Raw genomic sequence first — 57,671 nt, 5'->3', positions numbered from 1 at the left:
GTGCATCGCCGGGGAGGTGCCGGGCGGGTCACCCGCCGCGCCCGCGCCCGCGCCGACCGCCGTCTTCGGGCCCGTGCAGCCGGGCCAGCCCTCGCCGAACTGATCTCCCATCTGCCGGAACCGTCCCCCTCGCCGCCCAGTCGCCCCAACCGTCGCCGTACGCTTTCTGTCATGCGCCATGAGTGGCATCAGCTGAGCCATCCCGCGGTGAGTAGCCCGGGCCTGCAGACCAGCCGACCGACAGTCGACTCCGCGGAGGACGCCGCGCTCGGCCTGGACCGCTGGCGGGAACTGCCCCGTGAGCAGGTCCCACCGTGGTCCGACCCGGCCGCCGTCGCGGCGGTCTGCAAGGTCCTCGACACCGTGCCGTCGGTCGTCGCACCCTACGAGGTGGACCAGCTCCGGCAGAAGCTCGCCCTGGTCTGCGAGGGCAAGGCGTTCCTGCTCCAGGGCGGGGACTGCGCCGAGACGTTCGTCGACAACACCGAGAGCCACCTGCTGGCCAACGCCCGCACCCTGCTCCAGATGGCGATCGTGCTCACCTACGGCGCGTCCCTGCCGGTGGTCAAGGTCGCCCGGGTGGCCGGGCAGTACACCAAGCCCCGCTCACTGCCCACCGACGCCCGCGGCCTGCCCGCCTACCGCGGCGACATGATCAACTCGCTGGAGGCCGACCCGGCCGCCCGGGTCGCCGACCCGCAACGCATGATCCGGGCGTACGCCAACTCGGCGGCGGCGATGAACATGCTCCGGGCGTACCTCGCCGGTGGGCTCGCCGACCTGCACGCAGTGCACGACTGGAACAAGGGCTTCGTGAAGAACTCCCCGGCGGGGGAGCGCTACGAGGCGATCGCCCGGGAGATCGACCGGGCGCTGGCCTTCATCCGGGCCTGCGGGATGACCGACGACGAGGCGCTGCGAACTGTCACGCTCTACTGCTCCCACGAGGCCCTCGCCCTGGAGTACGACCGGGCGCTCACCCGGGTCTCCGACCGCCGGGCGTACGGGCTCTCCGGGCACTTCCTCTGGATCGGCGAGCGCACCCGGCAGATCAGCGGCGCGCACATCGACTTCATCTCCCGCATCGCCAACCCGATCGGCGTCAAGCTCGGCCCGACCACGTCCCCGGACGAGGCGATCGAGCTGTGCGAGAAGCTCAACCCGGACAACATCCCCGGTCGGCTCACCCTGATCAGCCGGATGGGCAACCACCGGGTGCGCGACGCCCTGCCGCCGATCGTCGCCAAGGTCACCGCCGCCGGGGCCAAGGTGGTCTGGCAGTGCGACCCGATGCACGGCAACACGCACGAGTCGTCGAACGGCTACAAGACCCGCCACTTCGACCGCATCGTCGACGAGGTGCTCGGCTACTTCGAGGTGCACCGAGGTCTGGACACCCACCCCGGTGGCCTGCACGTCGAGTTGACCGGCGAGGACGTCACCGAGTGCCTCGGCGGCGCCCAGGGCATCGAGGACCTCGACCTGCCCGACCGGTACGAGACCGCCTGCGACCCGCGACTGAACACCCAGCAGTCGCTGGAGCTGGCCTTCCTGGTGGCGGAAATGCTCCGTGGCTGACGCCAGGGGTGAGCTGGCGAGCCTCGCGGTCGGCGGCCGGGGGAAGAGCAGTGGCTGATTTTGTGGACCTGCGGTCGGACACGGTCACCCGACCCACCGCCGGGATGCGGGAGGCGATGGCCACCGCCGAGGTCGGTGACGACGTCTACGGCGAGGACCCGAGCGTCAACGCGCTGGAGGCCGAGGTCGCCGCGCTGTTCGGGCACGAGGCGGCGCTGTTCGCCCCGAGCGGGTCGATGGCCAATCAGATCGCCCTGCAGCTGTTGGTGTCGCCCGGCGACGAGTTGCTGGCCGACGCCGACGCGCACGTGGTCACGTACGAGATCGGCGCCGCGGCCGCGTACGGCGGGATTTCCTCGCGGACCTGGCCGGCGGTCGGCGCGGACATCGACCCGGAGCAGGTGGCCCGGATGATCCGGCCGGACGGTTACTTCGCCGTCCCCACCCGTGCGATCGCCGTCGAGCAGACCTACAGCCGTGGTGGCGGGGTGATTCCGCTGGCCACCCTGCGGGAGTTGCGGGGAGTCGCCGACGACGCGGGTGTCGCGATGCACTGCGACGGCGCGCGGATCTGGCACGCGCACGTCGCCGACGGGGTGCCCCTGATCGAGTACGGCCGGCTCTTCGACACGCTGTCGGTGTGTCTCTCCAAGGGCCTCGGCGCACCGGTTGGCTCGCTGGTGGTGGGCAGCGCGGAGAAGATCGAACGGGCCCGGCTGATCCGTAAGCGGATGGGCGGTGGCATGCGTCAGGTCGGCATCCTCGCCGCCGCCGGCCGGTACGCGCTCGCGCACCACATCGACCGGCTGGCCGACGACCACGCCAGGGCGGCCCGGCTCGCCGAGGCCGTCGCGCCGTTCGGGGTGCTCGCCGCTCCGGTGCGTACCAACCTTGTCGCGTTGGACCTGACGAAGCACGCACTGGACGCGCGTGCCCTGGCCGCCGCCGCGCGGGCCGAGGGTGTGCTGGTCTCGGTGCTCGGCCCCCGTACCGCCCGCCTGGTCACCCACCTGGGCCTAGACGACGCCGGCATCGACCACGCCCGCGCAGCCCTACCCCACATCCTCGCCGCAGCCTAACCCCCCCCGCCCCCCGCCCCCGCCCCCCGCCCACCCTTGTTGATCATGGGTTATTGCCGCTCGGATCGGCGTGTCGTGGCTATAACTCCATGATCACCGGGGCGAGTGGGGTGGGGTGGGGTGGGGTGGGGTGGGGTGGGGTGGGGTTAGGGGGTTAGGCGGGTTAGGGTTGTTATGTCGGCGGCGTGGCCGAGGGTTTTCTCGCTCGGGGTTTCCACCACTATCGGGACGCCGGCGGTGGCGGGGTGCGCCATCAGCTCGGCGAAGGCGGGCTCGCCGATGGTGCCCTTGCCGATGTTCTCGTGCCGATCCCGGGTGGAGCCGCACAGATCCTTCGAGTCGTTGGCGTGGACCAGCCGCAGCCGGTCCGCACCGACCGTGGCCACCAGGGTGTCCAGGGTCGCCGTCATGCCACCCTCGGCCGCCAGGTCATGCCCCGCCGCCCAGGCGTGGCAGGTGTCGAAGCAGACCCCGAGCATGGGGTGTCGGTCCACCGCGTCCAGGTAGGGACCGAGCTGCTCCACGCGGGAGGCCAGTGACCGGCCACCGCCGGCGCTCGGCTCGACAAGCAACATCGGCCCGCCGGCGTCGGCGGCCCAGTCGAGCATCGGCAGCAACTCCCGGCGGACCTGTCGCATCGCCTCCTCGGCGTACGCCTCGTCGACCGAGCTACCCGCGTGGAACACCACCGCCTGAGCGCCGATCGCCACGCCCCGACGAAGGGCGTGGGCCAGTGTCTGCGCCGACTTCTCGACCGTGGCCGGGGTGGGCGAGCCGAGGTTGACCAGCAGCGAGGCGTGGATGAACGCCGGAATGCCCCGCTCGGCGCAGCCGTCGCGGAACAGGGCGTCCTGGGTCGGGTCGCCGCTGGGCAGCGCCCAACCCCGGGAGTTGGCGACGTAGACCTGCACCACCTGGGCGCCTGTCGCGTCGGCGTACGGCAGGGCCGCCTTCGCCAGCCCTCCGGAGGTCGGGGTGTGCGCGCCCACCGGGCGGGAGGTGACAGTCGACATCAGAAGCACGTGATGACGACCGGGGTGCCCGGCGGCACCTGCGAATTCTCACCGGGGGCCTGGATCCGGACCGTGGCGTTCGGGTTGAGTGCCACCGTCACCGGGAAGCCCTGGCCCTCCAGGGCCTGCTTGGCCTGCTGGCAGGGCAGGTCGATCACCCGGGGCATGACGATCGCCGCCGGGCCCTTGCTGACGTCCAACTTGACCTGGGTGCCCTTCTCCACGCCGGCACCGTCGGCCGGGCTCTGCCCGAGGATCTCGTCCTTGGGCTTGTCGGAGTCCTTGTAGGTCTCCACCAGCACCAGGTTGAGCTGGGCCAGGGCGGCCCGAGCGTCGTTGAGGTTCTTACCGACCAGGTTCGGCACCGTCACCGGCGCCCTGCCCCGGCTCAGAATGAGGGTGATCTTCGCGCCGGGTTTGACCTCGCTGCCCACCTTGGGGGAGGTGTCCAGTACGACCCCGGCCGGCAGGCTGTCGTCGTAGCGGGCGGCACCCTTGGCCACCACCAGCTTCACGTTGAGCAGGTCCGCCTCGGCGAGCTCGAACTCCTTGCCGATTACGTCCGGCACGGGGAAGCGCTCCGGGCCGAGGGAGAGGGTCAGGGTGATCGTGCCACCCTTGACGATCCTGCTGGCGGATGCCGGGCTCTGCCCCAGCACGCTGTCCTTCGGGGCCTTCTCGTCGAAGCGCGGCTCGCCGTACTTCAGGGTGAGCCCGGCGCGGGTGGCCTGCGCCTGCGCCTCGGCCTTGCTCAAACTCACCAGTTGCGGGGCATCCGTGTAACGGCCGACGCCGAACCACCAGCCCCCGATCGCGGCCACCAGGCCCAGCGTCACCACCACGGCCGCGACGGCCAACCGGCCGCGTGGGCTCGCCAGCAGTGTGCCGCGCAGCGCCGCGAGCCGGGACCCGAGACCCTCCGCGGGCGCCGGGGCGGCCCGTCGTCGCCCCGGCCCCTGGCTGGCGCCCTCGGGCAGCCGCGCCCAGGCCGGGCGGTCGGTCGGTCGGACCGTCGCGACCACCATGGTCGGCTGAGAGAGTGGCGCATCGTCGGTCACCGCGCGGAGCACGGCGGTGCGGGTGTTGGCGTCACCGAGGCGATCCCGGGCGACCTGCACCTCGGTCAGCAGGGCGCCGGCGTCGGCGGGCCGGGCCGCCGGATCGCGCCGAGTGGCCCGCTGCACCAGGTCGTCGAGGACCGGTGGCAGGCCGGGCACCAGCATCGAGGGTGCCGGTACGTCCCGGTCGACGTGCTGCCAGGCGACGTCCACCGGGCGGTCCCCGTCGTACGGCACGCGGCCGGTGAGCATCTCGAACAGCACGATGCCGGCCGAGTAGACGTCGGTACGGGGATCGGCTCGGCCCTCGGTGACCAGCTCCGGGGCGACGTACGCCACGGTGGCCATCAGTTGGTTGCCCTGCTCCTCGTCGGCGCTCGCCTCGACCGCCCGGGCCAGACCGAAGTCGGCCACCTTGACGACGCTGTCGACCAGATTGGCGACACCACCGGTGGGCGCCTCGGCGACCAGCACGTTTTCCGGCTTGACGTCGCGGTGCACCAGCCCGGACCGGTGCGCGGCGGCGATCGCGGCGAGCATCTGCTCGATGATGGCCAGCGCCTCGTCCGGGTTGAGCCGGCGCCGCTCGGCCAGCACGTCACGCAGCGTGCGACCGCGCACGTACTCCATTACCAGGTACGGCAGGCCGGCGTGCGTGCCCTGGTCGTAGACCGCCACCACGTTCGGGTGGGTCAGCCGCGCGATGGTCTTCGCCTCGTCGGTGAACCGGGCCACGAAGTTGGCGATCCGGGCCTGCGCCTCGGGCGCCTGGGTCGGATGAATGATCTTGACAGCGACGGTGCGCTCAAGGCGTTCGTCGGTGGCGGTGTACACGGTCGCCATGCCACCACGGGCCACGCGACCGCGGATGCGGTAGCGCCCGTCGATCAGCGAGCCCAGCAACGTGTCGGCGACCTGAGTGTCCATCGGCAGGCAGTCTATGTGTCCAGGGGGTGAAGGTTGAACAGGATGCTACAGCCGGGCGCCGAACGGGTCAGTCCCGCCGCGCTCCTCGTCCCCGCACCCGCAGGTCAGCGGCGCCACGAGAGCGGTCGCTCGGGGTGCCGGTGGCCCGTCGCGACGGTGGCGTGGCAGGGTGGTCGGGTGACCGAACCCGTACCCGACCAGGCCGTGCCCAGCCTGGAGCTCGCCGGCCCCGCCGACCCGGCCGGCTGGCTGACCCTGCCCGACGTCGCCGAGCGCCTCGACGTGTCGATCAGCAAGGTGCACCAGATGATCCGTGACCGGGAGTTGCTGGCGGTCCGCCGCGACGGCGTCCGCCGGATCCCGGCGGACCTGGTTGCCAACCAGGTCGTGCTCAAGCACCTGCCCGGCGTGCTCAACCTGCTCACCGACAACGGCTACGACGACGAGGCCGCCCTGCGCTGGCTGTACGAGCCGGACGAGACCCTCCCCGGCAACACCCCGGCAGCCGCCCTCTCCGGCGACCAGGCCCGCGAAGTAAAACGCCGAGCCCAAGCCCTAGGCTTCTAACCCCCACCCCACCCGGGTTGATCATGGAGTTATTGCCACGACACGCCGAGCGGGCTGGCAATAACTCCATGATCAACGCGCGGAAGGATCAACGCGCGGAAGGATCAACGCGCGGAAGGATCAACGCGCGGAAGGGGCGCGGGGCGCGGGGCGGGGTTAGTCGGCTCGGCGGGTTGCGGCTATGGCCAGGTCGACGAGGGCTTGGCGGGCCTCGGTGTCCAGGTCGACGTTTGTCAGCGCGGCCAGCGCGGTGTCGGTGAGCGTGACGATCCGCTGCTCGGTGCGGGCCAACGCCCCGCTCGCGGAGATCAGCTCACGCAGCCGAGCCACCCCCCGCTCGTCCAACTCCGGGTTGCCGAGCTGGCTGAGCAGCAGCTCGCGGCCCGCGTCGTCGGTGGTCTCCACGGCCGCCGCCACCAGGTAGGTGCGCTTGCCCTCACGTAGGTCGTCCCCGGCCGGCTTGCCGGTCAGCGCCGGGTCACCGAAGACACCCAGCACGTCGTCGCGGAGTTGGAACGCCTCGCCCAGCGGCAGCCCGTACGCCGAGTAGGTCGCCCGTACGTCGGCCGTCGCGTCGGCCAGCGCGGCGCCGAACAGCATCGGACGCTCGACCGTGTACTTCGCCGACTTGTACCGGGCGACCTTGCTGGCCCGTTCCACCGAGGTGTCGCCGGTGACCTGGGTCAGCACGTCGAGGTATTGCCCGACGGTGACCTCGGTGCGCATCTCGTCGAAGACCGGCCGGGCCCGGGCCAACGACCACAGGTCCAGCCCCGCGGAGTGCAGCAGCTCGTCGGACCAGACCAGGCAGAGGTCGCCGAGCAGGATGGCCGCGGCGTCGCCGAAGCCGTCCGGGTCACCGCCCCAGCCGGCCGCCCGGTGCCGCGCGGCGAACCGCCGGTGCACCGCGGGCTCGCCGCGTCGGGTGTCGGAGCGGTCCATCAGGTCGTCATGGATCAGGGCGCTGGCCTGGACGAACTCCAGCGCGGCCAGGGCGGTGAGCACCTGGTCGCCGTCGAGCCCGCCCGCGCCCCGAAACCCCCAGTACGCGAAGGCCGGGCGTAGTCGCTTGCCGCCGCCGAGCACGAAAGCCTCGATCGCCTCGGCCACCGGGGCCAGGGCGTCATCCACGGCGGCGAGCCGCACCCGTTGGCCGATCAGGAACTCGGTGAGGGCTTTGTCGACCCGCTGCCGTAGGCCGGCACGGTCGACGGGTGAGACGGGGGCAGCGTGGGTCACGCACCGACGCTAGCGGGTCGCCGCGCTCCGCGCCCTACCGCCACGCGTAGTCCCGTCGGTGCGACCGGGGCCGCTGCGCCCCGCCGGTCGCACACCGGCCACCGCCGTGCGGCCCGGTCCGGGGGCCCGCGTCGAGCCGGTGCGGCGGGTGGCCGCGGCGGCCTCGGCGAGGGTCACCAGCGGCACGTCCAGGACGACGGCGAGCCAGCCGAGCCAGAACGCGCCGGGAACACGACGCTGCCGCTCCCACCGGGACACCTCGTGCCGGCTCAGGGTCGGCACCCCGGCGGCGGCGCACAACTCGGCGGCGGTGCGTTGTTGGCTCCAGCCACGGGCCAGCCGGCACCGGGCCAGCAGCGGGCCGAGCTGCGCCGGGCGCGGCGATCGAGGCGGGGTCATGCGTCCTCCTGGCGGGCGTCGGCGCGGTGACGGCCCACCCGCCCGACCGGACGGGACCGGCGTCACCGCGTGGTTGCTGACCCCCGCGCGGGACCCCGGGCGCCGCCCCCGTCGCCCCTCCCACGCCACCCATTCCTACCTCGGGGGTACGACGCCTTCCGCCCGCCGGGACCGGACCGGCAGGCGGTATCGGACCCCGAGGCGGAAAGCGCCTGGGCCGTGGTGGCGTCGCCCGCTAGAGTCGGGTCGTGGCGCTCGGTCTTCCCTCGGTACTCCCCAATCCGCAGCCGGCGATCGGGGAGCTCATTCGTGAGCGCCAGCCGACCTTCTCGTTCGAGTTCTTCCCGCCGAAGACGGAGGCGGGGGAGCGGCTGCTCTGGCAGGCCATCCGCGAATTGGAGTCGCTGCGCCCGTCGTTCGTGTCGATCACCTACGGCGCGGGCGGCTCGACCCGGGACACCACCGTGGCGGTGACCGAGCGCATCGCCACCGAGACCACCCTGCTGCCGATGGCCCACCTGACCGCGGTCAACCACTCGGTCGCCGAGCTGCGGCACGTGGTCGGCCGGCTCGCCGGTGTGGGGGTGCGCAACGTGCTGGCGGTGCGCGGTGACCCGCCCGGCAACCCGGGCGGCGAGTGGGTCCCGCACCCCGAGGGCGTCGACTACGCCGAGGATCTGGTCCGGCTGGTGCGTGACGCCGGTGACTTCAGTGTCGGCGTGGCCGCCTTCCCGTACAAGCACCCCCGCTCGCCGGACGTGGCCAGCGACACCGCGCAGTTCGTCCGCAAGTGTCGGGCCGGCGCCGAGTTCGCGATCACGCAGATGTTCTTCGAGGCCGACGACTACCTGCGGCTGCGTGACCGGGTGGCCGCCGCCGGGTGCGACACCCCGATCCTGGCCGGGGTGATGCCGGTGACCCAGATCGGCACCATCGAGCGGTCCGTGCAGCTGTCCGGTGCGCCGTTCCCGCCGGCGCTGGCGGCCCGCTTCGAACGCGTCGCCGACGACCCGGAGGCCGTCCGCCGCCTCGGCGTCGAGCAGGCCAGCGAGATGTGCCGCCGACTGCTGGACGAGGGTGTGCCGGGAATCCACTTCATCACCCTCAACCGGTCCACCGCGACCCGCGAGGTCTGGCAGAACCTGAAGGCCGGCGCGCGGGTGTGAATGCGGAGCCTGCGCTACCTGATGCCCGGCACGACGGTTGATCAGTGGTGGGCACACAGCTGAACTGGGACCAGTACGCCACGGCCTGGGCGCGGTTGCACGGCGGGTTCGACCCCCGGGTCGCGGCCCCGGTGGTACGCGCCTGGCTGCGGTTCGCCTACCACCTCGGGTACGTGCTGGGGCGGCTACGGGTCAGCCCCACCGCCGTCACCGTGGCCGGGGTGCTGCTCTGTTTCTGCGTACCGTTGCTGGTGACCCGGCCGGGCAACGGGCCCTTCCTGGGCGCGTTGTTCGTGCTGCTCGCCGCCGTGGCCGATAGCGTGGACGGCGCGGTGGCGGTCGCCACCGGCCGCACCACCCGGCTCGGCTACGTCTACGACTCGGTCGCCGACCGGCTCGGTGAGGTGGCCTGGCTGCTGGCGTTCTGGCTGGTCGGCGCGCCGGGCGCGTTGATCGTCGCGGGCGGCGCGTTGTCCTGGCTGCACGAGTACGTGCGGGCCCGGGCGGTCGCCGCCGGGATGCGCGACATCGGTGCGGTCACCGTGGGGGAACGCCCCACCCGGGTCTCGGTCGCGCTGGCGGGCCTGGTGGTCGCCGGGCTGGCCGGGCTGATCGAGCCGGACCTGGCCGCCGGCACCATCACCATGGCGGCCGCGGTGTGGGTGCTGCTTGCCGGTTTCGGCCTCGGGCAACTGCTCTCCACCATCCGCCGCGCCCTGCTCGACGCCGGCTGAGGCACACCCCGGGCCAGCTCGACGCCGGCTGAGGCACCCCGGGTCTACCAGGCGGGGCCGATCTCGTCGGCGACGATCTGCGCGGAGAGGGTGACCATCGGCAGCCCGCCGCCCGGGTGGGTGGAGCCGCCGACCAGCCACAGCCCGTTCGCCGGGCCCCGGTTGGCGGGGCGCAGCAGCCCACCGGCGGTGCCGTAGATCGAGCCACCCGGCGCGCCGGTCGCCGCACCCAGGTCGGCCGGGGTGCGGATCTCGCGGAACAGCAGCCGGTCGCGTACGTCCACGCCGCGCTCCGCCAGCACCTCCAGGATCCGATCGGCGTACGCGTCGGCCAGCCCCGGCCGTCGCCAGTCGACAGCACCCGCCGCGGTGCCGTGGCGGGGTGCGTTGACAAGCACGAACCACGCCTCGTGCCCGGCCGGGCGGACCATCGGGTCGTCGGCCACGGTGACGAACACCGTCGGGTCGACCGCCGGCCGGGCCCGGACGCCGCGCCCGGGGTTTCCGAAGACCGCGTCGAACTCCGCGTCGTAGTCGTCCGGGAAGAAGACGGTGTGGTGGGCCAGCCCGGTGCTGCCGGCGACACCGAGCAGCAGCACGAAACCGGCGAGGCTGCGGTCGGTCAACCCGGCCAGCCGACGCGGGTGCGGCAGCAGGTCACGGTAGACGGTGAGCGCGTCGGTGTTGGCCACCACGACGTCGGCGGGCACCGGGGCGGTGACACCGGCGAGGCGTACCCCGTGCACCCGGCCGCCGGTGGCGTCGATCCCGGTGACAGTGGTGTCGGTCTGCACGACCACGCCGAGGTCCAGGCAGCGGGTCAGCAGCGCGTCGGCGAGCGTGCCCAGCCCACCGCGCAGGTACCAGCCGCCGAAGGCCAACTCGGCGTAGGGGACCGCGACCAACGCCGCCGGCGCCCGGCGCGGGTCGGCGCCGGTGTAGGTGGCGTACCGGTCCAGCAGCATCCGCAGCCGCGGGTCGGACAGGTGCCCCCGGCCCAGCCCGCGCAGGGTGCGGCCCGGGGCGATGGCGGCCAGGTCGCCGAGCCGCCAGGCCAGCGACGCGAGATCGCGGGGGGAGTCGACGGTACGGCGCAGGATGTCCCGCTCGGAGGCCCGCCACACCCGTTCGGCGCGGCGCCACAGCCGTTGCCAGTCGGCCGCCGCCCGGTCACCGAGGGCGGCCCCGATCCGGGTGGTGAACTCCACCGGGTCGGCGCACGAGTCCAGGGTCGGGCCGCCGCCGGGAAAGACGTGCCGGACGATCGGGTCCAGTGCGACCAGGTCCAGGTATTCGTCGAGCTTCGCGCCGGTCGCCTCGAACAGGTCGTGGAAGACCTGGGGCAGGGTGAGCAGGCTCGGCCCGGTGTCGAAGTGGAACGACCCGGCCGGGGTGTCGTGCGCGTACCGGCCGAGCTTGCCACCGACCGCGTCGGCGGCCTCGAAGACGGTCACCTGGTGCCCGGTGGCGGCCAGCCGGGCGGCGGTGGCGAGGCCACCCACCCCGGCGCCGACGACCACGATCCGCGCCATGCCGCGTCCTCCTAGCTGACCGGGCGGCCCCGCCAGGTCAGGCGGCGTCGCTTTCGCAGATGGTACGACCGTAGGGTCAACCAACCGAGGACCACGACCGACACGGGGTGTGCGAGCGCGTCGGGCCACCACCGGCCTCCGGTCGCCCGCGCGGTGAGCACCCGTCCGGCCACCCCCAGCAGGTAGCCGGCCAGCGCCACGGCGGCCACCCGCGGCGCGCCGGCGAGCAGCGCGCTGACCGCGACCAGTGGCGGGGCGGTGTAGAGCAGGAGCAGCAGCGCCACCACGACCGCCGCCGCGCCCGGGTGCCCGAACGACGCCCAGAGCGACTTCGCGTACCCGTCGCGCAGTTGCGGCCAGTCGTCGTACATCCGGCAGGTGGCCAGCCGGGAACCGTCGGCCAGGGCGATCCGGCCGCCGGCCCGCTTGACCGCCCGGGCCAGCTCGACGTCCTCCAGGATCTTGTCGGCGACCGCGGCGTGCCCGCCGGCGGCGGTGTAGCCGGCCCGGTCCACCACCAGGAACTGCCCGCCCGCCGCGGCCAGCGACGGCCGCGGCGAGCGTTCCATCGCGCGCAGCGGCAGGAACGTCAACCAGAGCCACTGCAACAGCGGCTGCACCAGCCGGTCGGCCGCCGTCGCCACCACGATCCGGGGGTACGGCGACAGCAGCGTCACGCGGGCGGCGCGCAACTCGGTGACGGCCGCCGCGACCGCGTGCGGGGCGAGCACCACGTCGGCGTCGACGAAGACCAGCGCGGTGGCGTCCGGGTCGGCTCGGGTGGCCAACTGCCAGCAGGCGTGCGGTTTGCCCAGCCAGCCCGGCGGCGGGGCGACCCCGGTGCGCAGCGTGACCCGGGGGTCGTCGCCGGCCACCGCGCGGACCACCTCGGCGGTGCCGTCGGTGGAGCCGTCGTCGAGGACCACGACGCGCAGCCCGGGCACGCCGCGCTGGGCGAGCAGGGCGCGCAGGCAGGGCGTGACCCGGTTGGCCTCGTCGCGCAGCGGCAGCAGCACGGTGACCCGCTCGTCGACCTCGTCGGGTCGGTCCGTGGGCCGGCGCAGCCACCCGGCGGCGTTGAGCCAGGTGTGCCCGGTCAACGCGGCGACGGCGACCAGCAGGGCGAGCAGGACGATCATCGGGTCGCGTCGACGCCGGAGCGGTGCGGCTGGTGGGCCTCCCGGCGGGTGTCGCGGCCCCGGCGGGCACGCAGCAGGGTCACCGCCAGCGGGACGGCGGTCACCGACATGCCAGCCGCCCCCCAGAGCGCCGACGCGGGCAGGTCGAGGAGGACCGCGTGGGCCAGGATGCTGGAGAAGTACGTCCACAGGTAGAGCGTGACCATCGGGTCGTCGCGCCGGTCGGTGTGCTCGGCGGCCGACCCGGCCAGCGGGCGCAACGCGCTCATCAGCAGCACCGCGAAGAGCAGCCAGCCCAGGTAGTTGCTGACCGGGATGCCGGCCAGGCCCGGCAACGCGGGGGTGGCGTCCCGCCAGACCCAGTAGCCCTCGGCCACCATCTGCGGGTCGAGGAAGAGGTCCCAGGCGGCCAACCCCACAGTGGCCAGCGCGATCCGCCGTACCCACAGCTTGGCCGACCCACCGCGACCGGCCCACGATCCGCCGCCGTTGCCGGTCGGTGCGCCGCCGTTGCCGGTAGCCACGCCGCCGTTGCCGGTAGCCACGCCGCGGTCGCCGGTCGGCACGCCGTTGCGGCTGGCGCGCGGCACGGTGCCGCCGGTCAGCCGGACCGCCGCCAGCCAGGCCGGCCAGGCCATCCAGGTCCAGGCCAGTGGAATGATCAGCGGCACTCCGGCCAGCTTGGGGCCCAGCTCGCCGGAGTAGTCGTAGCTGCCGAACGGCACACCGGTGGCCACCCCGATCGCCTCGATCGCGAACCCGCCGCCGGTGGCCACCGCGACCAGCGCCGCCGCGACCCGCGGGCCCCGGCTGAGCAGCGCGTGGCCCACCGAGAGCAACCACCCGAGCACGACGGTGGCCACGGTGAGCCCGGCCCGGGTGGCGCCGGTGGTGAGCGGGTAGCAGATCTGGGCGAGCACCAGGACGGCGAGCAGCGTCCAGGAGATCCGCCGGGTCATGACTTCGGTGGCTCGAGCGGCAGATCCCGACCGAGGACACCGAACGGCCGCTCGTCACCGGGGAAGTGGAAGTTACGCAGCACGTCGACGAAGCCGAACCGCCGGTACAACCGCCAGGCCCGCGAGGTCTGCTCGTCGGCCTCCGGGGTGGACAGCAGCGTGGTGTCGCCCTCGGCCATGCCGAGCAGCGCGCGCAGTTGGCCGGTGCCCAGGCCGTGCCCCTGCGCCGGTGGCCGGACGTGCAACTCGACCACCTCGAAGCAGTGGGTGAGCCAGCGGGCCCGGGTCGGGGCGTCCAGCGCTCGGTGCACCTGGTCGTGCCACCACTGGCCGGAGGCGCCCAGGTAGCCGTAGCCGAAGCCGGCGAGGTGACCTTCGCTGGTCAGGCTGGCGACCGCCCGGAAACCCGGCCGGCGGACGTGGGTGGCGATGTAGCCGCGCCGGGCCTCCAGCAGGTCGGTGCGGTATCCCATCGCCTCGCCGTAGACGGCCACCACGTCGTCCAGCCGCCGGACCAGATCGTCCGGCGTCCAGCGCACCAACCTCATGCCCGTCCACCCTTCACCGTTTCGGGGCCGCCGTCGGCGGCCCATCCGAGCACCGTCCGGTCGCCGACCACGTCGCGCACCTCGAACCGGGCGAACAGCTCCTCGGCGTACCAGCCCGCGGTGGAGGTTCGCATGATCGCCGCCCGGTGCTCCGGGTGACGGTACGCGAACGCCACCAGGTCTGTCGGGTCGCGCCACACGCTCACCGTGCCCTGCCAACCCAGCGGTGCCTCCCCGACCCCGAACCGGGCCAGCAACCCGGGCGCGTCCCGCAGGGCGGCGGCCACCGGCGGGATCGCCCGCCAGAAGGTGGCCGCCCGGCGGACCCGCAACCGGGCCCGGGTCAGCGCCAGCACTGGGCCGGTGACCCGGCCTCCCGGTGGATCACCGAACGGCCGCTGGCCGGACCACTCGCCCCGGCTGGTCAGCGGACGCAGGTCGACCCGGGCGGAGGCGCGGGCGATGCGGGCCCAGGCACGCCCGACCGGCGAGTCGTCGAAGCCGGCCGCCGCGGCGGGGGAGTCCCAGACGGTCAGCGCCGCCCACCGGGTCAGGTCGGCGTCACCCGGCCCGAAGCCGGTGCCGGTCCCGGTGCCCAGCAGCTTGCCGAACCGGACGCCGGGCAGGGCCCGCAGCCGGCGCGGGTCCACGGCCATCCGGGTCAGCGCCCGGGGCAACGCGCCGCGGGAGATCCGCCAGACGTGCAGGGTGACCAGCTCCGGCGCCGTGCGCACGCCACCGCTCCGCTCGCTCACGCCACCTCGGCCGGGCTGCCGGCGGTGACCCGCAGCAGCTCGGCGTAGGTGGTCGGGAAGACCGCCTGCGGCACGCCACCCGCGGCCCAGATCTCGGGGTACGTCGCCAGCGCCGTGTCCACCAGGGTGCGCAGCGGGTGCGGGTGCCCGAGTGGGGCGACCCCGCCGATCGGCTGCCCGGTGTGCGCCCGGACGAACTCCGGGGTGGCCCGGCGCAGCCGGGTGACCCCGATCGACGCGGCCAGGCCGGCGGTGTCCACCCGGTGCGCGCCGGAGGTGAGCACGAGCAGCGGCGTGTCGTCCGCGTCGAAGACCAACGAGTTGGCGATCTGGCCGACCTCGACGTCGAGCGCCTCGGCGGCGGCCGCCGCGGTGGGCACCGCGTCGGGCAGCAGGCGGATCGTGCTGGGCTCACCGGCGCCGTCGAGCGTGCCGGCGGCGGTGAGCGCGTCCTGCACCGCCCGTACGTTCGGGTGTGACTGCATGTCGCCATTCTTCCCGGTTCGTCGATGACGGGTTCAGCCCGGTTCGCTCGGCTGGCACGGCCGGCGCGTCACACGTTGCATTTTCGTCGGTGGGGAGGTGTACTGTCAGCAGCAGTTAGAACGAGTGTTCGATTGCCTCGAACGCCCGTTCCAACCAGCCGGAGCGCGGCGTTTCGCGGCGCCAGCTCCGGGCGGTGTGGCTCCGCGGGCCGCACCTGGGTTTCCGGGCAGTCGCGAGCCTGGTCCCGACAGGCAGGAGCGTCGCCCGCTGCCCACGACCCCCGGGCAGCGGGCGACGCACCCGCCGGTACGCCGGCCGGGTGTGGTGTGGGGAAGCGTCCACACCCGGCCGGCCACACCCGGTGCGTCTTCCTCCGCACCACCCGACCTCGGCGTCTCGTCGGCGGCACCAATGCGCCGAGGCGACGCCCGGCCACGTGGAGGAGACACCCATGCCGACCAACCCGGCCCAGGCACCGACGGTGCCGGCGCACGTGCTGCCGCACCGCACCCCCGCCCAGCTCCTCACGTTGGCCCGACGCGGGCTGGTCGAGGCCGGCCAGACCCGACCCGACGGCCTGCGCTACGCGGCTGCCCACCTGGCGGCGCTGCGTGCGGCGGCTGCCCTGCTCGCCGCCCGGGCCCGGCCCGCGCCGAGTCGGCGCAACCGGATCACCAGCGTCTGGGTCCTCCTCTGCGCCGTCGCTCCGGAGCTCGACGAGTGGTCCCGGTTCTTCGCCGCCGGGGCCAGCAAACGCGCCGCCGCCGAGGCCGGCATCCCCCGGGTGGTCAGCGCCCGGGAGGCCGACGACCTGCTCCGCGCCGCCGAACAGTTCGTCACGGTGGTGGAGACCGCGCTCGGCGTGTCCCACCAACCGGCCCTGGACGGCCTCGCCGCATGATCCCGCCGTGCCACCGACCGCCCCGCGGGGGGAGCCGGGCGGCCGGTGGCACGGCGTGCCGGTCCTGAATGTGATCCACAGCAGCAGCAATGACGGGGGGTTGGTCCAATGGCGGGCCGCATGGTGGTCGGTTCCGCCGCACTTGCCGATCTGGTGCGCCCGGCGAGCGCACCCGACCAGGTCGGTGGCCACCGGGTGCTGCCGGTGGCACCCGAGCTGACCGGTCTGCTGCCCAACCGGGGCCTGCGCCGGGGGAGCACCATCGCGGTCGCCGCCGGCCAGCCCCAGCGCAGCGGCGGCACCTCGCTGATGCTGGCACTGCTCGCCGAGGCGTCCCGGGCCGGCTCGTGGTGCGCAGTGGTCGGCGTGCCGACGTTCGGTGCGGGGGCGGCCGCCGAGTTGGGCATCGCCCTGGACCGGTTGGCCCTGATTCCGAATCCCGGCCCCGAGTGGGCCACCGTGGTCGCCGCGCTGATCGACGGGGTGGACGTGGTGGTCACCACCGTGCCGGCCACGGTCTCCGCCTCGGTCGCCACCCGGTTGGCCGCCCGGGCTCGGCAGCGCGGCAGCGTGCTCGTCCCGTACGGCCGGTGGGACGGCGCGGACGTGACACTGCAGGTGGTCCGTGGAGTGTGGGAAGGGCTCGGCCAGGGCCGGGGGCGGCTGCGCCGCCGGGAGGTCACCGTCTCGGCGCGCGGGCGCGGGGCAGCCGCCCGACCCAAGGAGATCAAGGTCTGGCTCCCGGGGGACGAGCTGACCCGGGTCATTCCCCGCACGGTGCCGTCGACCGTGGGCCGACCGGCCACGCCGCTCGCCCTGGTCGGTCGGGGGTGACCGGTTCTCCGCCACGCACCCTGCTGCTGTGGTGCCCGGACTGGCCGGTGCTCGCCGCCGAGATCGTCGACGGGGTGCCGGCGACCGGCCCGGTCGCCGTGCTGCACGCCAACCGGGTGGTCGCCTGCTCCGAGCGGGCCCGCGCCGAGGGGGTGCGCCGAGGCCTGCGCAAACGGGAGGCGCAGGGTCGGTGCCCGCAACTCACCGTCGTGGAGTACGACCCGGGCCGCGACGCCCGGGCGTTCGAGCCGGTGGTCGCCGCGGTGGAGGAGTTGGTCGCCGGTGTGGAGGTGGTCCGTCCGGGTGCCTGCGCGGTGGCCGCCCGGGGGCCGGGCCGTTACCTCGGCGGCGAGGAGGCGGCCGCCGAGCGGATCATCGAGCACGTCGCCCAGTCGTGCCTGGTGGAGAGCCAGGTCGGCATCGCCGACGGGGTGTTCGCGGCCGGGTTGGCCGCCCGCGCCGGTCGGGTGGTGGCACCGGGCGGGACACCGGAGTTCCTGGCCGGGTTGCCGGTCGAGGCGCTCGGCCGGTCGGCGTTGGCCGACCTGCTGCGCCGCCTGGGGGTGCGTAGTCTCGGCGACTTCGCCGCGTTGCCCGCCGGCGACGTGTTGGCCCGGTTCGGGTTCGACGGTGCGCTGGCCCACCGGCTCGCGGCCGGTCGCGACCACCGCCCGCTCGCCGTCCGCCAGCCACCGGCCGACCTCACGGTGACCGCCGACTACGACGAGCCGATCGACCGGGTCGACGCGGCGGCGTTCGCGGGCCGCGCGTTGGCCGAGCAGTTGCACGAGGGGCTGGCCGGGCACGGGCTGGCCTGCACCCGGCTCGGCATCGAGGCGGTCACCGAGCACGGTCAGGAGCTGCACCGGGTGTGGCGTCACGATGGCCTGCTCACCGCCGCCGCCATCGCCGACCGGGTGCGCTGGCAGCTCGACGGTTGGCTCTCCGGCAGCAGCGGGCGTACCGGCGCCCGACCGGCCCGGCCGACGGCCGGCATCATCCGGTTGCGGCTGGTCCCGGACGGGGTGATCGCCCAGGCCGGTCTGCAGGCCGGCCTGTGGGGGGAGACCGGCGAGGAGCGGGAACGGGCACACCGGGCGTTGAGCCGCGTGCAGGGCATCCTCGGCCCGGAGGCGGTGGTCACCGCCGTGCTCGGCGGTGGGCGCTCCCCGGCCGACCAGGTGCGACTGGTGCCGTGGGGCGACGAACGCCTACCCGCCCGTCCCGGCCCGGCACCGCTGCCCGGCGAGGCGGTCGCGCGTTTCGGCCCGGCGTCGTTGTCGGGTGATGCGGTTGCGCGTTCTGGTTCGGCGTCGTTGTCGGGTGAGGCGGTTGCGCGTTCCGGTTCGGCGTCGTTGTCGGGTGAGGCGGTTGCGCGTTCCGGCCCGGCGCCGTTGGCCGGTGAGGCGAGCGCCAGCGGCGCTGCCCGGGCCGTCGGTGCCGGTCGGCCTGCTGCTCCCGGCACGGGCGGGGTGCCGCCGTGGCCCGGACGACTCCCGGCGCCGGCGCCGGCGGTGGTGCTGCCCAGCCCACTCGCCGCGACCGTGCACGACGCCGCCGGCGAGCCGGTGGTGATCAGCGCGCGGCTGGCGGTGAGCGCTCCGCCGGCCCGGCTGGTGGTCGGCACCGGCCGGCCGGCGGAGATCGTCGGCTGGGTCGGCCCGTGGCCGGTGGACGAGCGGTGGTGGGCCCCGGCCGAGGCCCGCCGTCGGGCCCGGTTCCAGGTCGGCCTCGCCGACGGCACCGCTCTGCTGCTCGCCGTCGAGGCCGGGCAGTGGCTGGTGGAGGCGATCTATGACTGAGCACACGTCCCCTGGCCGTGATCGACTCGACATCCTGAAAACCGCGGTGTCCCGCCTGTGCGGACCGCCCGATTTTCAGGAGGTCGAGTCGATCACGCTCTGGCCGGGCGAGGTGGCGGCCAGGTGAGCTTCCACAACCCCAAGATGCCCTGGTCGGAGCTGGAGCGGGTGCTCTCCGGGCGGGCCGACGGTGGCTCCGGCGGGCGGTCGCGCGAGGAGCGGCACCTGCACGTGGTGGACCCGCTCGCCGTGGACGCCGACGGGGGCGACTCCCCGGCCTGGAGTCGCCACCGCGAGCGGTACCAGCCACCCGAGCTGACCCGCCCCGACGGTGTGGTGCCCTACGCGGAGCTGCACGCGCACACCAACTTCAGCTTCCTCGACGGCGCCAGCCATCCGGAGGAGCTGGCCGAGGAGGCGGCCCGGCTGGGGCTCACCGCGCTCGCCGTCACCGATCACGACGGTTTCTACGGGGTGGTCCGCTTCGCCGAGGCGGCCCGCACGCTGGGCCTGCCGACCATCTTCGGCGCGGAGCTGTCCCTCGGGCTGCCCGGCCCGCAGAACGGCGAACCCGACCCGCACGGCGCGCACCTGCTGGTGCTCGCGCACGGCCACGAGGGGTACGCCCGGCTGGCCACCACCATCGCCCGCGCCCAGCTCCGCGGCGGGGAGAAGGGCCGCCCGGTCTACGGGGAGCTGGAGGAGGTCGCCGCCGAGCTGCGTGACCACGTGCTGGTGCTGACCGGCTGCCGCAAGGGGCACGTGCCGGGGGCGCTGCTCACCGAAGGGGTGGACGCGGCGGCCCGCGAGTTGGACCGGCTGACCGCGCTCTTCGGCGCGGAGACGGTCGCGGTGGAGCTGACCGACCACGGCCATCCGATCGACGCCGACCGCAACGACGCGCTCGCCGAGCTGGCCGCCGAGGCCGGGCTGCCGACGGTGGCCAGCAACAACGTGCACTACGCCAGCCCCGGCCGGCGTCGGCTGGCCACCACCGTCGCCGCCGTCCGGGCCCGCCGCAGCCTGGACGAGATCGACGGTTGGCTGCCCGCGGCGGCCACCGCCCACCTGCGCAGCGGCGCGGAGATGGCGGCCCGGTTCGCCGCGTACCCGGGTGCGGTGGCGCGGGCCGCCGAGTTCGGTGCCGAGTTGGCGTTCGACCTCCACCTGGTCGCGCCGCAGCTGCCGGCGTACCCGGTGCCGCCGGGGCACACCGAGATGAGCTGGCTGCGCAAGCTGACCGCCGACGGGGCACACGAGCGCTACGGGCCGCCGCAGGCGCACCCGACGGCGTACGCGCAGCTCGACCACGAGCTCAACATGATCGAGGAGCTGGGTTTCCCCGGCTACTTCCTGGTGGTCTACGACATCGTCGCGTTCTGCCGCGAGCAGGACATCTACTGCCAGGGTCGGGGGTCGGCGGCCAACTCGGCGGTCTGCTACGCGTTGCGGATCACCAATGTGGACGCGGTCCGGCACCGGCTGCTCTTCGAGCGGTTCCTCGCCCCGGAACGGGACGGTCCACCGGACATCGACGTGGACATCGAGTCCGACCGTCGGGAGGAGGTGATCCAGCACGTCTACACCCGCTACGGCCGGGAACACGCCGCCCAGGTCGCCAACGTCATCTCCTACCGGCCCCGGTCGGCGGTGCGGGACGTGGCCAAGGCGTTCGGCTTCTCACCCGGGCAGCAGGACGCCTGGAGCAAGCAGATCGACAGGTGGGGCTCGGTCGCCACGGTCGACGTCGAGAACATCCCCGAGCAGGTGGTGGAGTACGCCAACGAGTTGCAGACGTTCCCCCGGCACCTGGGCATCCACTCCGGCGGCATGGTGATCTGCGACCGGCCGGTGATCGAGGTCTGCCCGGTGGAGTGGGGGCGGATGCCCGGGCGCAGCGTGCTCCAGTGGGACAAGGACGACTGCGCCGCGGTCGGCCTGGTCAAGTTCGACCTGCTCGGGCTGGGCATGCTCTCCGCCCTGCACTACGGCTACGACATGATCGGCGAGAGCCTCGACCTGGGCGACATGACGCTGGACGACCCGGAGGTCTACGACATGCTCTGCCGGGCCGACTCGGTGGGGGTGTTCCAGGTGGAGAGCCGCGCCCAGATGGCCACCCTGCCCCGGCTCAAGCCCCGCGAGTTCTACGACCTGGTGGTGGAGGTGGCGCTGATCCGGCCCGGCCCGATCCAGGGTGGTTCGGTGCACCCGTTCATCCGGCGCAAGAACGGCCAGGAGCCGGTGACGTTCGCGCACCCGCTGATGCGCAACGCCCTGGAGAAGACCCTGGGTGTGCCGCTGTTCCAGGAGCAGTTGATGCAGCTCGCCATCGACCTGGCCGGCTTCGACGCGGCCGAGGCCGACCAACTGCGCCGGGCGATGGGCGCCAAACGCTCGGTCGAGCGGATGACCCGCATCGCCGACCGACTCTACGCCGGGATGGCCGAGCGGGGCATCACCGGCGAGCTGGCCGACGACGTCTACCGCAAGCTCACCGCGTTCGCCAGCTACGGCTTCCCGGAGAGCCACGCGATGAGCTTCGCCTACCTGGTGTACGCCAGCTCCTGGCTCAAGCGCTACCACCCGGCGCCGTTCCTGGCGGCGCTGCTCAACGCCCAGCCGATGGGCTTCTACTCCCCGCAGACACTTGTCGACGACGCCCGCCGGCACGGGGTGGAGGTTCGCCGCCCGGACATCAACGCCAGCGGGGCGGTGGCGGTGTTGGAGTCCACCCCGGACACCCGGTGGGGCAGCGGGCCGGGGGAGCCACCGCACGCCTGGGGGCTGGGCGGCCCGGCCGTCCGGCTGGGGCTGTCCGGTGTGCGTACCCTCGGCGCCGACGTGGCCGAGCGGATCGCGGCCGAGCGGGCGGCCGGCGGGGCGTACCGCGACATGTCTGATCTGGCCCGGCGGGTCGGTCTCACCGCGGCGCAGCTGGAGGCGCTGGCCACCGCGGACGCCTTCGCCTGTTTCGGGCTGACCCGGCGGGAGGCGCTCTGGGCCGCCGGCGCGGCGGCCCAGGACCGGCCGGGCCGGCTGCCCGGCACGGTGACCGGCGCGGCGGCGCCCACGCTGCCCGGGATGGAGGCGGTGGACCGGCTGGTCGCCGACGTGTGGGCCACCGGGCTGTCCCCGGAGAGCCATCCGGCCCGGTTCATCCGGGGGCAGCTCGACGTGCTCGGCGCGGTGCCGATCGCCCGGCTGGGTCGGGTGGAGCCCGGCCAACGGATCCGGGTCGGTGGCATCGTCACCCACCGGCAACGCCCGGCGACGGCGGGTGGGGTCACCTTCCTCAACCTGGAGGACGAGACCGGGATGCTCAACATCACCTGCTCGCCGGGGCTGTGGCAGCGCTACCGGCGGGTGGCTCGCACCAGCGCGGCGCTCGTGGTCCGGGGGCGGTTGCAGCGGCACGAGGGGGTGACCAACCTGGTCGCCGACCGGCTGGACGCCATCGAACCGCCGGTCAGCCCCGCCTCCCGTGACTTCCGTTAGGAGAGTGATCCACATTACGGTTTCTCGCGCCGTCGAGCGGGAGACTCGTCCTGAGCGGGCAGAGCGGCCCGTGATCCGTGAGGGGGAATGACAGTGAAGGGCAATCACGCGTACACCGGTGGAATCGCCAACGCCCGGCGGACCCGGCTGGGCACCGGCTGGGTGCCGGCGCACCTCGCCGACCCTCGCGAGTACGAGGTGACAAACGGGCCGGTGGCCAACGAACGCCGGTCCCGGGCCGAGGACGAGGCCGAGGGCACCGACTCCTGACCCACTAGGCTCGACCGGGTGGAGCAGACCCGAGGCCGGTTCGCCGAGCCGCCGCTGACACCCCGTACCGCCGTGATCTGGTCGGTGCTCCGCGCCGAACTGGACCGGCGCGGCGACGCCGAGCTGACCGTGCTGGACGTGGGCGGCGGCACCGGCGGTTTCGCCGTCCCGCTGGCCCGCGCCGGGCACCGCGTCACAGTGGTCGACGCCAGCCCCGACGCCCTCGCGGCGCTCACCCGCCGCGCCGCCGAGGCCGGGGTGGCCGACCGAATCGACGCCGTGCAGGGCGACGGCGACGCCCTCACCGGGCTGGTCGAGCCGGCCGGCGTCGACCTGGTGCTCTGCCACGCCGTGCTGGAGGTGGTCGACGACCCGACGCCGGTGGTGACCGCGTTGGCCACCGCGTTGCGTCCCGGCGGGGCCGCCAGCGTCCTGGTGGCCGGCCGGGCCGCCGCCGTGCTCGGCCGGGCCATAAACGGGCACCTGGACGTCGCGACCGCCCTGGCCGCCGATCCGGCCGGCACCGCCGGGCCGCGTGACACACTGCGCCGGCGCTACGACGCCCCCGGCGCCGCCGCGCTGCTCGGCGCCGCCGGGCTGGTGGTCGAGGAGATCCACGGGGTACGCGTGCTGGCCGACCTGCTGCCGGCCGCGGTCGCCGACGGGCAGCAGGCCGCGGTGGTCGAGTTGGAACGCGTACTGGCCGCCCAACCGCCGTACCGGGACCTGGCCGCCCAGCTGCACCTGTTCGCCCGCCGGCCGGCATGAGCGACTCGCCGACCCCGGCGCCACTGGCGATCCTCGGGCCGGAGCACGGCGGCGGCCGTCTCGCCGAGGTGCTGCCCAGCGCGCTCGCCGTGCTGGGCGTGCCCGGCTCGGCCGACCCACTCGGGCTGGCGCCCGCGCTGCCCGGGGTGCGCCGGATCGCCGTGCTGCTCGTCGACGGGCTCGGCTGGTACCAGTTGCCCACCGCCGCCCCGTACGCGCCGACGCTCGCCGGGCTCGCCGCGACGGTGGGCCGTCCGCTCATCGCCGGTTTCCCGTCCACCACCCCGACCAGCCTGGTGTCGCTGGGCACCGGCGTACCGCCCGGCGCGCACGGGGTGCTCGGCTTCACCGTGCGGGTGCCCGGCAGGGACCGGGTGCTCACCCACACCGACTGGTCCGGGGACCCGTCGCCGCTGAGCTGGCAGCCGGTGACCACCCAACTCGAGCGCGCCCGCGCCGCCGGGGTAACGACGACAGTGGTGAGTCGGCCGGAGTTCGGCGGCAGCGGATTGACAGTGGCCGCCAACCGGGGCGGCGACTTCCGGGGCGCCGCCGGCGGGGACGCGGTGGCCGCCGCCATGCTGGCCGCGCTGGCCGCCGGCTCCGGGCCGACCCTGGTCTCCGGCTACCACGCCGACCTGGACCGGCACGGCCACGTCAGCGGCGTCGACTCGGTGCCCTGGCGGGACGCCGCCACCGAGGTAGACGCGCTTGTCGCCCGACTGGTCGACGGTCTGCCGCCGGACGCGGCCCTGCTGGTGACCGCCGACCACGGTCAGCTCGACATTCCCGCCACGCACCGATTCGACCTGGACACCGATCCCCGACTGCGCGACGGGATCCGGGTGGTCGCCGGCGAGGCCCGGGTGCGCTACCTGCACGTCGCACCGGGCGCACTCGACGACGTGGTGGCCGTCTGGTCGACGGTGCTCGGCGACGCCGCACGGGTACGCACCCGCGACGAGGTGGTGGCCACCGGCTGGTTCGGGCCGGTGCCCGAGGAACACCTCGCCCGGATCGGCGACGTGGTGGTGACCTGCAACGACACCTACGCGGTCATGGCCAGCCGCACCGAGCGGCCGATGGCGTCGAAGCTGGTGGCCTACCACGGCTCGGACACCGCGGCCGAGCTGACCGTGCCACTGCTGGTCGTACGCGGCTGACCGGCGTACGGTCCGGCTCGCCGGCCGCTGGGGATGTCGTACCTCCGGGTTAACCTGCCGGGATGGGCCGCAGTCAATCGTTGCCCCGGGGCGGCGATCCGCGCTTCGGGCCGGATGCCGACGACACCGGCAGCCCGATCCTGCACGTCGACATGGACGCCTTCTTCGCCGCCGTCGAGGTGCGCCGCCGGCCCGAGTTACGCGGCCGGCCGGTCATCGTCGGCGGTGTCGGGCCGCGCGGTGTGGTCAGCTCGGCCAGCTACGAGGCCCGCCGTTACGGCGTCCGCAGCGCGATGCCGACCAGCCAGGCCCGGGCGCGCTGCCCCCACGCGGTCTACCTGCCACCGGAGTTCAGCGCCTACACCGCAGCCTCCCGGGCGGTGATGCAGATCTTCCGGGACGTCACCCCGCTGGTCGAGCCGCTCTCCCTCGACGAGGCGTTCCTCGACGTGAGCGGCGCCCGTCGACTCTTCGGTTCTCCGGCCGCCATCGCCCGGCTGATCCGCCGACGGGTCGCCGACGAGCAGGCGCTGACCTGTTCGGTCGGGGTGGCGCCGAGCAAGTTCGTGGCCAAGCTCGGCTCCACCCGGGCCAAGCCCGACGGTTTGCTGGTGGTGCCCTCGGGGCAGGTGCTCGACTTCCTGCACCCGCTGCCGGTGGACGCGCTCTGGGGGGTGGGGGAGCGCGCCGCCGAGGCGCTGCGCAGGCTCGGCCTGGCCACCGTGGGCGACCTCGCCGAAGCCCCGCTGGGCATGCTCCGCAAGGCGGTCGGCGCGGCGTCGGCGGCCCACCTGCACGAGCTGGCCTGGGGCCGGGACCCGCGCCGGGTCAGCCCCGAGCACGTCGACAAGTCGATCGGCGCCGAGGTGACGTTCGACGTCGACGTGGCCGACCCGTTGGAGATCCGCCGGGCGTTGCTCGCGCTCAGCGCGAAGGTCGGCGTCCGGCTGCGAGGCTCCGGGCAGGTCGGGCGCACCGTCGCGCTCAAGGTGCGGCTGGCCGACTTCCGCACCGTCAGCCGCTCCCGCACCCTCGACGTGCCCACCGACACCGCCCGCGAGATGTTCGACACGGTCTGGGCGCTCTACACCGCACTGGACCCGGGCGAGCGAATCCGGCTCGTCGGCGTCCGGGTGGAGGGGCTCAGCACGGCGCAGGGCGCTCCCCGGCAGCTCACCCTCGGCGCGCCCGAGCGTGGTTGGCGGGAGGCGGAAGCTGCCGCCGACGCCGCCGCTGCCCGATTCGGGCGGTCCGTCATAGGTCCGGCCAGTCTGATGGGCGACCGTGACGCCCAACGAAAGGAAAATCCACCCCACCCGTAGGTCGTCCCGCTTTCCGACGCGCGACCCCCCTCGTAGACTTGCGGGTAAGCAGTCGGATGGCTGCCACGGTCTGTCGGCCCGAGTGGGCCCGACCAACGTGACCGGGGAGGAGTGCCGTGCCGCTCTCGGAGCACGAGCAGCGGCTGTTCGAGCAGATCGAGCGGTCGCTTGCCGAGGACCCCAAATTCGCCTCGGCCGTGCGCGCCAGCGATCCGCGCTTTCACGCGCGGCGTCGCCTGCTCGTCGCCGCCGGCGTCGTCATCGCTGGCTTGGCTCTACTGGTCTATGGCGCGGTGATCAAGACTCCACCGCTGGCGGTGGCGGGCTTTGTCGTCATGCTGGCGTCGGCCGCGTACGCGGTGCAGTCGCACCGGCGGGCGCAGTCACCCGACCTGCACGTGGTGGGCGGGACGACGAGTCGTCGCCGTCCGCGTGGTGGCCGATCCGGTCGCCGGTCGTCGATCCTGGACCGCATGGAGGACAGGTGGCGGCAGCGCCCGGAGGGGCACCGCTGAGCCAGTCCCGCCGCTGAGGCGGGCCGTACGCCGCGACGAGCGGGTCGCCGGGCACAGCCCCGGCGACCTCCGTGGTACCCGCGCGCCCTATCAAGTGATCAACCCGCGTGGCGTTGCTCCTGCGCCGAGCCCGCGTGGCCTTGATCAGGTGATGAAAAGTAGGTCTGACGAGCCTCCCAGAACTACTTTTCATCACCTGATCAAGGAGTCGGCGGGGATCCGGAGGCGGCGGCGCCGCTGCCGGGGGTGGGGCGAGCTGTCGGGCGAGACGGGCTGGCCGGGCTGCCGGCTGGGCGGGCGTTCGGGTGGGGTGGCGGCCGGTGGACCGCCACCCCCGCCGTCAACGGGCGTTGGTCAGCTGAACAGGTCAGCGGGCCGCTCGGTCGGCCAACAGCCGTCGAGGGTTCCAGCGCAGCAACCGGTACCGGGCTCGCCCAGTCAAGGCCGCCATGCGGCCGGACGTGTCCGCCAGGGTGGTACGCCAGCGCAGCAGCACCGACGGTGGCAGTACGGCGGCGACCAGGCGGGTGCGTCGGTCTGCCTGTGCGGCGAGCGCCCCACGGACCGCGCGGAGTGCCGGCAACAGCCGCTCACCGGTCAGCGGGTCCCGTGCGTAGCGGGCCCGCTCCTCCGCCTGGCCGAGCAGCCGCGCCGACCCAGTCGCGGCGCTGTCATCGCCGAGGGTGTCGCGGACCAGCCGGTCCGCGGTCGCCCTGGGCGTCTCGGTCAGGTCGACCGGAACCCGGAAGTCCACCATCGTGTCGAGCAGCTCGGCCCAGGCGGCGTGTGCGTCCGCGCGGGCCCGGTCGGCGTCCACGCCGACCACCACCACACGCGTCCCCGGCTCGACGCCGTCGTCGACGGCCGCTGGGGAGGCCACGGCGGCGCTCGCCGGCTGGCCACCCCGTTTGCGGCGCAGCGCCAGCCGGCGCAGCGCGGGGATGGCGAGCAGTGCCAGCAGGGCCAGCAGACCTGCCGCCCACCAGGGCCAGACCGGCGGCTGCTCGGCCGGCGTGGTGCCGCCCAGGGCCAGCCCGTCGTCGACGTCCCGGTCGGCGTTGTCGGGCCCGGCCGGACCGGCCGACGCCTCGGGGCCCGCCGGGGTGTCCGTGACGCCGGTGCCCGGGGTGGCTGGTTCCGGCGCGTCAGTGTCCGGTGCCCAGGCCGAGCGGGTGGACCCCGGCACCCCGTACGTCGGGGTGGCGTCGAACGGCACCCAGCCGACCCCGTCGAAGAAGACCTCGGTCCAGGCGTGCAGGTTGAGGTTGGTCAACGTGTAGGTTTGACCGTCGCGCTTGCTGCCGTTGGTGAACCCGAACGCCACCCGGGCCGGGATGCCCGCCGAGCGGACCAGCCACGCCATCGCGGCCGCGTACTGCTGGCAGTAGCCGACCTTGTTGGTGAGGAAGTTGACGATGTCCTGCCCGCTGCTGCCGCTCTCGGTGCTGAGCCGGTAGGTGAACCCGTTGTCGGCCGAGAAGTGCTGGTAGATCGCCAACACCCGGTCGTAGTCGGTGCGCTTGCCCTGGGTCAGGCCCTTGACCAGCTCCTCCACCTCGGGCACCGGCCCGGGGGTGGCGGTCATCTGCCGGTTCAGGGGGTGGTCGGCCGGCAGCGGTGGGGTGGCCCGCAGCGTCGCCGGCGTGTACGTCGAGCGGACGTAGTCGAAGGAGTACTTCCGGCCTCGGGAGTTTTCCCGGTTGGAGAAGACGACCTGCTGGTTGGGGTCGTAGAGCCAGTTGCCGCTGAGGTCGTCGGTGCGTACCGGCTCCGCGTACACCGGCATCAGCGACATGCTCAGGCTCTTGGTGACCTCGACGGTCGCCCGGTAGGTGGTCTGCTGCACGCCGGGGCGAGCCCGCTCGGCCGGGTCGGGCAGGTCTCGATTCACCGCTCGGCCGGTGGGGTTACGCGCCTGGAAACCAGTCTGGCGCAGCTCGTCGGCGACCGCGTAGCGCAGGTAGAACGGGTTGGGCTCGGAGGTGGTGACCTTGACCAGGTCGGCCACCTGGGACTGGTTGAGCTGACCGGCGAGCGAGGCGAACAGGTCGATCCGACCCGACGTGCCGCCCGAGCCGTTGCCGTTGCCGGTGCCGTTGCCCGGACCCCGGCTGAGGGAGTCGAGGAGCCCGCCGCTCATGCCGGGCACCGCCAACGGCAGGGCGACCGCCACCGCCACCCCGAGCACCGCGAGCCGACGGCCGGCCGACGCCAACGGTGAGGCCTCCCACACGTCGACGTCGCGGCCGTCGCCGGTGAACCGGCGCCCGAACCTGCGGACCCGGTCGACGTTGTCGGTGACCAGCAGCCAGAGGTAACCGGCGGCGCCCACCACGAACGGCGTCGCGGGGACGCTGTTGACGTAGACGGCGACCGGCACCGAGTAGATGGCGAGCATCGGCAACCCCGCCAGCGCGGGCCGGCGCAGCCCCACTGCCAGGACATCCACGAGTACGGCGACCGCGCCGACACCGAGCACGGCGATGAACAGCAGCGGGTCGGTGTCCGGGACCTCGACCCCGTACGAGCGCATGTCCCGCATGGAGCCGGTGAGCAGGTCGGCGAAGTGCGCGAACGTGCTCGGCGTGGGCAGGATGGCAAACAGCTCCTGGTTGCTGGGGAACAACCAGGTCAGGGCGAGGAGCAGGCCGGCCAGCATGCCCAGCACCTGACCCCACAGTGGTGCCCGGACGAGCCTGGTCAGCGCGGCCGCTCCGGCCACCACGGCGACCGCGATGACGGACTCGACGAGCCATGTCCAGCTCTGGAAGATGGCCGACAGCGGCGCGGCGGCCAGCAGGGTGGCCGTGGCCGCCACCAGGCCGATGTGCCGACTGGCGATCATGAGGGGACCCTTCCGTTCATCGCACGCCGCCGGCGACCGTCTCGGCCAGCGCGGCGCGCAGGGCGAAGCCCTGGGAGCCCCGGCCAGCCTGCGGCCACAGCGCCGGCAGCCGGGCACCGTGGTCGACACCGACGACGCGCCAGCCACTCTGCACCATGGCGAGGACGGCGGCGCCGTGCGCGTGCTCCGCCTCGGCCCGAGCCTTCTCCGGCAGGCTGAGCCAGGTGGAGCTGTTGAGCAGGAACCCGATGCAGGTGGCGCCGTTGCCCCGCAGCCCGGCCAGCAGCTCGGCCTCGGCCGTGCCCACCGTGCCGAACAGCCCGATGATCAACCCGCCGTCGGCGCGCTGGCGGACCCGCTGCACGAGACCTGTCACCTCGGCGCGCTGATCCAGGCGAACCTCCGCGAGGTGGTCGAGCAGCGCCCCGTCACCGCCGGCCTCCGACGCGTCCACATCGACGCCCGAACCGGTGACCAGACGCAACTTGTAGCCGGCCTGCCGGAGGTGGACGGCGACGCTCGCGGCGGCGGAGACGGCCCACTCGAAACTGGCCGTCGGCCCCTCGCCGCGGTGGCCGTACGCCCGGGTGTCCAGAACGACAGTGGCCCGGCTCTCCCACGGCTGCTCCTCGCGGCGCACCATCAGCTCGCCGGTGCGGGCGGTGGACTTCCAGTGCACCCGGCGCAGATCGTCGCCGCGCCGGTACTCCCGGGTCGCCGCGTCATCCTCGCCGTGCACCGCCACCGACCGGGCCCGGCTGTCGCCGCTGCCCGCGTACTCCCCGGGGAGCCGGACCGACGGCAGCGGGGTGACCTGCGGGATGACCGTCAGGTGGTCGGTGCTGGGGAAGGAACGGGTGAGCTCGCAGAGGCCGAACGGGTCGGTTATCCGGACCACCAGCGGGCCCACGTCGTAACGGCCCCGCACGTCGGCCCGCACGGTGTACGCCACGGAACTGGCCTGGTGCGCGCCGAGCCGCTCCAACACCACCCGGGGCCGGCTGCCCAGCGCGTAGGGCAGCCGGTCCTCCAACAGCAGGGTGCCGGTCGGTAGCCGGGAGAGGTTCTGCAGGCGCAGCACCACGCGGGAGTTGGCACCGACCGGAACCCGGTGCGGGTCCAGTGACCGGTTGCAGGCCAGCTTGTAGCGGCTGCGCCCAACGTAGGCGGCGGCCAGCAACGGCAGGATGGCCAGCAGCACAGCCACCCGGAGCAGGTCCTTCTCGCCGAGGATGCCGGCCGAGATCGCCGCGGCGACCGCGGCGGCGAGGAAGGATCGCCCGCGGGTGGTCAGCCCGCGCAGCCCGGCACGCACGTCATGGCCTCCGCGGCTCGTAGGGCGCGCGGCCGTTGCCGGAAGCGGGCCGGGTGTCGTACGGGTTGCGCTGCCGGTCGTGTGGCAGCGGCAGGCGGTGCACCAGCTCGGAGACGATCGCGTCGGTGGTGCGCCGGGCCAGCTGCGCGTCGGCGGTGGGGATGATCCGGTGTGCGAGCACCGGCACCGCCAGGGCCTGCAGGTCGTCGGGGAGCACGTAGTCGCGGCCCTCCAGGGCGGCGACCGCCCGGGCGGTGCGCAGCAGTTGCAGGGTGGCCCGGGGGGAGGCGCCGAGCCGCAGGTCGGGAGCCTCGCGGGTGGCGGTGACCAGGTCGATCGCGTACTGCTTGATCGCGTCCGCCACGTGCACCTGCCGGACGGTGGCGATGAGCTGCCGGACGATGGCCGCGTCGGAGACCGCGCGCAGCTCGTTCAGCGGGTCGGCGGCGCCGTGCCCGTCGAGCATGGCCAGCTCGGCGTTGGAGTCCGGGTAACCCATCGCGATGCGGGCGGTGAACCTGTCGCGCTGCGCCTCGGGCAGCGGGTAGGTCCCCTCCATCTCGATCGGGTTCTGGGTGGCGATCACCATGAACGGGGTCTGCAGTTGGTAGGTCACGCCGTCGACGGTGACCTGCCGCTCCTCCATGCACTCCAGCAGCGCCGACTGGGTCTTCGGCGAGGCCCGGTTGATCTCGTCGCCGACCACCAGGTTGGCGAAGACGGCACCCGGACGGAACTCGAAGTCGTGCGTCTCCTGGTTGTAGACGCTGACACCGGTGACGTCGCTGGGCAGCAGGTCGGGGGTGAACTGGATCCGTCGTACCGTGCAGTCGATGGACCGCGCGAGGGCCTTGGCCAGCTTGGTCTTGCCGACACCCGGGACGTCTTCGATCAGGAGGTGACCCTCGGCGAGCAACACGGCCAGGGCGAGCCGCACGGTGGCGGTCTTACCCTCGATGACCTGCTCGATGTTGGCCACGATGGCCTCGCTGGCGGCGCGGAACTCGTCGTGCGGCAGTAGGCCGCCCACCTCGTCCCAGGTCTGTTGTGTCACGGGCCTCCTCCTCGTCGCCGTCACGGCAGCTCTGTAGAGAGCACCTGGACCCGCCGTTGGGTTCGCGACGTCGAGCCTCGTTTGCCGCAGGATTCTCACTAGCCTCTCAGGCTAACCATGTTTGTCGTTATCGCCGACCCCCGCAGGCGGTCCGTCGGTTACGCCCCGATATTCGCCACGTCGGGGGACGCGGCCCGGCCCACCCCGGGGGCCGGCAGGCCGGACCGGCGGCGGGGTACACTGCGGAACATGGCCGGAGTCTTCCTGCTTCTTACCGGGCCGTGCTGATGCGCTGATCCCAGCGACAGCACGGCGGCCCCTCCTGTGCGAGGGGCATTTTTGTGCCCGGCGCCGGCCCGGCCCGGCGCCGCCGAGACGAAGCGAAGCGAAGCGAGGAGAGACGATGAGTGAGGCAGCCGCACCGGCGGGCGACATTCCCCCGTTCCGGTACACCGCGGCCCTGGCCGACGAGATCGAGATCCGTTGGCAGGACATCTGGGCGCGCGAGGGCACCTTCCACGCACCGAACCCGACCGGCCCGCTGGCCGACCCGACCCACCCCCGCGCCGGCGCGGACAAGCTGTACGTGCTGGACATGTTCCCGTACCCGTCCGGAGCCGGCCTGCACGTCGGCCACCCGCTGGGCTACATCGGCACCGACTGCTACGCGCGCTACCAGCGGATGGCCGGTCGCAACGTGCTGCACGCGATGGGCTTCGACGCGTTCGGCCTGCCCGCCGAGCAGTACGCGGTGCAGACCGGCACCCACCCGCGCACCACCACCGTGGCGAACATCGAGCGGTACAAGGCGCAGCTGCGCCGGCTGGGGCTGGCGCACGACGAGCGTCGGTCGGTGGCCACCATCGACACCGACTTCTACCGCTGGACCCAGTGGATCTTCCTGCAGATCTTCAACTCCTGGTACGACCGCGACGCCGGTAAGGCCCGCCCGATCGCCGAGCTGATCGCCGAGTTCGAGGGCGGCAACCGGCAGACCCCGGACGGCCGCGCGTGGGCCGAGCTGAGCGTCGCCGAGCGCCGCCAGGTCGTCGACGACCACCGCCTGGCGTACGTCTCGCACGCCCCGGTGAACTGGTGCCCGGGGCTGGGCACCGTGCTGGCCAACGAGGAGGTCACCGCCGACGGCCGCTCCGACCGGGGCAACTTCCCCGTCTTCAAGCGCAACCTGAAGCAGTGGAAGATGCGGATCACCGCGTACGGTGACCGGCTGCTGGACGACCTGGACAGCCTGGACTGGCCCGAGCCGATCAAGCTGATGCAGCGCAACTGGATCGGCCGCTCGCAGGGCGCGCACATCGACTTCCCCACCGCGCAGGCGCCGGTGCGGGTGTTCACGACCCGACCGGACACCGTCTTCGGTGCCACCTACATGGTGCTGGCGCCCGAGCACGAGCTGGTCGACGCGCTGGTGCCGGCCGCCTGGCCGGACGGGACGAGGGACGCCTGGACCGGCGGGCACGCCAGCCCCCGGGCGGCCGTCGAGGCGTACCGCAAGACCGCCGCGGCCAAGACCGACGTCGAGCGGCAGTCCGACACCAAGGAGAAGACCGGCGTCTTCATCGGCGCGTACGCCACCAACCCGGTCACCGGTGGGCAGATCCCGATCTTCATCGCCGACTACGTGCTGGCCGGCTACGGCACCGGCGCGATCATGGCGGTGCCGGCGCAGGACGAACGGGACTGGGCGTTCGCCGAGGTCTTCGAGCTGCCCATCGTGCGCACCGTGCAGCCGGCGGAGGGCTTCGACGGCAAGGCGTACACCGGGGACGGCCCGGCCATCAACAGCGCCGCACCCGAGCGCGGCCTGGACCTGAACGGCCTGGGGGTCGCCGACGCCAAGGCGGCGATCATCGCCTGGCTGGAGGCGAACGGGCACGGCACCGGCGCGGTGACCTACCGGCTGCGCGACTGGCTGTTCTCCCGGCAGCGCTACTGGGGCGAGCCGTTCCCGATCGTCTACGACGAGACCGGCGCGGCCATCGCCCTGCCGGAGGAGATGCTGCCGGTCGAGCTGCCGGAGGTGGACGACTTCTCCCCGAAGACGTTCGACGCCGACGACGCCGACAGCAACCCGGAGACCCCGCTGTCGCGGCGGCGCGACTGGGTCGAGGTCGAGCTGGACCTGGGTGACGGGCCGAAGCGCTACACCCGGGAAACCAACGTGATGCCGCAGTGGGCCGGCTCCTGCTGGTACGAGCTGCGCTACCTGGACCCGACCAACGGTGACCGGTTCGTCGACGCGGAAAACGAGCGGTACTGGATGGGTCCGCGCGGCGAGGGCGACTGCGGAGGCACCGACCTGTACGTCGGTGGCGCCGAGCACGCCGTGCTGCACCTGCTGTACGCGCGGTTCTGGCACAAGGTGCTGTTCGACCTGGGGCACGTGTCGTCGTTCGAGCCGTTCCGCAAACTGTTCAACCAGGGCATGATCCAGGCGTACGCGTACACCGACTCGCGCGGCAGCTACGTGCAGGCCGAGGAGGTCATGGAGCGCGACGGCGCCTACTACCTGGGCGACCTGGCGGTCAACCGCGAGTACGGCAAGATGGGCAAGTCACTGAAGAACGTGGTGACCCCCGACGACATGTGCGCCGCCTACGGTGCGGACACCTTCCGGGTGTACGAGATGTCGATGGGTCCGCTGGAGGTGTCCCGCCCCTGGGAGACCCGGGCGGTGGTCGGCTCGTACCGGTTCCTGCAGCGGGTCTGGCGGGCCGTCGTCGACGAGCAGACCGGCGCGCTGCGGATCACCGAGGACCCGGCCGACGAGACGACCCGCCGGCTGCTGCACACGGTGATCGACGGGGTCCGTGGCGACATGGACGGCATCCGGTTCAACACGGCGATCGCCAAGCTGATCCAGCTGACCAACGGGCTGACCGGGCTGGCGGCGACGCCCCGCGAGGTGGCCGAGCCGCTGGTGCTGATGGTGGCGCCGTTCGCCCCGCACCTGGCCGAGGAGCTGTGGCGCAAGCTGGGCCACGACACCTCGCTGACGTACGCGGACTTCCCGACCGCCGACCCGGCGCTGCTGGTGGCCGACACGGTGACCTATCCGGTGCAGGTCAACGGCAAGGTCCGTGGCCGCGTCGAGGTCCCCGCCGACGCCACCGAGGAGACCGTCCGCGCGGCGGCCCTGGAGGCGGTGGCCGCCACCCTGGCCGGCAAGGAGCCCCGCAAGGTCATCGTGGTCAAGGGCCGAATGGTCTCCGTCGTCGCCTGACCCCGCCATGTCACTGTGCGTGACGTCGGTCGGGGCGGACGCCCCCATGAGCGTGATGACTGGGTGGCATCAAGATGCCACCCAGTCATCACGCTCATCCGGCACCTCGCCCCGACGTGCACCGGCCGCAGCCGTCCCGCTCGCCCTGCCCGGTCCGCGGTGGGTGTGCAGCCAGGCCCGGCTCGTCGCGGTGGGCGGGCGGGGCGGGTACGGTCAGACCGGCAGGCGACGGCGCCGGCGCTCGGCGCGCCACCACTGGTGGATGAGCACCACGCTGGCGATCAGGCCGAGGCTGGCGGGTGCCGCGGCGTACCAGTTGATGTGCCCGGGTGAGCTGACCGACGCGCCGATCGCCGCGTAGCCGAAGGCGGTCGGCGCGGAGGCGATCACGCTGCCGGCCAGGAACGGCAGCACCCGGGCGCCGGTCGTGCCGTAGCCGTAGCTGACCAGCCCGAAGCCGGCGATCGGCAGCAGCCGGACGGTGACCACACCGACCACGCTCTGCCGGGCGAACCAGCCGTCGAGGCGGGCCAGGCGGCCACGGACCCGTTCGGCCACGAACTCCCGGCCGAGCAACCGGCCGACCGTGAACCCGATCGCCGCGGCCACCAGTGCGGCACCCAGGGCGTACGCGGCGCCCTCCAGGGGGCCGAAGATCGCGCCCGCGGCGAGCGTGACGAAGGTCCGGGGGACCAGGGCGACAAGCAGCAGCGCGCCGCCGAGGATCGCCGCCACCGGGGCGAGGTCGCCCAGCCGGTCGGCCAGCAGCGGCAGCTGCTTCGGATCCGGTCGGGGCGCCAGGAGCAGCAGCAGCCCGCAGCCGCCGATCAGCAGCACGAGCAGGGCGAACCGGGCGGCCGACGGCTGCCGCAGCAGCCGACGGACGGCACGGATCATGCCCGGGCGGCGGCCACCGCAGAGCGGCGCTCGTTGCGCAGCCGGTCGGGCCAGGTGTCGTCCAGCGGCGGAAGCTGGTGTGCCCCGGTGGCCCAGCGCAGCAGCAGGTCGGCCAGGGCCGGGTTGCGGGCCAGCGCCGGACCGTGCGAGTAGGTGCCGAGCAGCTTGCCGCGCCACGCGCCCTCGGTGGCGCCGTCGTTGCCCACCCCGGCGGTGACCCGGGCCAGCGGGGAGACCTCGGGGCCCAGGTGGGTGCGACCGCCGTGGTTCTCGAAACCGGTGAGCGGGGGCAGGCCCAGCCGGGGGTCGATCTCACCGGACAGCTCGCCCACGGCCCGGCTCTCGCCCCGGTCGGACTGCAGGTCGAGCAGCTCCAGGCCACGGCACTGCACGCCCTTGGCGAAGAACGAGGTGCCGAGCAGTTGGTAGCCGGCGCAGACGCCGAACACCACTGAACCCTGGGCGACCGCCCGGTGCAGACCGCCGTCGGCGATCAGGCGCTGCGCGCCCAGTGCCTGTGGGCCGTCCTCGCCGCCGCCGACCAGGTAGATGTCGGCGGTCGCGGGCAGTCGCTGGTCGGAGCGGACCTCCAGCACCTCGACGGGCATCCCGCGCTGGCGGGCCCGGCGGGCGAGGATCAAGGCGTTGCCCCGGTCGCCGTAGGTGGACAACAGGTCGGGGTAGATCCAGACGATGCGCAGGCTCTCAGATGACACGGTCCAACTCCGCTCGGATGTCCTGGAACGCGGTGTAGTTCGCGATGACCTCCAGCCGCCCGGGCGGGACCGACCGGAGTGCGTCGTCGAACGTGCGGACGTGCTGGAACGGCACGTCGTTGACGTCCAGGCGGACCGCCAGGTCGTATGCCCGGTCACCGGTGATCAACACCTGCCGGCCACGCAGCGGGGCGAAGTCGACGTCGTAGAGCCAGGAGGTGTCGAGGCCGTCGGGGTCGCGCGCGTTGATGGAGAGCAGGGTCGGGGCGTTGTCGGCCATGTCGAACGCCTCCAGCCAACTGGCCGGGTTCTTCGCCAGCAGCAGCCGGATGTTGCGCCCGTCCTTGTCGACCTGCGCGTAGCGGCCGGCCACCGAGGTGACGATGCCGAGGCGGGACACCGCGTCGACCGGGCGGACGCCGAACTCGGCGGCCACCGCCAGCGCGGTCGCCGCGTTGCCGAGGTTGACCTTGCCGGGCAGTTGCAGGGAGACCTTGTGCCAGGCGCCGGTGGGGTCGAGCACCCCCTCGTCCTCGACGACCCAGTGCGGCTCCGGTCGGCGCAGCGGGCAGCCCGTGCACCACCACTGCTCGCCGGAGCGCTGGATGGTGGAGCCGCACTCCGGGCAGACCCAGGAGTCGTCGTGCCAGCGCTGGCCGGCACTGAACCAGGTCACGTGCGGCGGGTTGATGCCGCGGGCGGGGTCACCCGGCGGGGTGGCCGCCCAGACCACCAGCGGGTCGTCGGCGTTGGCCACCACCCGGACGTTGGTGTGCCGGACCAGCGCCGCGCGCCAGAGCTGCGCCATCATGGCGACCTCCTTGGCGCGGTCGAGCTGGTCGCGGGAGAGGTTGAGCAGCGCGACCACGTGCGGCTCGGTCGCCTCCAGCACCTGGGCGAGGTAGTGCTCGTCCACCTCGAGCACCGCGTACGGGGTGCTGCCGGCCTTGGCCAGCGCCGAGGTGTGCCCACTGGGCATGTTGGCGCCGAACGAGTTGGTGGCGACCCGGCCGAGCACGCCGACCGCGGCGGAGGTCAACCGGGTGGTGGTGGTCTTGCCGTTGGTGCCGGAGACGAGCGCGATCGCACGCCCGGCCGACAGGTGGGCCAGCAGGTCCGGGTCGATCTTCAGGCCGATCCACCCGCCGATCACCGAACCGTCGCCACGGCCGGCCGCCCGGGAGAGCGCCGCGGCGGTCCGTGACACGGAGCTGGCCACCTTGGCCCGTAGGGGCATTTTCGCGTCCGTCACGCGAGCGAGGTTACCGGACCGCCCGCCCCACCAGATCGCCGCCGACGGTGAACCGTTCGGCCGTGGTGGCTGCGCGGGCGGCTAAGAGGGCGTCCACCGGACGGAGTCGATCTATGTCGGAAAGCGGACCACGCCGGTGGGCCGCCGGGGCCCTCCACTCCGCTCCACCCCTCTTGACGTGCTGTTTTGCCCTCGGGTTGGACACGCCACGCGGGCGAATCTGGTTGCAGGTGGAGGGAAGTGGAGTAGAGTGGGGACCAATGGTGAGGCCGGGAGGGCTCACCGGCCCGGGGGGTCAGCGGCGCCGCGAACGCCGCTCAGGGGCGAGGGGGTAGGGCCGGTGTTTCTCGGCACCCACACTCCACGCCTGGACGAAAAGGGCCGGTTGATCCTTCCGGCCAAGTTTCGGGATGAGCTGGCGGGGGGTGTCGTGGTCACCAAAGGGCAGGAGCGCTGCCTCTACGTCTTCCCGACCCCTGAGTTCCAGCGGATCGCCGACCAGTTGCGCGCGCAGCCGATGACACACAAGGCGGCCCGGGCCTACAGCCGGGTCTTCTTCGCCAGCGCGCACGACGAGGTTCCGGACAAGCAGGGGCGGGTGACCATTCCGGCCCACCTGCGGGCGTACGCCGCGCTGGAACGCGAGTTGGTGGTGATCGGCGCGAGCACCCGGGTGGAGATCTGGGACAGGGCCGCCTGGGAGACCTACCTCGCCGAGAGCGAAGACGACTTCGCCGACATCTCGGAGGGGGTGCTGCCCGGCGGTCTGTAGGGCGGAACGGCGCCCCGACGTACTGCGAGATCTCCAGCCGCTTTCGAGTTCCTGGCACCCCTTCCCCGGTGCCAGGCGCACGATCCAGTCATCGGGCGACGGTCCGGTGTCCGGCGGGAGCGGATGGGGATCTGGCGGTACGACGGCAGCGCCGTCCGACGACAGGCGCACGAGAAGAACGGACGTTTCAACCAGTGGGGGTCATCATGGGGGAGTTGCGCGGCACGCACGTGCCGGTGCTGCTCGAGCGGTGTCTTGAGCTGCTGGCCCCCGCGCTGAGTCGAGGCGGCCGGACGGTTCATGTCGACGCGACGCTCGGTCTGGCCGGGCATGCCGAGGCGGTGCTCAAGGCGCACCCGGAGACGGTCCTGATCGGGCTCGACCGGGACACCGAGGCCCTCGCTCACGCGCGGGTCCGGTTGGCCCGGTTCGCCGATCGGGTGCACCTGGAGCACGCCGTCTACGACGAGCTGCCCGACGTGTTGGACCGGCTGGGCTATCCGGGCATCGACGGCATCCTGTTCGACCTGGGTGTCTCGTCGCTGCAGTTGGACGCGCCCGACCGCGGGTTCGCGTACGCCCAGGACGCGCCACTGGACATGCGGATGGACCAGACCCGGGGGGTGACCGCCGAAGAGGTGGTCAACACCTATGCGCATCCGGACCTGGCCCGGGTGCTGCGGGTCTACGGCGAGGAGAAGTTCGCCGGCCGGATCGCCTCGGCGATCCTGCGGGAGCGGGAACGCGGCCGGATCACCTCGTCCGCGCGGTTGGCGGAGCTGGTCCGGGAGTCCATTCCGGCACCAGCCCGACGAACGGGCGGGCACCCGGCAAAGAGAACGTTTCAGGCTTTACGGATCGAGGTAAACAGAGAGCTGGCGGCGCTGGAGTCAGCGCTGCCATCCGCACTCGACGCACTGACCGTGGGCGGTCGCATGGTGGTCCTGTCCTACCACTCGTTGGAGGACAGGCTCACCAAGGTGGCGCTCGCGGACCGGGTCCGCAGTAAGGGCCCGGTCGACCTCCCGGTCGAGCTTCCCGGGTCCGGTCCGACGTTCCGGCTGCTCAGCCGGGGCGCCGAACTGCCCACGGAGGCGGAGGTCGCCGCGAACCCGCGGGCCGCCTCGGTGCGGCTGCGGGCCGCGGAAAGGCTCGACCCGAACGTGACAGAGCTTGGGCGGACCGACCGCGAACGGTCTCGCCGACGGGTGAAGGGAATGCACCAACCGGGCACGGGGTCCGCCTGATCCGTGGGGGGTCAGGGGCGCCGGGACGGCAGAGGGACGGACGTTGAGGGGGAGGGACATGAGCATTGACAAGCGCGACCGCCGGGACGTCACCGGCGGCGGGCAGCGCGCACCGCGGTCGGGGGGCCGGACCGCGGCGGAGCGGGCTCCGCGCCTCGGAAACGGTACGCCACGCATCGATCGAGTGAACCAGCAGGGGGAGACTCGCGCCCGGGGGGCGCGCGAGTTCCCCACCCAGGGCACCGCCGCACTGCGGCCGGTCGAGAAGGCCGGCAACGCCACAGGCGCCCGGCCGCCTCGGCTGCGGGTGGCGCCGCCACCGCCGATCTCGGTGCCGCGTGCGCCGTTCGCGGCGCTGATCGTGGTGCTGGTGGTCGGCGGGGTGCTGGGCATCCTGGCGGTCAACACCAAGATCAATGAGAACGCGTTCCGGTTGGAGCGGCTGCAGCAGCAGCAGGCTCGACTGGACCTGGAGAAGCAGCAGCTGGACAAGCAGATCGCCGAGTCCGAGGCACCGGGCAACCTGATCGCCGAGGCGCGGCGGCTGGGCCTGGTGGACGCCGGTGAGCCGGGCTACATCCGGCTGCCGGACGGCAAGACCATCGGCGTGCCGCAGCCGGCGAGCGGCAAGCCGTCGGTGACCAGCCAGGGTGCGGGAGGCTGACCCGTGCCACGACGGTCGGACGAGCCGCGCCGGGACCCCACGGGGACCCGGCGCGGTTCTTCGCGTGACGCCACCCCCACCGACGCCGAGCCGCGCACCGCTGAGCCGGGCATCGGGGGCATCTCCGGGGCCCGCGCGTACACGCCACGGGGCCGCACCGTCCGCGACGAGCGCGGCACGCCGCCGCGCGGTGTGGGCGCCGAACAACGGCGTACCCCGCGCAACACCCGCTCCGGCGACCCGTTCCGGCCGGCGTTGCAGGTGCTCGACGGTGGCCGGGCCGCCGCCCGGGCCGGCCGACGTGACGCCCCCGCCGCCGGACGCGGCGGCGTGGTGCGCACCGTCGCGCCGCGTACCCCGCGTGGTCCGGGTGTCGACGAGCCGCCGCCGCGCCGACGGACCACTCCGCGCGCGCCACGCCGCGCCGACCGCCCGGCGGCCCGGCGGCCGTCGCGCAAGCCACCGCGTCCGCCGAAGCTGGCCGACTCGCGGCTGCGGCTGCGGCTGGGCACCGCGCTGGCCCTGACGTTGTTCGTGACCATCGGAATCCGGCTGATCTTCCTCCAGGCGGTCGACGCCCCGGCATACGCCGGTGGCGGCGTCGCCGACCGCACCATCAAGGTCATACTGCCGGCGCCGCGGGGCGCGATCTACGACAGCACCGGCGCCCCGCTGGCCCGCAGCGTCGAGGCACGGTACGTGTTCGCCGACCCGACCGAGGTGCAGGACCCGGCCGCCGCCGCCAAGGCGCTCTCCCCGCTGCTCAGCATCCCGGCGTCGAAGCTCGTCGAGCTGATGAAGCCGCGCAAGCTGGAGAACGGCAACCTCTCCAAATTCACCTACCTGGCCCGGGGGGTGGAGATCCCGACCGCCAAGCGGGTGCAGGCGCTGGAGCTACGCGGCATCGGGGTGCACCGCGACGAGCGCCGCGAGGTGCCCGGTGGTGACCTGGCGGCGAACCTGATCGGCTTCACCAGTCAGGACATGGTCGGGCTGGAAGGGCTGGAGGCCCGCTACGACGACGTGCTCGCCGGGCAGGACGGCCAGCGGCGGTACGAGGCCGGCCTCGGTGCGCCGATTCCGGGTGGCTACAGCCAGACCACTCCCGCCAAGCCGGGCAGTTCGCTAGCCCTCACCATCGACGGCGACCTGCAGTTCCGGACGCAGCAGATCCTCAGCGAGGGCATGGCCAAGCAGCGCGGTGGCACCGGCGCGGCCGTGATCATGGAAATCCCCTCCGGCGCGGTGCTGGCCCAGGCCAGCGATCCCACCTACAGCGCGGCGAAGCCGGCGGACAGCGACCCGGTCGAGCGGGAGGACGCGGCGACCAGCTTCATCGTCGATCCCGGCTCGATCCACAAGGCGATCACCTACGGCGCGGCCCTCCAGGAGGGGGTGATCACGCCGGACACCACGCTGCCCATCGCCAACAGCATCAAGATGGGCGACACCTGGTTCTCCGACACGCACCCGGCCAACGGCAAACGGATGAGCATCCCGGGGATGCTCGCCTACTCGTCGAACGTCGGCGCCATCACGGTCGCCGACAAACTCGGCCGGGACCGCCTGATCGACTACCAGAAGCGGTTCGGGCTGGGTCGGCCCACCGGCGAGGGAATGCCGGGGGAGGCCACCGGGCGACTGCTGCCGGCCGAGGAGTGGAGCGGGTCGTCGTACGGGTCGGTGCCGATCGGGCACAGCGTCGACGCCACCCCGCTACAGATGACCGCCGCGTACGCCGCCATCGCCAACAACGGCACCTACGTGCAGCCGCACCTGGTCAAGGAGGTGATCGGCCCGGACGGCAAGCGCACCCCCGCGCCGGCGCCGGTGACCCGGTCGGTGCTCAGCCCGCAGAACGCGGCAGCCCTGCGCACCATGCTGGAGGCGGTCACCACGGTCGACCAGGCCACCGGGACCACCGCCGCGGTCCCCGGCTACCGGGTCGCCGGCAAGACCGGCACCGGCTGGCGGTTGGTGGACGGCAAGAAGCAGCGCGGCGAGGTGTCCTCCTTCATCGGCATGGCTCCCGCCGAGAACCCCCGGTACGTGATCGCGGTCTTCGTGTACGCGCCCGACGGTGGGGGCGCGGCGATCGCCAATCCGGCGTTTCGCGACATGATGCAGTTCACCCTGCGTCACTATCGCGTGCCGCCGTCCACCGGTGGTTCGGCACCCAAGTTCGTGGTCTATCCGCGCTGAGCAGCGGCGGCGGGACATCATCGGTGGGTGCCGACGAACCACCGGGGCGGCTGTACGGCCGGAACCGGACGACCGGGTAGGGTCTGACGCCGTGCCTGGCAATCCACGTCCACGTACCGTGACCGGAGTCCGGCTCGGTGACCTCGCCGTCCGGCTCGCCGTCGACCTCCCGGCGGACGCCGCCGCGGTGACCGTCACCGGGGCCACCCACGCCAGCCAGGAGGTCCGCCCCGGCGACCTGTACGCGGCGCTGCCGGGTGCGCGCCGGCACGGCGCGGAGTTCGCCGCCGGCGCCGCCGAGGCCGGCGCGGTGGCCCTGTTGACCGACCCGGCCGGCGCCGAGCTGGCGGCGGCGAGCGGTCTGCCCGCCCTGGTGGTGCCCGACCCCCGCGCGGTGCTCGGCGAGCTGGCCTCGGCGGTCTACGGCGACCCGACCGCCGCGCTCACCGTGATCGGCGTGACCGGCACCGCCGGAAAGACCTCCACCGCGTACCTGGTCGAGTCGGGGCTGCGGGCCGCCGGGCACACCACCGGGCTGATCGGCACCGTGGAGACCCGGCTCGGTGACCTGGTGATCGACAGCGTGCGCACAACCCCCGAGGCGACCGACCTGCACGCCATGCTGGCCACCGCCCGCGAACGCGGGGTCACCGCCGTGGTCATGGAGGTCTCCAGCCACGCGCTGGCCATGGGCCGGGTGGGCGGTGTCCGGTTCGCCGTCGGGGGCTACACCAACTTCGGCTCCGACCACCTGGACTTCCACGCCGACAGCGACGACTACTTCGCCGCGAAGGCCCAGCTCTTCGACGGGCGCTGTGCGGTCGAGGTGCTCAACCACGACGACCCGGCGTTGCTGCCACTGCACAAGCCGACCACGGTCACCTACTCGGCGGCCGGTGACCAGGGCGCGACCTGGTGGGCCGACGGCGTGGGCGGCGAGGGGTACGCCCAGCGGTTCACCGCGCACGGCCCGGACGGCGTGGTCCTGCCCGCCGGGGTGGCGCTGCCCGGCCGGCACAACGTGGCCAACGCGCTGTTGGCCATCGCCGCCCTGGTGGGCGCCGGAGTGGACCCGGCGACCGCGGCGACCGGCGTGGCCGCCTGCGGTGGGGTGCCGGGCCGGTTGGAGCTGGTCGACAGTGTCGGGCCGGTGCGCGGGGTGGTCGACTACGCGCACAAGTCGGACGCGATCGTGGCCGCGCTGGCCGCGCTGCGCGAGCTGAGCGTCGGCCGGTTGATCTGTGTGATCGGCGCCGGCGGCGACCGGGACCGGGGCAAGCGGCCGGTGATGGGTGCCGCCGCCGCGCAGGGAGCCGACGTGGTGCTGGTGACCGACGACAACCCCCGTACCGAGGACCCGGCGGAGATCCGCGCCGAGGTGCTCGCCGGGGCGTACCGGGCCGGCACGGCCGCCCGGATCATCGAAGTGTCCGGCCGGCGCGCGGCGATCGACGAGGCGGTTCGGCTGGCCGAGCCGGGCGACGTGATCGCGCTGCTCGGCAAGGGGCACGAACGAGGCCAAGAGGTGGCGGGCGAGGTGCTTCCGTTCGACGACAACACGGAGCTGGCCGACGCACTGCGGGCCCGCTTCGGGAACCTGGCGGGTCAGCGGTGATCGCGCTGAGCCTGGCCGACGTGGCCGCGGCCGTCGACGGGCGGCTGGTGGGCGCCGACCCGACCGCCACCGTCACCGGTTCGGTGGAGTTCGACTCGCGCAAGGTGGGGCCCGGTTCGCTCTTCGTGGCCTTCCCGGGGGAGAAGGTCGACGGGCACGACTACGCGACGACGGCGGTCCAGGCCGGCGCGGTGGCGGTGCTCGGCAGCCGCGAGGTGCCCGGGGTGCCGATGGTGCTCGTCGACGACGCCCTGACCGCGATGGGCCGGCTGGCTCGCGCCGTGGTGGACCGGCTGCCCGGGTTGACGGTGGTCGGCGTGACCGGCTCGTCGGGCAAGACCACCACGAAGGACCTGATCGGTCAGCTCACCACCCGGCTCGGGGCCACGGTGGCGCCACCCGGGTCGTTCAACAACGAGCTGGGGCACCCGTACACCGCGTTGCGGGCCGGGCCGGGCACCCGTTACCTGGTGATGGAGAAGGGCGCGCGCGGGATCGGGCACGTCCGTTACCTGTGTGAGCTGGTGCCGCCCCGGATCTCCGTGGTGCTCAACGTCGGCACGTCGCACATCGGCGAGTTCGGCTCGCAGGAGGCCATCGCGCAGGCCAAGGGCGAGCTGGTCGAGGCGCTGCCACCGGACGGGCTGGCCGTGCTGAACGCCGACGACCCACGGGTGGACGCGATGGCGAGCCGGACGCGGGCCCGCGTGGTCCGCTACGGCGAGGCGCCGGACGCCGACGTGCGCGCCGAGGACGTCACGCTCGACGAGCGGGGGCGTGCGTCGTACACCCTGGTCACCCCGGAGGGGCGCGCGCCGGTGCGGCTCGGGCTGACCGGGCGGCACCAGGTCGGCAACACCCTCGCCGCGGCGGCGGTGGCCCGGGAGTTGGGCCTGCCGCTGGCCGAGCTGGCGCCGGCCCTCGGCGAGTTGACGTTGATCTCGACCCGCCGGATGGACGTCTTCGACCGCCCCGACGGGGTGACAGTCATCGACGACTCGTACAACGCCAACCCGGCCTCGATGGCGGTGGCGGTGCGGGCGCTGGCCAGCATCGGCCAGGGACGGCGTACCGTCGCGGTGCTTGGTTACATGGCCGAGCTGGGTCCGTTCGAGTACGACGGCCACGCCGAGGTCGGCCGACTCGCGGCCGAGCTGGGTGTCGACCGGCTGCTCGTGGTGGGCGAGCCGGCCGCGCCGATCCACGAAGGCGCGACAGCGGTAGCGAACTGGGGAGGAGAGTCGGTGCTGCTCACCGATCAGGCGGCGGCCGTCGAGGTGCTGCGGGGCGAACTACGACCGGGTGACGTCGTCCTGGTCAAGGGCTCCCGGTACCGGACCTGGGAGGTGGCCGACGCCCTGCGCGCCGACACCGGCGGGGAGCCGACCCGATGAGGGCGGTCATCGTCGCCATCGGGGTGGCCTTCATCGTCTCGCTGTTCTGCACCCCCATCGCGATCAAGGTGTTCACCCGGCTCAAGGCCGGTCAGCCGATCCGGTCCGACGGCCCGGCCATGCACCAGGGCAAGAAGGGCACGCCCACGATGGGTGGCGTGGTCTTCATCCTGGCCACGGTGATCGCGTACGTGGCCGGGCACCTCGCCCTGACCACCCTGCCGGACCAGCAGATCGCCCAGGTGGAGCCGACCATCACCGCGCTGGTGCTGCTGGGGCTGATGGTCTTCTCCGGCGCGGTGGGTTTCCTCGACGACTTCCTCAAGGTGCGCAAGCGCAACAGCGCCGGTCTGAACAAGCGCGGCAAGCTGCTCGGCCAGATCCTGGTCGGTGCGGTCTTCGGGGTGATCGCGCTGTGGTTCCCGAGCACGATGACCAACGGGTCGGGCGTGGCGACCAACACCGAGACGGTGGGCAGCACGACGCTGAGCTTCATCCGGGACATCGACGCCCTGGAGGTCAGCAAGGTCGGCGCGGTGATCATCTTCATCTTCGTGGTGATGGCCGCGACGAACGGCGTGAACCTCACCGACGGTCTGGACGGCCTGGCCACCGGCGCGTCGGTGATGGTGCTCGCCTCGTACGCGCTCATCGCGTTCTGGCAGTACCGGCACTGGTGCGCCGACCCGAACTACACCCAGCCGTACTGCTACGAGGTCCGCGACCCGTTGGAGATCGCGCTGATCGCCGGGGCCGCCGCCGGGGCCTGCGTGGGCTTCCTCTGGTGGAACACGTCGCCGGCGCGGATCTTCATGGGCGACACCGGGGCGTTGGGGCTGGGTGGTCTGATCGCCGGCATGGCGATGTCGACGCGCACCATCCTGCTGCTGCCGATCATCGGTGGGCTCTTCGTGATCATCACGATGTCCGTGGTGATCCAGATCATCTCCTTCAAGACCACAGGTAAACGGGTGTTCCGGATGTCGCCCCTCCAGCACCACTTCGAGCTGGCCGGCTGGAGCGAGGTCAACATCGTGGTGCGCTTCTGGATCATCGCCGGCATCGGGGTGGCCATCGCCCTGGGCCTGTTCTACAGCGAGTTCCTGGCGAACATGACCTGATCCGCACCGCCCACCCCCACCCTCCCAAGATCCGCGCAACGTCCCGACGTTGTGCGGATCTTGGCGGTTCGACACGCCGGGGGTTTCGTTGTGGGCTCGCCCGGCGTGGCTAGCGGAGATGATGTCGGGGTGGGGGAGGAACCAGGCACCGACGACAGGACAGCTGACCGGCCGAGGCGGCCATCGGGCTCGGCGGGCACCATGCCGCCGCGCGGCCCGGACGACCGGCCCGGTCCCAAGCCCGGCCCGGCCTCGCGTGCGCCGAGGCCAGGTGCGACATCGCGTGAGCCGGAGCCCGGCACGGCGTCGCGTGAGCCGGAACCGCCCGTGCCGCTGCGCGGGCTGGACGCGGCCGGCGGGCTCGCCGCGCTGCGTGGCCTGCTGGACCGGCCGCTGGCCTCCTACTACCTGCTGTTGTCCAGCGCCGGCCTGCTGCTGCTGATCGGGCTGACCATGGTCTTCTCGGCGACCAGCGTGAAGGACTTCGCCGAGGACGGCAACGCCTCGGCGTCGGTGACCAAGCAGGCCATCTTCGCGGTGCTGGGCATCGGGGCGTTCTGGGCCTGCCAGCGCCTGCCCGCCAGCACCTACCGGTCGCTGGGCCGGCCGCTGCTGTTCACCTCGATCGCGCTGCTGCTGGTGCTCAACCTGCTGGTGGCCTACGGCCGGCTCACCCGTCAGGATACGGTCGTGTTCGGGCCGGTCGAGGCAACGCTGAACTGGCTGTTCATCGGCGGGATCCAGGTGCAGCCCTCCGAGCTGGCCAAGTTCGCGCTGGTGCTGTGGGGTTCGCATGTCATCGCCCGTAAGGGGGCGGCGCTCGGCTGGTGGCGGGAGTTGGCCACCCCGCTCTTCCCGGTGCTGGGCCTGCTCTTCGTCCTGGTCGGCTACAACGACACGGGCACCATGCTCTGCCTGCTGGCCCTGGTGGTCGGCCTGCTCTGGGCCGCCGGCGTGCGGATGCGGGTCTTCGGCGCCCTGACGGTGGTCGGTCTGCTCGGCGTCGGCCTGCTCGTCGCGGTGGCCTCGCTGGGCGCCGGCTCCGGCGAGCGCGGCGCGGACAACTACCGCCTCGCCCGGCTGGACATGTTCTTCAACCCGCCGGACCCGGAGACCTGCAAACTCAACGACTGCCTCCAGTTCTACCAGGGGCGGCTGGCCATCGAGCACGGTGGCTGGTTCGGTGTCGGGCTGGGCAAGGGCAGCCTGAAGTGGGACTGGCTGCCCGAGGCGCACAACGACTTCATCTTCGCGATCATCGCCGAGGAGTTGGGCGTGATCGGGTGTGTCGTCATCCTCAGCCTGTTCGCGGTCCTCGCGTACACCGGGTTGCGGATCGCCCGCCGGGTCGACGACCCGTTCCGCCGGCTCGCCGCCGCCGCCGTGACCACCTGGCTGGTCAGCCAGGCCGTGATCAACATCGGTGGGGTGGTCGGGCTGCTGCCGATCACCGGCCTGCCGTTGCCGTTCATCTCCGACGGTGGAAGTGCCCTGGTCGTGACGTTGGCCGCGATCGGCATGCTGGCATCCTTCGCCCGTGCCGAACCCGATGCGGCCAGAGCACTGCATGCCCGTCCGCCGGCCCGGTGGGTCCGACTACTCTGGGCCCCGTTGCCGCCGCTTCCCGGCCGGCGCCGCCGACCGGCGACGCCGCCGCCGGCTGGCCGAGGGTCCGTGCCCCGGTCCCGCGAGCGGCGCCACGACGACCAGGCCGCGCCGCGCGGGGTCCGCCAGGACCGCAGCCGCGGGGGTACGGCGAGCGAGAGGAGACGCTGATGGGTCCGCTGCGTTCGGTGGTGCTCGCGGGAGGTGGCACCGGGGGGCACATCTACCCGTTGCTCGCCTTCGCCGACTGCCTGCGCCGACACGACCCGGGCGTCCGGATCACCTGCCTCGGCACACCCAAGGGCATGGAGAACGACCTGATCCCGCCGCAGGGCTACGACCTGCGGCAGATCCCCGCGTACCAGCTGCCCCGGTCGGTCAACATGAACCTGGTCCGTACCCCGGGGCGGATGTGGACCGCGGCGCGCGCCGCGGGCAAGGTGATCGACGAGGTGAAGGCCGACGTGGTCGTCGGCTTCGGTGGGTACGTCTCGGTGCCGGCCTACCTCGCCGCGTGGCGCCGGGAGCTGCCCATGGTGATCCACGAGGTGAACGTGCCGCCGGGTGTGGCCAACCGGCTGGGCATGAAGTTCACCAAGAACATCGCCGTCGGTTTTCCGCACCAGCCGAGCCAGGCCGAGTCGCTGCGCGACGCCACGATCGTCGGGGTGCCGCTGCGCCGCAGCATCGCGGGGTTGGACCGGTACGCGCTGCGCAACGCCGCCCGCGCCCACTTCGGGCTCCGCCCGGACCTGCCGGTGCTCTTCGTCTCCGGCGGCTCGTCGGGCGCCCGCTCGATCAACCTGGCGGTCTCCGGGGCGGCCAAGGAGTTGGCCCGCAACGGCGTGCAGGTGCTGCACGTGATGGGCGCCCGCAACGAGCCGGTGCCGATCCCCACCGACCTGCCGGTGCCGTACGTGACGTTGCCCTACCTGTCCGAGATGGAGCTGGGCTACGCCGCCGCCGACCTGATGCTGGCCCGGGGTGGGGCGATGACCGTCGCCGAGGTGGCCGCCATCGGGCAGCCCACCATCTACGTGCCGTACCCGCACAGCAACCAGGAGCAGCGGCGCAACGCGCTGCCCGTGGTGGAGGCCGGCGGCGGGCTGCTCGTCGACGACGCGGAGCTCACACCGGACTGGTTGGAGCGCACCGTCATCCCCCTCATCCGCGACCCCCAGCGGTTGTACGCGATGGGCGCGGCGGCGGCGGCGTACGGGCGGCGCGACGGCGACGAGGCCCTGCGGTCCTTCGTCATCGAGGCGGTGGCCCGGTGACCGCCCAGTTCACCCCGGCCGGCACGCTCACCGCCGAGGACCTGGGCGCCGTGCACCTGATCGGCGTGGGTGGGGTGGGCATGCTCGGCGTGGCCCGACTGCTGCTCACCCGCGGCATCCGGGTTTCCGGCAGCGACCTGCGGGAGTGGCCCTCGCTGGCGGGCCTGCGGGCGCTCGGCGGCACCATCCACCTGAGCCACGAGACGACGAACCTCGACGGCGTGGACACCGTCGTCTACTCGTCGGCCATTCCGCAGGACCACCTGGAGCTGGTCGAGGCACGTCGGCGCGGTCTGCGGGTGCTGCACCGCTCGGAGGCCCTGGCCGCGGCGATGACCGGCCGCCGGGCGGTGGCGGTCGCCGGCACGCACGGCAAGACCACCACCACCTCGATGGTGACGATGGTGCTCCAGCAGGCCGGTGTGGACCCGTCCTTCGTGATCGGCGGGGAGATCTCCGAGGTCGGCTCGGGTGCCCACCACGGCACCGGCGAGCACTTCGTGGTCGAGGCGGACGAGAGCGACCGCTCGTTCCTCATCTACCGCCCGTACGTCTCGATCATCACCAACGTCGAGGCCGACCACCTCAACACCTACGGCGACTACGCGACGCTTGAGGCGGCGTTCGTGGAGTTCGCCCGCCTCACCGACCCGGACGGGTTCATCATCACCTGCGCCGACGACCCGGGTGGTCGACGGCTGGCCGAGAGCCTGCGCGCCGAGGGGCGGCGGGTGTTCACCTACGGCGAGGCCGCCGACGCCGACCTGCGGTTGACCGACGTCGTCTCCTCCGCACGTGGGGTGCGCTACCTGGCCGCGATCGACGGGCGGTCGCTTGGCGAGTTCCGGCTGCCGGTGCCGGGGCGGCACATGGGGCTGAACAGCGCCGCCGCGGTGCTGACCGCGTACCTGCTGAAGCTGCCCCTGGAGGCGGCGGAGGCCGCGCTGGCGGTCTTCCCCGGCGTGCGACGGCGCTTCGAGCGCAAGGGTCTCGCGGACGGCGTGCTGGTCTACGACGAGTACGCCTACCACCCGACCTCGATGACCCTCGCGATGCAGACGCTGCGCGAGGTCGCCGGGGACGGCCGGCTGATCGTCGTCTTCCAGCCGTACCGGCTGTACCGCACCCGCGACAACCAGGCGGAGATCGCCGATGCGCTGGCCCTCGCCGACGAGGTGGTGCTGCTGGAGGTCTTCGGGCCGGGCGAGTTGCGCCAGCCCGGCGAGGGCTCGGCGGCGCTGATCGCGGCGGTGGCGTTGCCCGCCGACCGCAAGGTCTTCGTGGAGTCCTGGGAGCAGGCACCGATCGAGGTGGCCCGCCGGGCCCGCTCGGGGGACGTGGTGGTCACCATGGGCGCCCCGCCGATCTCGCTGATGGGCGACGAGTTGCTGGCCGCCCTGGGTGACCGTGCGGCCGGTCCCACACCGACCGCGACCGTCGACCCGGTGGCCACGTCCCCGGCGATCGGCGATCCGGTGCCCGGCGGGGCCACGGCCGGCGGCGACGGAGCGGCTCTCGGTGGCACCGCCGCACCCGGCGGCGCGGCGCCCCTGGCCGGATGAGTCCCGGCCCGGCCCGAGGGCGGACCCGCGCCGCCGACGGTGGCGCCCCGCGCCGTGGTCCGGCGCGGCGGTGGCAGCTGGTCCGGGCGGGCCGCGACGCGGTGCCGCCCTCGACCCGTCGGTTCATGGCCCGTGCGCGGCAGCGTCGCATGCGTGCGGCGCTGCCGTGGGCGGTGGCCGCCGGGGTGCTCGCGCTGGCCGGGCTGGTCGCCTGGACGGTGCTCGGCACCGGGCTGTTCGGGGTCCGGGACGTGCGGGTGGAGGGTGCCGACCTGGTCACCCCGGTGCAGGTGCACGACGCGGTCGCCGTGCCGGACGGGGTGCCGCTGGCCCGGGTGGATCTGGCTGCCGCCGCCCGCCGGGTCGGCGCGCTGCCGGCGGTGGAGCGGGCCACGGTCTCCCGGGACTGGCCCGACACGCTCGTGGTGCGGGTGACCGAGCGGACCCCGGTGGCGGCGGTGCCGCAGGGGGAGGCGTTCGCCCTGATCGACCGCAGCGGGGTGGCGTTCCGGACGGTGGACCGACGCCCCGCCGAGCTGCCGCAGGTGACGGTGACCCGCCCGGCCGCCGACGACCCGGGCACCCGGGCCGCGCTGGACGTCCTCACCGCGCTGACTCCGCAGCTGCGCGCCGAGTTGGTGGACGTCCGGGTGGAGGGGCTAGCCCGGATCAGCCTGCGGTTGAAGGGGGACCGGACGGTTGTCTGGGGGGACGCGACGCGGGGCACGGACAAGGCCCGGGTGGCCACCGCCCTGTTGCACGAGGACGCCGCGCGGATCGACGTGAGCGCGCCCGACGTGGTGACCTTTCGCTGACCGGGGAGCGCCGTGGAGGGTGAGCCGTCGCGCTCGGGTCGGCGACACGCCGGCCGGGTCCTTGGCTCATCGCGCGGTGGCGCTTACGTTGCCCCGAAGAGGTTCAGTGGTTGACATAACTGTAAGCCTCTAGTAGAGGGTGAGGGTTCACCCCTGACTCTCGCTGGTGACAGCTGTCGTCGGCCGCTGGTCTGGCCACGCCGTACCCGGTCGGCCGAAGCCAATCTCGAAGGAAAGGACCGGAGATGACACCTCCGCACAACTACCTGGCGGTCATCAAGGTCGTCGGCATCGGGGGAGGCGGCGTCAACGCCGTCAACCGGATGATCGAGGTTGGGCTCAAGGGCGTCGAGTTCATCGCGATCAACACCGATGCCCAGGCGCTGCTGATGAGTGACGCCGACGTCAAGCTCGACGTCGGCCGGGAGTTGACCCGTGGCCTGGGGGCCGGGGCCAACCCCGACGTCGGCAAGAACGCCGCCGAGGACCACCGCGACGAGATCGAGGAGGTGCTCAAGGGCGCCGACATGGTCTTCGTGACCTGCGGTGAGGGCGGCGGCACCGGCACCGGTGGCGCGCCCGTGGTCGCCAACATCGCCCGCAAGCTCGGCGCGCTGACCATCGGCGTGGTGACCCGGCCGTTCTCCTTCGAGGGCAAGCGCCGCCAGGTGCAGGCCGAGACGGGAATAGACGAGCTGCGCAACCAGTGCGACACGCTCATCGTGATCCCGAACGACCGGCTGCTGGCCCTGGGTGACCGCAACATCAGCATGATGGACGCGTTCCGCACGGCGGACCAGGTGCTGCTCTCCGGTGTGCAGGGCATCACCGACCTGATCACCACCCCGGGTCTGATCAACCTGGACTTCGCCGACGTCAAGAGCGTGATGAGCGGCGCCGGCAGCGCGTTGATGGGCATCGGCAGCGCGCGCGGGGAGAACCGCGCGGTCGAGGCGGCCGAGGCGGCCATCTCCAGCCCGCTGCTGGAGCAGAGCATGGACGGCGCGCGGGGTGTGCTGCTCTCCATCGCCGGCGGCTCCGACCTGGGCCTGTTCGAAATCAACGACGCCGCCCAACTGGTCACCGACGCGGCCCACCCGGACGCCAACATCATCTTCGGCGCGGTCATCGACGACGCGCTCGGCGACGAGGTGCGGGTGACGGTCATCGCGGCGGGCTTCGACGGCGGCACTCCGGCGTACAAGGCGGCCGAGCCGACCCGCAAGACCAACACCAACCAGCCGGCGCCGCAGAGCACCCCGGTGCCGGCACCGGTCAGCAACCCGGCACCGGCCCAGTCGCCGCGCCGCGTGCTCTTCGACGACGTGGACGTGCCCGACTTCCTCAAGAACGGGTCCTGAGCACCGCCGATGACCGACAGCTCAGCCACGGTACGACCGGACCGGCACGCCGAACTGGCGGCCGGCCTGGCCCAGATCCGGTCCCGTATCGCCGACGCCTGCGCGCAGGCCGGTCGGGACCGCGCCGAGGTCACGATGATCGCCGTGACGAAGACCTACCCGGCCAGCGACGTGGTGGCGCTGGCCGGGCTCGGGGTGACCGACGTGGGGGAGAACCGCGACCAGGAGGCGGCCGGTAAGGCCGCCGAGGTGGCCGCTGCCGGGGTACGCCCCCGCTGGCATTTCATCGGCCAGTTGCAGCGCAACAAGGCCCGCTCGGTGGTCCGCTACGCCGACGCGGTGCACTCGGTGGACAGCGTTCGGCTGGCCCGGGCGTTGGCGGCCGCGACAGTCGACCGGGAGGTGCCACTGGACGCCATGGTCCAGGTGAGCATCGACGGCGACGCGGCCCGGGGCGGTGCGCTGCCCGGCTCGGCCGATCCGGGCGCCGGGCTGGAGCCGGTGGCCGAGGCGATCGCCGACGCGCCGGGTCTGCGTCTGGTCGGTCTGATGGCGGTGGCTCCGCTGGGGTGGGAGCCGGAACGCGCCTTCGCCCGACTCGCCGAGGTGGCCGTCGCCTTTCGGACGGTCCATCCGGGAGCCACCGGGCTGTCCGCGGGGATGAGCGGGGATTTCGACATCGCGATCCGATACGGCGCGACACATGTACGCGTCGGTAGCGCGTTGCTCGGAATGCGTCCCACGCTGCGGTAGCCTGACCGCGAGACATGCAAATTACATCAGTGTTGTTTCAGGGGAGCGGCGCTCCTGGTCGGGGTCGGGCGCGCGACGCGAATCGCGTGCTGGGGGGATTGCGGTTCCGGTCCGATGGGCATGGTTGTCCACTCGCGACGGGCGACATGGCACGGGGGCGCGTGCCGCACGGCGGACGGAAGGGCGCGGGATGGGTGCACTGCGCAAGGCGGGGGTCTGGCTCGGTCTGGTCGAAGAAGACGACGAGCGGGCCTACGACGACGGTGGTTACGACAAGGGTGGCTACCGCGACTCGCGGTACCGGCAGAGCCGGTACGCCGAGGAGTTCGCCGACGAGGACGAGGACGACACCGAGGAGCCGCCGGCTCCCCGGCCGCGTGCCACTGAGCGGGGTCGACTCTCCGAGCGGACGAGCGGGCGGTTGAGCGAGTCCGAGCGTGGTGACGGCGAGCGCGCGGAGCGGGCCGAGCGGTCCAGCGTGCGGTCGATCACCCGGTCGTCGGCGGGCGAGACCTCCGGCGCCTTGTCGTACCACACCCGCGACAACCTGGCCCTGGCGCCGCAGGTCGCGTCGCGGGAGCGGGCCCTTCCCGAGGAGGAGCAGCGCTACCAGATCACCACGCTGCACCCGACCACCTACCGGGAGGCGCGCACCATCGGTGAGCACTTCCGCGACGGCGTCCCGGTGATCATCAATCTCACCGAAATGGATGAGGCCGACGCCCGCCGTCTGGTTGACTTCGCGGCCGGTCTGGCGTTCGGCCTGCGCGGTACGATCGAGCGCGTGACCAATCGGGTGTTCCTGCTCTCACCGGCTAACGTCCAGGTCACCGCTGAGGACAAGGCCAAGATCGCTGAGGGCGGCTTTTTCAGTTTGAGTTGACCCCCGCCCGACCCGAGGGACGTCGCTGACCGTGTTGTCGATCTTACTGCAAGTGCTGTACCTGATCCTTTATGTCTTCCTGCTTCTTCTTCTGTCCCGGTTCGTGTTGAGCGCCGTCCTGCAGTACGGCCGTCGCTGGCAACCGGGGCGTGGCGCATCGGCAGGATTGGAATCCGTGTGGAGCGTCACTGATCCCCCTCTCAACGCGTTGAGGCGTGTGATCCCTCCGCTGCGAATTGGTACCGTGAGCATCGACCTGGCCTCCCTTGTGCTCCTGGTTATCCTGTTCGTGCTGATGGAGTTCGTGTTAGGGCCGTCGATCACGGCAACTGCCTGATGACCGACGCGCTTTCGCGGCCGCAACTGACCCGAGGAGTTTCGATGCCGCTGACCCCGGCCGACGTCCACAACGTCGCCTTCAAAAAGCCGCCGATCGGCAAGCGGGGGTATGACGAGGAGGAGGTCGACGCCTTCCTGGACGAGGTCGAGCGCGAGCTCGCCCGTCTCATCGAGGAAAACAACGAGCTGCGCGCCCAGGTGGAGCGCGGCGGCCGTGGCGGCGCCCCCGCCGGCCCCGGCGGCGACGCCCGACTGGCGGCGGAGCTCAACGACGTCAAGGCCCAACTGGACCGGGTGCAGCGCGACAAGTCGGCAGCCGAGCAGGCCGCCCGCGCGATGCAGGCCGAGCTGGAGCAGGTCCGCGCGACCGGCGGCCCGGCCGGCGGCGTCACCGGTGACGGTGAGCAGCAGGCCCTGCGCGTGCTGATGATGGCCCAGCGCACCGCCGACGACCACGTGTCCGACGCGCGCCGCGAGGCCGACCAGCTGCTGTCCGAGGCCCGTGGCAAGGCCGAGGAGGTGACCCGCGAGGCGCGCGCGAAGGCCGACGCCCTGGAGCGGGACGCCCGCCAGCGGCACCAGGAGGCCATGGGCGGCCTGGACGCCAAGCGCACGGCCCTGCAGAAGCACATCGAGGAGCTCAAGCAGTTCGAGCGTGAGTACCGCACGCGGCTCAAGGCGTACCTGGAGAGCCAGCTGCGCGACCTCGACGGTCGTGGCCAGGGCCTGGAGGCCGAGATGACCCGCTCCGAGGCAGGCCGGGTCGCCGGCGGCAACGGGCTGGCCGCTGCGGGTCTCGCCGGTTCGTACGGCGGCGGCGGGCGTTCCGGCGCCCTCGAAGCCGGACGCTGAGCGCCGGCCGGCGATCGCTAACCGCACATGGTGACGGTCGCCGGCCCTGTCTGGACGGTACGACGCGGCGGGGGTGAGCCGTGATTGTCGCAAGTCTCCTGCTCATCCTCGTCGCGGTGGTGCTCCTGGTGCTCGGCCTGGCCGGTGGCTCCAGTGTTCTGTTGATCATCTCTATCGCGGCCAGTCTGCTGGCCGCCGTGGCATTGGTGGTGGGCGCCCGCCAGGCAGCCGCCAACCGCGCCACGGCGGATCCCGGCCGGCCCGACCGGCGGCACCCCGACGCACCCCGCACGGCCAGCCAGGCCAGCCCGGGTGTCGCGTACGGGCCGCCGTTGGTCGAGCCGGAGGTGCCGGTCCAGCACGTGCCCACGACGGTGGGGACCGGCGGCACCGGGTGGCGGCAACCACCCGCGCCGCCGGTCGACCACACCGCACCCGCCGACGATGCGCCGAGCCTCGACCCACGGGTCGACGCTGCGTCTCCGTTCGACCCACGGGTCGACGCTGCGTCCCCGTACGACGCGGGGGCGCCGCTCGGGACGTCGGCCGACGACGTGCCCCCCGCGGCCAGGCCGGTCAGCCCGGCGTCGTCGGTGGCGACGTCGACCGACGACGAGTTGGGCCACGGCGCCCCGGCCGCCGACGAGCCGGCCGAGCAGTTGGTCACCCCCGCCGAGGCGGCCCGGGTGGCACGACTGTCCGACGCCGTCCAGGTGGTGGACGGCCACCCCCGCTACCACCTCGACAGCTGCCCACATCTGGTGGGCTGGGTGCCCGAGACGCTGCCGGTCGCCGAGGCCGCCGAGCTCGGCTTCACCCCGTGCGCCTCCTGCGCGCCGGCCACCGCCCTGCTTGCCGACGTCCGGCCGATCTGAAGCGGTGCCGGTGCCCGCACAGGACACGCTCACCGTGGCGGTACGGGTGAAGCCCGCCGCCTCCGCCGACCGGGTGGGCGGCCGCTTCGATGGCCCGCACGGTCCCGCCCTCGTGATCGCGGTACACGATCCGGCCGTCGACGGTCGGGCGACCGAGGCGGCCCGGCGGGCCCTGGCGGCTGCCCTGGGCGTGCGACGGGCCGCGGTCACCCTGCGCGCCGGCGCGGCCAGTCGGGACAAGCTCTTCCTCGTCGATCGGCCCAGCCCCGAGCTTCCCGAGGTGCTGCGCCGACTGCGCGACGGATCCGCCGAGTGAGGAACGTCCAGGCCGGGCAGCCGTGACGCCCGAGTTTGATATCGCGCTGCTGCTGGGTGCGGCGGTGCTGCTGGTGGCCGTCGGCGCGGTGCGCCTCTCCACCCGGCTGGGTGTGCCCAGCCTGCTGGTCTACCTGGCGCTGGGCGTCGCGATCGGCGAGAGCGGGCTGGGCATCCGCTTCGACGACGTCGAGTTGACCCGTACCCTCGGCTTCTGCGCACTGATCGTGATCATCGCGGAGGGTGGCCTGACCGCCCGGTGGACCACGCTGCGCCCGGTGCTCGGGCTGGCGTCCGCCCTCTCCACACTCGGCGTGGTCGTGAGCATCGTGGTGGTTGGCGTCGCCGTGCACCTGTTGCTGGGGCTGGACTGGCGGTTGGCGCTGCTCTACGGCGCGGTGCTCTCGTCCACCGACGCGGCGGCCGTGTTCGCCACCCTGCGCC

General features: G+C 73.2%; 50 protein-coding genes and 3 pseudogenes (2 of these 53 cut by a window edge). 37 read left to right on the top strand and 16 right to left on the bottom strand.

Going from position 1 to position 57,671, the window contains the following annotated elements; all coding sequences use genetic code 11:
- The 3 genes from AB0B14_RS20100 to AB0B14_RS20090 form a co-directional block, all read left to right on the top strand.
- On the top strand, positions 1–103 hold the 3' portion of the coding sequence (locus tag AB0B14_RS20100) for a nuclear transport factor 2 family protein (RefSeq protein WP_357523473.1). Its footprint begins 440 nt before the window's first position; 103 of the gene's 543 nt are visible here — the last part of the coding sequence; its start codon lies off the left edge, out of view; the stop codon is at positions 101–103.
- 68 nt (positions 104–171) lie between these two features.
- On the top strand, positions 172–1,578 hold the full coding sequence (locus AB0B14_RS20095) for a class II 3-deoxy-7-phosphoheptulonate synthase (protein WP_124853452.1): 1,407 nt from the start codon (positions 172–174) through the stop codon (positions 1,576–1,578).
- 50 nt (positions 1,579–1,628) lie between these two features.
- Complete coding sequence (locus tag AB0B14_RS20090; protein WP_357523471.1) at positions 1,629–2,657, top strand: GntG family PLP-dependent aldolase; 1,029 nt, start codon at positions 1,629–1,631, stop codon at positions 2,655–2,657.
- Between the two features lie 146 nt (positions 2,658–2,803).
- Here AB0B14_RS20090 and AB0B14_RS20085 read toward each other — a convergent pair whose 3' ends face one another.
- Positions 2,804–3,670 carry a deoxyribonuclease IV gene (locus tag AB0B14_RS20085; RefSeq protein ID WP_357523469.1) on the bottom strand — a complete coding sequence of 289 codons (867 nt, stop codon included), beginning with the start codon at positions 3,668–3,670 and terminating at the stop codon, positions 2,804–2,806.
- The gene (gene pknB, locus AB0B14_RS20080; protein ID WP_357069471.1) at positions 3,670–5,655 is read right to left on the bottom strand and encodes a Stk1 family PASTA domain-containing Ser/Thr kinase; all 1,986 of its coding nucleotides are present in this window, start codon (positions 5,653–5,655) and stop codon (positions 3,670–3,672) included. The genes AB0B14_RS20085 and pknB overlap by 1 nt, the downstream gene beginning before the upstream one ends.
- 177 nt (positions 5,656–5,832) lie before the next feature.
- Between pknB and AB0B14_RS20075 the strand changes: the two genes are divergently transcribed.
- Entirely contained in the window at positions 5,833–6,222 is a 390-nt protein-coding gene (locus tag AB0B14_RS20075; RefSeq protein ID WP_357069473.1) for an Rv2175c family DNA-binding protein, read from the top strand.
- 156 nt (positions 6,223–6,378) lie between these two features.
- Here AB0B14_RS20075 and AB0B14_RS20070 read toward each other — a convergent pair whose 3' ends face one another.
- Positions 6,379–7,461, bottom strand: coding sequence for a polyprenyl synthetase family protein (locus AB0B14_RS20070; RefSeq protein WP_357069475.1), 1,083 nt, complete (start codon positions 7,459–7,461; stop codon positions 6,379–6,381).
- Between the two features lie 9 nt (positions 7,462–7,470).
- Complete coding sequence (locus AB0B14_RS20065) at positions 7,471–7,860, bottom strand: helix-turn-helix transcriptional regulator (RefSeq protein WP_357069477.1); 390 nt, start codon at positions 7,858–7,860, stop codon at positions 7,471–7,473.
- A gap of 248 nt (positions 7,861–8,108) precedes the next feature.
- Here AB0B14_RS20065 and metF point away from each other — a divergent pair, with 248 nt between their 5' ends.
- Together metF and AB0B14_RS20055 are read left to right on the top strand one after the other, a co-directional pair.
- Positions 8,109–9,026, top strand: a complete 918-nt coding sequence (gene metF, locus AB0B14_RS20060; protein WP_357069478.1) for a methylenetetrahydrofolate reductase [NAD(P)H] — start codon at positions 8,109–8,111, stop codon at positions 9,024–9,026.
- 44 nt (positions 9,027–9,070) lie between these two features.
- Positions 9,071–9,760 (top strand): CDP-alcohol phosphatidyltransferase family protein, encoded by a 690-nt coding sequence (locus AB0B14_RS20055; RefSeq protein WP_357523467.1) that lies wholly within the window; start codon positions 9,071–9,073, stop codon positions 9,758–9,760.
- Positions 9,761–9,804: 44 nt separating this feature from the next.
- On the opposite strand, the gene crtI is transcribed toward AB0B14_RS20055, so the two are convergent.
- The 6 genes from crtI to AB0B14_RS20025 are packed head-to-tail and all read right to left on the bottom strand — an operon-like array spanning position 9,805 to position 15,178.
- Entirely contained in the window at positions 9,805–11,292 is a 1,488-nt protein-coding gene (crtI, locus tag AB0B14_RS20050; protein WP_357523465.1) for a phytoene desaturase family protein, read from the bottom strand.
- A gap of 11 nt (positions 11,293–11,303) precedes the next feature.
- Positions 11,304–12,431, bottom strand: a complete 1,128-nt coding sequence (locus AB0B14_RS20045; RefSeq protein ID WP_357523463.1) for a glycosyltransferase family 2 protein — start codon at positions 12,429–12,431, stop codon at positions 11,304–11,306.
- Positions 12,428–13,390 carry a carotenoid biosynthesis protein gene (locus AB0B14_RS20040; RefSeq protein ID WP_357523461.1) on the bottom strand — a complete coding sequence of 321 codons (963 nt, stop codon included), beginning with the start codon at positions 13,388–13,390 and terminating at the stop codon, positions 12,428–12,430. The genes AB0B14_RS20045 and AB0B14_RS20040 overlap by 4 nt, the downstream gene beginning before the upstream one ends.
- Positions 13,387–13,938 carry a GNAT family N-acetyltransferase gene (locus AB0B14_RS20035; RefSeq protein WP_357069488.1) on the bottom strand — a complete coding sequence of 184 codons (552 nt, stop codon included), beginning with the start codon at positions 13,936–13,938 and terminating at the stop codon, positions 13,387–13,389. The genes AB0B14_RS20040 and AB0B14_RS20035 overlap by 4 nt, the downstream gene beginning before the upstream one ends.
- Entirely contained in the window at positions 13,935–14,693 is a 759-nt protein-coding gene (locus AB0B14_RS20030; RefSeq protein WP_357523459.1) for a monooxygenase, read from the bottom strand. The genes AB0B14_RS20035 and AB0B14_RS20030 overlap by 4 nt, the downstream gene beginning before the upstream one ends.
- Positions 14,690–15,178 (bottom strand): YbaK/EbsC family protein, encoded by a 489-nt coding sequence (locus AB0B14_RS20025; protein WP_357069492.1) that lies wholly within the window; start codon positions 15,176–15,178, stop codon positions 14,690–14,692. Before AB0B14_RS20025 ends, AB0B14_RS20030 begins: the two co-directional genes overlap by 4 nt.
- Positions 15,179–15,630: 452 nt before the next feature.
- Between AB0B14_RS20025 and AB0B14_RS20020 the strand changes: the two genes are divergently transcribed.
- The 10 genes from AB0B14_RS20020 (at position 15,631) to AB0B14_RS19975 (ending at position 26,252) form a co-directional block, all read left to right on the top strand.
- Entirely contained in the window at positions 15,631–16,080 is a 450-nt protein-coding gene (locus AB0B14_RS20020; RefSeq protein ID WP_357069494.1) for an SAV_6107 family HEPN domain-containing protein, read from the top strand.
- A 108-nt stretch (positions 16,081–16,188) separates the two neighbouring features.
- Positions 16,189–16,914, top strand: a complete 726-nt coding sequence (locus tag AB0B14_RS20015; protein ID WP_357523457.1) for a hypothetical protein — start codon at positions 16,189–16,191, stop codon at positions 16,912–16,914.
- Positions 16,911–18,716: a DNA polymerase Y family protein gene (locus tag AB0B14_RS20010; protein ID WP_357523455.1), complete on the top strand. Its 1,806-nt coding sequence runs from the start codon at positions 16,911–16,913 to the stop codon at positions 18,714–18,716. Before AB0B14_RS20015 ends, AB0B14_RS20010 begins: the two co-directional genes overlap by 4 nt.
- Positions 18,709–18,843: a hypothetical protein gene (locus AB0B14_RS20005; RefSeq protein WP_357069501.1), complete on the top strand. Its 135-nt coding sequence runs from the start codon at positions 18,709–18,711 to the stop codon at positions 18,841–18,843. The genes AB0B14_RS20010 and AB0B14_RS20005 overlap by 8 nt, the downstream gene beginning before the upstream one ends.
- Entirely contained in the window at positions 18,840–22,214 is a 3,375-nt protein-coding gene (locus tag AB0B14_RS20000) for an error-prone DNA polymerase (protein ID WP_357523453.1), read from the top strand. The genes AB0B14_RS20005 and AB0B14_RS20000 overlap by 4 nt, the downstream gene beginning before the upstream one ends.
- Positions 22,215–22,307: 93 nt before the next feature.
- On the top strand, positions 22,308–22,484 hold the full coding sequence (locus tag AB0B14_RS19995; protein WP_357069505.1) for a hypothetical protein: 177 nt from the start codon (positions 22,308–22,310) through the stop codon (positions 22,482–22,484).
- 18 nt (positions 22,485–22,502) lie between these two features.
- Entirely contained in the window at positions 22,503–23,252 is a 750-nt protein-coding gene (locus AB0B14_RS19990; RefSeq protein WP_357069507.1) for a methyltransferase domain-containing protein, read from the top strand.
- Positions 23,249–24,415, top strand: coding sequence for a nucleotide pyrophosphatase/phosphodiesterase family protein (locus AB0B14_RS19985; protein WP_357523452.1), 1,167 nt, complete (start codon positions 23,249–23,251; stop codon positions 24,413–24,415). The genes AB0B14_RS19990 and AB0B14_RS19985 overlap by 4 nt, the downstream gene beginning before the upstream one ends.
- A 62-nt stretch (positions 24,416–24,477) precedes the next feature.
- Complete coding sequence (locus AB0B14_RS19980; protein WP_357069511.1) at positions 24,478–25,737, top strand: DNA polymerase IV; 1,260 nt, start codon at positions 24,478–24,480, stop codon at positions 25,735–25,737.
- A gap of 116 nt (positions 25,738–25,853) precedes the next feature.
- A complete protein-coding gene (locus AB0B14_RS19975; protein ID WP_357069513.1) occupies positions 25,854–26,252 on the top strand; it encodes a DUF3040 domain-containing protein in 399 nt (132 codons plus the stop codon).
- A 367-nt stretch (positions 26,253–26,619) separates the two neighbouring features.
- Here AB0B14_RS19975 and AB0B14_RS19970 read toward each other — a convergent pair whose 3' ends face one another.
- From AB0B14_RS19970 to AB0B14_RS19960, 3 genes are read right to left on the bottom strand one after another with little or no spacing between them, the layout of a single operon-like run.
- Positions 26,620–29,097: a DUF3488 and transglutaminase-like domain-containing protein gene (locus tag AB0B14_RS19970; protein WP_357523450.1), complete on the bottom strand. Its 2,478-nt coding sequence runs from the start codon at positions 29,095–29,097 to the stop codon at positions 26,620–26,622.
- A gap of 16 nt (positions 29,098–29,113) precedes the next feature.
- Positions 29,114–30,412, bottom strand: coding sequence for a DUF58 domain-containing protein (locus AB0B14_RS19965; RefSeq protein ID WP_357069517.1), 1,299 nt, complete (start codon positions 30,410–30,412; stop codon positions 29,114–29,116).
- A gap of 1 nt (position 30,413) precedes the next feature.
- Complete coding sequence (locus AB0B14_RS19960; protein WP_357069519.1) at positions 30,414–31,466, bottom strand: MoxR family ATPase; 1,053 nt, start codon at positions 31,464–31,466, stop codon at positions 30,414–30,416.
- Between the two features lie 403 nt (positions 31,467–31,869).
- On the opposite strand from AB0B14_RS19960, the gene leuS reads away from it, so the two are divergent.
- A complete protein-coding gene (leuS, locus tag AB0B14_RS19955) occupies positions 31,870–34,710 on the top strand; it encodes a leucine--tRNA ligase (protein ID WP_357069521.1) in 2,841 nt (946 codons plus the stop codon).
- 213 nt (positions 34,711–34,923) lie between these two features.
- Here the strand turns inward: leuS and AB0B14_RS19950 are convergent, their stop codons facing one another.
- The 3 genes from AB0B14_RS19950 to AB0B14_RS19940 are packed head-to-tail and all read right to left on the bottom strand — an operon-like array spanning position 34,924 to position 37,560.
- Entirely contained in the window at positions 34,924–35,607 is a 684-nt protein-coding gene (locus tag AB0B14_RS19950; protein ID WP_357523448.1) for a VTT domain-containing protein, read from the bottom strand.
- A complete protein-coding gene (locus AB0B14_RS19945) occupies positions 35,604–36,323 on the bottom strand; it encodes a glutamine amidotransferase (RefSeq protein WP_357069527.1) in 720 nt (239 codons plus the stop codon). The genes AB0B14_RS19950 and AB0B14_RS19945 overlap by 4 nt, the downstream gene beginning before the upstream one ends.
- Positions 36,313–37,560, bottom strand: coding sequence for a MurT ligase domain-containing protein (locus AB0B14_RS19940; protein ID WP_355007801.1), 1,248 nt, complete (start codon positions 37,558–37,560; stop codon positions 36,313–36,315). Before AB0B14_RS19940 ends, AB0B14_RS19945 begins: the two co-directional genes overlap by 11 nt.
- A 355-nt stretch (positions 37,561–37,915) precedes the next feature.
- On the opposite strand from AB0B14_RS19940, the gene mraZ reads away from it, so the two are divergent.
- The 20 genes and pseudogenes from mraZ to AB0B14_RS19840 form a co-directional block, all read left to right on the top strand.
- Positions 37,916–38,347, top strand: a complete 432-nt coding sequence (gene mraZ / locus AB0B14_RS19935) for a division/cell wall cluster transcriptional repressor MraZ (RefSeq protein WP_357069529.1) — start codon at positions 37,916–37,918, stop codon at positions 38,345–38,347.
- Between the two features lie 206 nt (positions 38,348–38,553).
- Positions 38,554–39,663: pseudogene (rsmH, locus tag AB0B14_RS19930) on the top strand (16S rRNA (cytosine(1402)-N(4))-methyltransferase RsmH).
- Positions 39,653–40,258, top strand: a complete 606-nt coding sequence (locus AB0B14_RS19925) for a hypothetical protein (RefSeq protein ID WP_357069531.1) — start codon at positions 39,653–39,655, stop codon at positions 40,256–40,258. Before rsmH ends, AB0B14_RS19925 begins: the two are co-directional and overlap by 11 nt.
- 3 nt (positions 40,259–40,261) lie before the next feature.
- Positions 40,262–42,460 (top strand): penicillin-binding protein 2, encoded by a 2,199-nt coding sequence (locus AB0B14_RS19920; protein WP_357523446.1) that lies wholly within the window; start codon positions 40,262–40,264, stop codon positions 42,458–42,460.
- A gap of 91 nt (positions 42,461–42,551) precedes the next feature.
- A complete protein-coding gene (locus tag AB0B14_RS19915) occupies positions 42,552–44,075 on the top strand; it encodes a UDP-N-acetylmuramoyl-L-alanyl-D-glutamate--2,6-diaminopimelate ligase (RefSeq protein ID WP_357069535.1) in 1,524 nt (507 codons plus the stop codon).
- Positions 44,072–45,469 (top strand): UDP-N-acetylmuramoyl-tripeptide--D-alanyl-D-alanine ligase, encoded by a 1,398-nt coding sequence (murF, locus tag AB0B14_RS19910; protein WP_357523444.1) that lies wholly within the window; start codon positions 44,072–44,074, stop codon positions 45,467–45,469. The genes AB0B14_RS19915 and murF overlap by 4 nt, the downstream gene beginning before the upstream one ends.
- On the top strand, positions 45,466–46,590 hold the full coding sequence (gene mraY, locus AB0B14_RS19905) for a phospho-N-acetylmuramoyl-pentapeptide-transferase (protein WP_357069539.1): 1,125 nt from the start codon (positions 45,466–45,468) through the stop codon (positions 46,588–46,590). Before murF ends, mraY begins: the two co-directional genes overlap by 4 nt.
- A 327-nt stretch (positions 46,591–46,917) precedes the next feature.
- Positions 46,918–48,366, top strand: a complete 1,449-nt coding sequence (locus AB0B14_RS19900; RefSeq protein ID WP_357069541.1) for a putative peptidoglycan glycosyltransferase FtsW — start codon at positions 46,918–46,920, stop codon at positions 48,364–48,366.
- Positions 48,366–49,472 carry an undecaprenyldiphospho-muramoylpentapeptide beta-N-acetylglucosaminyltransferase gene (gene murG / locus AB0B14_RS19895; RefSeq protein ID WP_357069543.1) on the top strand — a complete coding sequence of 369 codons (1,107 nt, stop codon included), beginning with the start codon at positions 48,366–48,368 and terminating at the stop codon, positions 49,470–49,472. The genes AB0B14_RS19900 and murG overlap by 1 nt, the downstream gene beginning before the upstream one ends.
- Positions 49,469–51,034 carry a UDP-N-acetylmuramate--L-alanine ligase gene (gene murC, locus AB0B14_RS19890; RefSeq protein ID WP_357523442.1) on the top strand — a complete coding sequence of 522 codons (1,566 nt, stop codon included), beginning with the start codon at positions 49,469–49,471 and terminating at the stop codon, positions 51,032–51,034. The genes murG and murC overlap by 4 nt, the downstream gene beginning before the upstream one ends.
- A complete protein-coding gene (locus AB0B14_RS19885) occupies positions 51,031–51,849 on the top strand; it encodes an FtsQ-type POTRA domain-containing protein (protein ID WP_357069547.1) in 819 nt (272 codons plus the stop codon). The genes murC and AB0B14_RS19885 overlap by 4 nt, the downstream gene beginning before the upstream one ends.
- A 245-nt stretch (positions 51,850–52,094) precedes the next feature.
- Complete coding sequence (gene ftsZ / locus AB0B14_RS19880; protein ID WP_357069549.1) at positions 52,095–53,210, top strand: cell division protein FtsZ; 1,116 nt, start codon at positions 52,095–52,097, stop codon at positions 53,208–53,210.
- 9 nt (positions 53,211–53,219) lie between these two features.
- Positions 53,220–53,963: a YggS family pyridoxal phosphate-dependent enzyme gene (locus AB0B14_RS19875; RefSeq protein WP_357523440.1), complete on the top strand. Its 744-nt coding sequence runs from the start codon at positions 53,220–53,222 to the stop codon at positions 53,961–53,963.
- A 190-nt stretch (positions 53,964–54,153) separates the two neighbouring features.
- Positions 54,154–54,846 carry a cell division protein SepF gene (locus tag AB0B14_RS19870; protein WP_357523438.1) on the top strand — a complete coding sequence of 231 codons (693 nt, stop codon included), beginning with the start codon at positions 54,154–54,156 and terminating at the stop codon, positions 54,844–54,846.
- A gap of 31 nt (positions 54,847–54,877) precedes the next feature.
- Positions 54,878–55,183, top strand: coding sequence for a YggT family protein (locus tag AB0B14_RS19865; RefSeq protein WP_357069555.1), 306 nt, complete (start codon positions 54,878–54,880; stop codon positions 55,181–55,183).
- Positions 55,184–55,227: 44 nt separating this feature from the next.
- Complete coding sequence (locus AB0B14_RS19860) at positions 55,228–56,037, top strand: DivIVA domain-containing protein (RefSeq protein WP_124820047.1); 810 nt, start codon at positions 55,228–55,230, stop codon at positions 56,035–56,037.
- 80 nt (positions 56,038–56,117) lie between these two features.
- A pseudogene (locus tag AB0B14_RS19855) lies at positions 56,118–56,516 on the top strand (hypothetical protein); the annotation flags it as partial.
- A gap of 150 nt (positions 56,517–56,666) precedes the next feature.
- Positions 56,667–56,912: pseudogene (locus AB0B14_RS19850) on the top strand (hypothetical protein); the annotation flags it as partial.
- A 10-nt stretch (positions 56,913–56,922) separates the two neighbouring features.
- Positions 56,923–57,228, top strand: coding sequence for a DUF167 domain-containing protein (locus AB0B14_RS19845; RefSeq protein WP_357069557.1), 306 nt, complete (start codon positions 56,923–56,925; stop codon positions 57,226–57,228).
- Positions 57,229–57,250: 22 nt separating this feature from the next.
- Positions 57,251–57,671, top strand: partial view of a potassium/proton antiporter gene (locus AB0B14_RS19840; RefSeq protein WP_357069559.1) — the start only. The gene runs 1,079 nt beyond the window's last position; only the first 421 of its 1,500 coding nucleotides appear in the window; it begins with the start codon at positions 57,251–57,253; its stop codon lies beyond the right edge, outside the window.

It is taken from the genome of Micromonospora sp. NPDC049171 (assembly GCF_040648275.1).
Classification (GTDB): Bacteria; Actinomycetota; Actinomycetes; order Mycobacteriales; family Micromonosporaceae; genus Micromonospora.
This window is presented reverse-complemented; position numbering and strand designations above follow the sequence as displayed.

Excerpts from the sequence above, each read along its gene's own strand:
- AB0B14_RS19985 (WP_357523452.1), top strand. The coding sequence starts at position 23,249 with ATGAGCGACTCGCCGACCCCGGCGCCACTGGCGATCCTCGGGCCGGAG.
- crtI (WP_357523465.1), bottom strand. The coding sequence starts at position 11,292 with ATGGCGCGGATCGTGGTCGTCGGCGCCGGGGTGGGTGGCCTCGCCACC.
- AB0B14_RS20035 (WP_357069488.1), bottom strand. The coding sequence starts at position 13,938 with ATGAGGTTGGTGCGCTGGACGCCGGACGATCTGGTCCGGCGGCTGGAC.
- AB0B14_RS20005 (WP_357069501.1), top strand. The coding sequence starts at position 18,709 with ATGACTGAGCACACGTCCCCTGGCCGTGATCGACTCGACATCCTGAAA.
- AB0B14_RS20020 (WP_357069494.1), top strand. The coding sequence starts at position 15,631 with ATGCCGACCAACCCGGCCCAGGCACCGACGGTGCCGGCGCACGTGCTG.
- AB0B14_RS19980 (WP_357069511.1), top strand. The coding sequence starts at position 24,478 with ATGGGCCGCAGTCAATCGTTGCCCCGGGGCGGCGATCCGCGCTTCGGG.
- mraY (WP_357069539.1), top strand. The coding sequence starts at position 45,466 with ATGAGGGCGGTCATCGTCGCCATCGGGGTGGCCTTCATCGTCTCGCTG.
- AB0B14_RS20015 (WP_357523457.1), top strand. The coding sequence starts at position 16,189 with ATGGCGGGCCGCATGGTGGTCGGTTCCGCCGCACTTGCCGATCTGGTG.
- AB0B14_RS20065 (WP_357069477.1), bottom strand. The coding sequence starts at position 7,860 with ATGACCCCGCCTCGATCGCCGCGCCCGGCGCAGCTCGGCCCGCTGCTG.
- AB0B14_RS19870 (WP_357523438.1), top strand. The coding sequence starts at position 54,154 with ATGGGTGCACTGCGCAAGGCGGGGGTCTGGCTCGGTCTGGTCGAAGAA.
- AB0B14_RS19925 (WP_357069531.1), top strand. The coding sequence starts at position 39,653 with ATGAGCATTGACAAGCGCGACCGCCGGGACGTCACCGGCGGCGGGCAG.
- AB0B14_RS19970 (WP_357523450.1), bottom strand. The coding sequence starts at position 29,097 with ATGATCGCCAGTCGGCACATCGGCCTGGTGGCGGCCACGGCCACCCTG.
- ftsZ (WP_357069549.1), top strand. The coding sequence starts at position 52,095 with ATGACACCTCCGCACAACTACCTGGCGGTCATCAAGGTCGTCGGCATC.
- leuS (WP_357069521.1), top strand. The coding sequence starts at position 31,870 with ATGAGTGAGGCAGCCGCACCGGCGGGCGACATTCCCCCGTTCCGGTAC.
- AB0B14_RS20085 (WP_357523469.1), bottom strand. The coding sequence starts at position 3,670 with ATGTCGACTGTCACCTCCCGCCCGGTGGGCGCGCACACCCCGACCTCC.
- AB0B14_RS19950 (WP_357523448.1), bottom strand. The coding sequence starts at position 35,607 with ATGATCCGTGCCGTCCGTCGGCTGCTGCGGCAGCCGTCGGCCGCCCGG.
- AB0B14_RS19860 (WP_124820047.1), top strand. The coding sequence starts at position 55,228 with ATGCCGCTGACCCCGGCCGACGTCCACAACGTCGCCTTCAAAAAGCCG.
- AB0B14_RS19875 (WP_357523440.1), top strand. The coding sequence starts at position 53,220 with ATGACCGACAGCTCAGCCACGGTACGACCGGACCGGCACGCCGAACTG.
- AB0B14_RS20045 (WP_357523463.1), bottom strand. The coding sequence starts at position 12,431 with ATGATCGTCCTGCTCGCCCTGCTGGTCGCCGTCGCCGCGTTGACCGGG.
- AB0B14_RS20095 (WP_124853452.1), top strand. The coding sequence starts at position 172 with ATGCGCCATGAGTGGCATCAGCTGAGCCATCCCGCGGTGAGTAGCCCG.
- AB0B14_RS20040 (WP_357523461.1), bottom strand. The coding sequence starts at position 13,390 with ATGACCCGGCGGATCTCCTGGACGCTGCTCGCCGTCCTGGTGCTCGCC.
- AB0B14_RS19940 (WP_355007801.1), bottom strand. The coding sequence starts at position 37,560 with ATGCCCCTACGGGCCAAGGTGGCCAGCTCCGTGTCACGGACCGCCGCG.
- pknB (WP_357069471.1), bottom strand. The coding sequence starts at position 5,655 with ATGGACACTCAGGTCGCCGACACGTTGCTGGGCTCGCTGATCGACGGG.
- AB0B14_RS20025 (WP_357069492.1), bottom strand. The coding sequence starts at position 15,178 with ATGCAGTCACACCCGAACGTACGGGCGGTGCAGGACGCGCTCACCGCC.
- murG (WP_357069543.1), top strand. The coding sequence starts at position 48,366 with ATGGGTCCGCTGCGTTCGGTGGTGCTCGCGGGAGGTGGCACCGGGGGG.
- AB0B14_RS19885 (WP_357069547.1), top strand. The coding sequence starts at position 51,031 with ATGAGTCCCGGCCCGGCCCGAGGGCGGACCCGCGCCGCCGACGGTGGC.